General features: G+C 72.2%; 39 protein-coding genes and 1 pseudogene (2 of these 40 only partly in view). 14 read left to right on the forward strand and 26 right to left on the reverse strand.

What is annotated here, in order from left to right; all coding sequences use genetic code 11:
- Nucleotides 1–258, forward strand: partial view of a DddA-like double-stranded DNA deaminase toxin gene (locus tag ACLJQE_RS24650; protein WP_410641699.1) — the end only. 336 nt of this gene lie to the left of the window's left edge; the window shows 258 of its 594 coding nt (coding positions 337–594); the start codon falls outside the window, past its left edge; it ends in the stop codon at nucleotides 256–258.
- A complete protein-coding gene (locus ACLJQE_RS24655; RefSeq protein ID WP_410641700.1) occupies nucleotides 252–677 on the forward strand; it encodes an Imm1 family immunity protein in 426 nt (141 codons plus the stop codon). Before ACLJQE_RS24650 ends, ACLJQE_RS24655 begins: the two co-directional genes overlap by 7 nt.
- Nucleotides 678–1,074: 397 nt before the next feature.
- On the opposite strand, the pseudogene ACLJQE_RS24660 reads toward ACLJQE_RS24655, so the two are convergent.
- Together ACLJQE_RS24660 and ACLJQE_RS24665 are read right to left on the reverse strand one after the other, a co-directional pair.
- Nucleotides 1,075–1,233 (reverse strand): annotated as a pseudogene (locus ACLJQE_RS24660) (ABC transporter ATP-binding protein); the annotation flags it as partial.
- A 101-nt stretch (nucleotides 1,234–1,334) separates the two neighbouring features.
- The gene (locus ACLJQE_RS24665) at nucleotides 1,335–3,146 is read right to left on the reverse strand and encodes a right-handed parallel beta-helix repeat-containing protein (protein WP_410641702.1); all 1,812 of its coding nucleotides are present in this window, start codon (nucleotides 3,144–3,146) and stop codon (nucleotides 1,335–1,337) included.
- A gap of 88 nt (nucleotides 3,147–3,234) precedes the next feature.
- On the opposite strand from ACLJQE_RS24665, the gene ACLJQE_RS24670 reads away from it, so the two are divergent.
- A complete protein-coding gene (locus ACLJQE_RS24670) occupies nucleotides 3,235–4,104 on the forward strand; it encodes a TetR/AcrR family transcriptional regulator (protein WP_410641704.1) in 870 nt (289 codons plus the stop codon).
- Between the two features lie 129 nt (nucleotides 4,105–4,233).
- Here the strand turns inward: ACLJQE_RS24670 and aztA are convergent, their stop codons facing one another.
- Nucleotides 4,234–4,944 (reverse strand): zinc ABC transporter ATP-binding protein AztA, encoded by a 711-nt coding sequence (gene aztA, locus ACLJQE_RS24675; protein ID WP_410641705.1) that lies wholly within the window; start codon nucleotides 4,942–4,944, stop codon nucleotides 4,234–4,236.
- Nucleotides 4,945–4,990: 46 nt separating this feature from the next.
- Between aztA and aztB the strand changes: the two genes are divergently transcribed.
- From aztB to ACLJQE_RS24710, 7 genes are all read left to right on the forward strand, one after another.
- Entirely contained in the window at nucleotides 4,991–5,854 is an 864-nt protein-coding gene (gene aztB / locus ACLJQE_RS24680; protein WP_410641706.1) for a zinc ABC transporter permease AztB, read from the forward strand.
- Nucleotides 5,851–7,071, forward strand: coding sequence for a hypothetical protein (locus ACLJQE_RS24685; RefSeq protein WP_410641707.1), 1,221 nt, complete (start codon nucleotides 5,851–5,853; stop codon nucleotides 7,069–7,071). The genes aztB and ACLJQE_RS24685 overlap by 4 nt, the downstream gene beginning before the upstream one ends.
- Nucleotides 7,068–8,006: a zinc ABC transporter substrate-binding protein AztC gene (gene aztC / locus ACLJQE_RS24690; protein WP_410641708.1), complete on the forward strand. Its 939-nt coding sequence runs from the start codon at nucleotides 7,068–7,070 to the stop codon at nucleotides 8,004–8,006. The genes ACLJQE_RS24685 and aztC overlap by 4 nt, the downstream gene beginning before the upstream one ends.
- Nucleotides 8,007–8,052: 46 nt before the next feature.
- A complete protein-coding gene (gene aztD, locus ACLJQE_RS24695; protein ID WP_410641709.1) occupies nucleotides 8,053–9,237 on the forward strand; it encodes a zinc metallochaperone AztD in 1,185 nt (394 codons plus the stop codon).
- A gap of 251 nt (nucleotides 9,238–9,488) precedes the next feature.
- Nucleotides 9,489–9,767 (forward strand): DUF1490 family protein, encoded by a 279-nt coding sequence (locus ACLJQE_RS24700; protein WP_410641710.1) that lies wholly within the window; start codon nucleotides 9,489–9,491, stop codon nucleotides 9,765–9,767.
- Nucleotides 9,768–9,772: 5 nt separating this feature from the next.
- Nucleotides 9,773–11,920 (forward strand): heavy metal translocating P-type ATPase, encoded by a 2,148-nt coding sequence (locus ACLJQE_RS24705; RefSeq protein WP_410641711.1) that lies wholly within the window; start codon nucleotides 9,773–9,775, stop codon nucleotides 11,918–11,920.
- A 210-nt stretch (nucleotides 11,921–12,130) separates the two neighbouring features.
- Nucleotides 12,131–12,439: a hypothetical protein gene (locus ACLJQE_RS24710; protein ID WP_410641712.1), complete on the forward strand. Its 309-nt coding sequence runs from the start codon at nucleotides 12,131–12,133 to the stop codon at nucleotides 12,437–12,439.
- 26 nt (nucleotides 12,440–12,465) lie between these two features.
- Here the strand turns inward: ACLJQE_RS24710 and ACLJQE_RS24715 are convergent, their stop codons facing one another.
- The 5 genes from ACLJQE_RS24715 to ACLJQE_RS24735 form a co-directional block, all read right to left on the reverse strand.
- Nucleotides 12,466–13,227: an SDR family NAD(P)-dependent oxidoreductase gene (locus tag ACLJQE_RS24715; protein ID WP_410641713.1), complete on the reverse strand. Its 762-nt coding sequence runs from the start codon at nucleotides 13,225–13,227 to the stop codon at nucleotides 12,466–12,468.
- The gene (locus tag ACLJQE_RS24720; RefSeq protein WP_410641714.1) at nucleotides 13,208–14,698 is read right to left on the reverse strand and encodes an MDR family MFS transporter; all 1,491 of its coding nucleotides are present in this window, start codon (nucleotides 14,696–14,698) and stop codon (nucleotides 13,208–13,210) included. Before ACLJQE_RS24720 ends, ACLJQE_RS24715 begins: the two co-directional genes overlap by 20 nt.
- Nucleotides 14,695–16,251 (reverse strand): hypothetical protein, encoded by a 1,557-nt coding sequence (locus ACLJQE_RS24725; protein WP_410641715.1) that lies wholly within the window; start codon nucleotides 16,249–16,251, stop codon nucleotides 14,695–14,697. Before ACLJQE_RS24725 ends, ACLJQE_RS24720 begins: the two co-directional genes overlap by 4 nt.
- Entirely contained in the window at nucleotides 16,248–18,071 is a 1,824-nt protein-coding gene (locus ACLJQE_RS24730) for a flavin-containing monooxygenase (protein ID WP_410641716.1), read from the reverse strand. The genes ACLJQE_RS24725 and ACLJQE_RS24730 overlap by 4 nt, the downstream gene beginning before the upstream one ends.
- 173 nt (nucleotides 18,072–18,244) lie before the next feature.
- Nucleotides 18,245–20,773 (reverse strand): double zinc ribbon domain-containing protein, encoded by a 2,529-nt coding sequence (locus ACLJQE_RS24735; RefSeq protein WP_410641718.1) that lies wholly within the window; start codon nucleotides 20,771–20,773, stop codon nucleotides 18,245–18,247.
- Nucleotides 20,774–20,795: 22 nt separating this feature from the next.
- On the opposite strand from ACLJQE_RS24735, the gene ACLJQE_RS24740 reads away from it, so the two are divergent.
- The gene (locus tag ACLJQE_RS24740; protein WP_410641719.1) at nucleotides 20,796–21,704 is read left to right on the forward strand and encodes a hypothetical protein; all 909 of its coding nucleotides are present in this window, start codon (nucleotides 20,796–20,798) and stop codon (nucleotides 21,702–21,704) included.
- 53 nt (nucleotides 21,705–21,757) lie between these two features.
- Here ACLJQE_RS24740 and ACLJQE_RS24745 read toward each other — a convergent pair whose 3' ends face one another.
- From ACLJQE_RS24745 to ACLJQE_RS24780, 8 genes are all read right to left on the reverse strand, one after another.
- Nucleotides 21,758–22,522: a PIG-L deacetylase family protein gene (locus ACLJQE_RS24745; RefSeq protein ID WP_410641773.1), complete on the reverse strand. Its 765-nt coding sequence runs from the start codon at nucleotides 22,520–22,522 to the stop codon at nucleotides 21,758–21,760.
- Nucleotides 22,523–22,652: 130 nt separating this feature from the next.
- Nucleotides 22,653–22,907 carry a hypothetical protein gene (locus tag ACLJQE_RS24750; RefSeq protein ID WP_410641720.1) on the reverse strand — a complete coding sequence of 85 codons (255 nt, stop codon included), beginning with the start codon at nucleotides 22,905–22,907 and terminating at the stop codon, nucleotides 22,653–22,655.
- A 322-nt stretch (nucleotides 22,908–23,229) separates the two neighbouring features.
- Nucleotides 23,230–23,955 (reverse strand): hypothetical protein, encoded by a 726-nt coding sequence (locus tag ACLJQE_RS24755; RefSeq protein ID WP_410641721.1) that lies wholly within the window; start codon nucleotides 23,953–23,955, stop codon nucleotides 23,230–23,232.
- Between the two features lie 32 nt (nucleotides 23,956–23,987).
- Complete coding sequence (locus ACLJQE_RS24760; protein WP_410641722.1) at nucleotides 23,988–25,823, reverse strand: class I adenylate-forming enzyme family protein; 1,836 nt, start codon at nucleotides 25,821–25,823, stop codon at nucleotides 23,988–23,990.
- Nucleotides 25,824–25,839: 16 nt separating this feature from the next.
- On the reverse strand, nucleotides 25,840–26,208 hold the full coding sequence (locus ACLJQE_RS24765; RefSeq protein WP_410641723.1) for a nuclear transport factor 2 family protein: 369 nt from the start codon (nucleotides 26,206–26,208) through the stop codon (nucleotides 25,840–25,842).
- Nucleotides 26,205–37,532 (reverse strand): amino acid adenylation domain-containing protein, encoded by an 11,328-nt coding sequence (locus ACLJQE_RS24770; RefSeq protein WP_410641724.1) that lies wholly within the window; start codon nucleotides 37,530–37,532, stop codon nucleotides 26,205–26,207. Before ACLJQE_RS24770 ends, ACLJQE_RS24765 begins: the two co-directional genes overlap by 4 nt.
- Nucleotides 37,533–37,691: 159 nt before the next feature.
- Nucleotides 37,692–38,717 (reverse strand): MerR family transcriptional regulator, encoded by a 1,026-nt coding sequence (locus ACLJQE_RS24775; RefSeq protein ID WP_410641725.1) that lies wholly within the window; start codon nucleotides 38,715–38,717, stop codon nucleotides 37,692–37,694.
- Entirely contained in the window at nucleotides 38,704–39,396 is a 693-nt protein-coding gene (locus tag ACLJQE_RS24780) for a HEAT repeat domain-containing protein (protein ID WP_410641726.1), read from the reverse strand. The genes ACLJQE_RS24775 and ACLJQE_RS24780 overlap by 14 nt, the downstream gene beginning before the upstream one ends.
- A 288-nt stretch (nucleotides 39,397–39,684) precedes the next feature.
- Here ACLJQE_RS24780 and ACLJQE_RS24785 point away from each other — a divergent pair, with 288 nt between their 5' ends.
- Nucleotides 39,685–41,988: a hypothetical protein gene (locus ACLJQE_RS24785; RefSeq protein ID WP_410641727.1), complete on the forward strand. Its 2,304-nt coding sequence runs from the start codon at nucleotides 39,685–39,687 to the stop codon at nucleotides 41,986–41,988.
- A 64-nt stretch (nucleotides 41,989–42,052) separates the two neighbouring features.
- Here the strand turns inward: ACLJQE_RS24785 and ACLJQE_RS24790 are convergent, their stop codons facing one another.
- Both ACLJQE_RS24790 and ACLJQE_RS24795 read right to left on the reverse strand, forming a co-directional pair.
- Nucleotides 42,053–44,656: an alpha/beta hydrolase domain-containing protein gene (locus ACLJQE_RS24790; RefSeq protein ID WP_410641728.1), complete on the reverse strand. Its 2,604-nt coding sequence runs from the start codon at nucleotides 44,654–44,656 to the stop codon at nucleotides 42,053–42,055.
- Between the two features lie 84 nt (nucleotides 44,657–44,740).
- On the reverse strand, nucleotides 44,741–45,316 hold the full coding sequence (locus ACLJQE_RS24795) for a QsdR family transcriptional regulator (RefSeq protein ID WP_410641729.1): 576 nt from the start codon (nucleotides 45,314–45,316) through the stop codon (nucleotides 44,741–44,743).
- A 184-nt stretch (nucleotides 45,317–45,500) separates the two neighbouring features.
- On the opposite strand from ACLJQE_RS24795, the gene ACLJQE_RS24800 reads away from it, so the two are divergent.
- On the forward strand, nucleotides 45,501–46,541 hold the full coding sequence (locus ACLJQE_RS24800; protein WP_410641730.1) for a hypothetical protein: 1,041 nt from the start codon (nucleotides 45,501–45,503) through the stop codon (nucleotides 46,539–46,541).
- Nucleotides 46,542–46,730: 189 nt separating this feature from the next.
- On the opposite strand, the gene ACLJQE_RS24805 is transcribed toward ACLJQE_RS24800, so the two are convergent.
- Nucleotides 46,731–47,699, reverse strand: coding sequence for an alpha/beta fold hydrolase (locus ACLJQE_RS24805; RefSeq protein ID WP_410641731.1), 969 nt, complete (start codon nucleotides 47,697–47,699; stop codon nucleotides 46,731–46,733).
- Nucleotides 47,700–47,789: 90 nt separating this feature from the next.
- Nucleotides 47,790–48,005, reverse strand: coding sequence for a hypothetical protein (locus ACLJQE_RS24810; protein WP_410641732.1), 216 nt, complete (start codon nucleotides 48,003–48,005; stop codon nucleotides 47,790–47,792).
- Between the two features lie 164 nt (nucleotides 48,006–48,169).
- On the opposite strand from ACLJQE_RS24810, the gene ACLJQE_RS24815 reads away from it, so the two are divergent.
- Nucleotides 48,170–52,066 (forward strand): NB-ARC domain-containing protein, encoded by a 3,897-nt coding sequence (locus tag ACLJQE_RS24815; protein ID WP_410641733.1) that lies wholly within the window; start codon nucleotides 48,170–48,172, stop codon nucleotides 52,064–52,066.
- Nucleotides 52,067–52,158: 92 nt separating this feature from the next.
- Here the strand turns inward: ACLJQE_RS24815 and ACLJQE_RS24820 are convergent, their stop codons facing one another.
- The 6 genes in view from ACLJQE_RS24820 to asnB are tightly spaced (at most 19 nt apart) and all read right to left on the reverse strand, a layout consistent with a single transcriptional unit that may run on beyond the window.
- The gene (locus ACLJQE_RS24820; RefSeq protein WP_410641734.1) at nucleotides 52,159–52,611 is read right to left on the reverse strand and encodes a luciferase family protein; all 453 of its coding nucleotides are present in this window, start codon (nucleotides 52,609–52,611) and stop codon (nucleotides 52,159–52,161) included.
- A 19-nt stretch (nucleotides 52,612–52,630) separates the two neighbouring features.
- Nucleotides 52,631–53,113, reverse strand: a complete 483-nt coding sequence (locus ACLJQE_RS24825; protein WP_410641735.1) for a flavin reductase family protein — start codon at nucleotides 53,111–53,113, stop codon at nucleotides 52,631–52,633.
- The gene (locus ACLJQE_RS24830; protein WP_410641736.1) at nucleotides 53,110–54,486 is read right to left on the reverse strand and encodes a dihydroorotase; all 1,377 of its coding nucleotides are present in this window, start codon (nucleotides 54,484–54,486) and stop codon (nucleotides 53,110–53,112) included. Before ACLJQE_RS24830 ends, ACLJQE_RS24825 begins: the two co-directional genes overlap by 4 nt.
- Complete coding sequence (locus tag ACLJQE_RS24835) at nucleotides 54,483–55,610, reverse strand: acyl-CoA dehydrogenase family protein (RefSeq protein ID WP_410641737.1); 1,128 nt, start codon at nucleotides 55,608–55,610, stop codon at nucleotides 54,483–54,485. Before ACLJQE_RS24835 ends, ACLJQE_RS24830 begins: the two co-directional genes overlap by 4 nt.
- Nucleotides 55,592–56,632: a PrpF domain-containing protein gene (locus tag ACLJQE_RS24840; protein WP_410641738.1), complete on the reverse strand. Its 1,041-nt coding sequence runs from the start codon at nucleotides 56,630–56,632 to the stop codon at nucleotides 55,592–55,594. Before ACLJQE_RS24840 ends, ACLJQE_RS24835 begins: the two co-directional genes overlap by 19 nt.
- A protein-coding gene (gene asnB / locus ACLJQE_RS24845) for an asparagine synthase (glutamine-hydrolyzing) (protein WP_410641739.1) crosses the window boundary here: on the reverse strand, nucleotides 56,632–57,671 show its 3' portion. The gene runs 757 nt beyond the window's last position; only the last 1,040 of its 1,797 coding nucleotides appear in the window; its start codon lies beyond the right edge, outside the window; it ends in the stop codon at nucleotides 56,632–56,634. The genes ACLJQE_RS24840 and asnB overlap by 1 nt, the downstream gene beginning before the upstream one ends.

Here is a 57,671-nt window from a genome sequence, read left to right on the forward strand (position 1 = left end):
GCTTGGGCCATCCTGCAAGAGCGCGGTATCCCTGTGCCGGCAGAAACGACGCGGGTATCGGATGTGGAGCAGAAGCTCGCCGCCCGCATGGTGGACGAGGGGCGCAAGCACTTGGACGTCGTGCTCAATAACCGGCCCTGTAAGGGTCCGTACGGGTGCGACACCTTGGTGCCGGTTATCCTGCCGGAGGGCTATTCCATGACGGTACACGCGCCGCGGTACCGCAAGACGTTCTCCGGAGGAGCGAAGCCGTGGTGACGCTGGAGGTCTGGTACAACCAGGAACCGGACAACGACTACGCCGAAGGCGACCCGCCCATTCTGGTAAGCACGACCGCCGAACTGGACGCCCTGATTGCCCAGGTCCAGGCTGACACCAAAGGCCTGCCGGTTCCGTCCATGATTGAGTGCTCCGTCCAGGGCGAACCACGACGCGGCGTGTTTGATATGGGCATTGGCCAGGAAACCGGCTTCGTCATGTTCATGACGCCCCGGGCAGTGCATACCGTAGGTGACGCAAGCCGGACCGGTAATGTGATTTATGACTACATGGGCAATGCGAGCGAGATACCGGCAAGCTGTGAGGTGTCGATGACTGAGGCGCGACGGGTGGCGGCGGCGTTTTTGGAGCGGGAGGAGTTGCCGTCCATGATGGAGGAGGCGCCTGATCGTCAGTAACAACACTCGACTGCGATTGCGCACTATCCAGTCGAACTACGGCTAATTCGGCTCATATTTGACTAAGCATGTACGCCGCATACCCGCGTGATTTCTGGATGGCAAATTCCCACTGTGCCTACCGGAAAACGGGCGGTACGGGGAGCGTGAGCGGCCGCGCGATCAGGCGCCGTGAAGGGCTGCGCAACCTGACACTTTGCATGCTCGGGTTGGTCTGGCCCAGCGCGGATATGACATCGGGCGAACTCGGATCGCCGGAATATGAAGCCTGGGGCCTTTGACATGCTGACGACGATGTTTCCTCCCAGTGGATGGACTCGATGGCCGACCGCGCGAAATGCTGCCCGTCGCGGGTCCAGGGCACTTCGCCATCGGCCGCTATCTGCTGAGACAGCCGGCCGACCGCCGCGGCGAGGTCGTCGACGTCCCATGGCCGGTTGATCTGTTCAGTGGAGTAACAGGCATAACAGAAACCCAGATGTGCGAGCAGTTCCCGCACCCGCCATTTGCCGTGATCGCGCCAGGACTGCAGCACCACGCCCACCCGCGCCCGCCACGTGGAGAACGCGGTGAACACCTACTTCCGCCACGGCACCTTGCCCGCCGCCGATATCACCTGTCACGCCGGCTGACGGCAGGAACGACCGGGTGCGGAGATCATGTCGACGTTTCCCCGCGGCAGCCGCGCCGTCCCGCCCGCTCGAGGATGTCGGCCGCCGCGGGGTCCGCCTTGAGCGCTTCGTCGAAGGTTTCCCTGGGCAGCACGGTGTTCGCCGCCACGGTCACGGTCTTGGGCGGGGCGTCGTAGCCGTCGGGCTGGACGTCCCAGAAGTTGCCGAGGAACGCGACGTTCTCCAGTGGCGGGCCCACCTGCAGCACGATCGGCGTGTCGGCCCGGCACACGATGTTCCCGACGACGGTGATCCACGCGGCGCCGTAGTCGGCGTAGAGCCCGAAGTTGTACGACGTCAGGACGTCGCGGATCACGTTGCCCCGGACCACCGCCCCGCCGGCGAACGACGAGCCCTGCGGTGCGGACAGGTAGATCCCGCCGCCGTCCATCAGTGCGCCCATGCTGCGTTCGACGAGGTTCCCGACCACCTGGGTGCCCTTGGCCCGCCCGCCACCGGTGATCACGATGCCGTTGTGCGGGACGTCGTGGATCTCGTTGTGCGCCACGGTGGTCTCTTCGGAGTCGAAGACCAGGACGGCGGGTGAGCCGCGGTACTCGGTGCCGATGTGGTGGACGAGGTTGTCCTCGACGGTGACGCGAGCCGAGTCCTGGACGGCGATCCCGCTGCCCGAGATCTCGTCGAAAACGTTTCCCCGGACCTCGACGGCGGTACTGCCCTCGATCGCCAGTCCGCCGGCGCCGAGGCGGGTGAAGTGGTTGCCCTCCAGCACGATCCGGCTTACCGAGTCGAAGGTGACGTTGGCCGGCAACTGGCTCGGTGTCGCCGGAACGTGGACGTAGCCCACGTCGGCACCCAGGTCGATCTTCTGGAATTCGCCGCGCTCGTGGTAGCCGTTGCCGTGGTAGTGCAGGTAGCCGCCGGAGCGGGCGGGACCCGGCCAGTTCGCGTCGGCGAAGGTGAGACCGCGCAGCACGATGTCGTGCACGTCGGTCCCGCTGACGAGCGTCTCGAGAACGGGCACGAGCACGGTGGTCTTGCCGATCTCCTCGCCGGGGCGCGGGCGGTAGTGCAGGACGTGTCCGCCCGGTTCGGAGCGGTCGACGGCGAAGGTGCCCGGCTCGCCGAGGAAGGCCACGTTGTTCTCGAGCACCGAGGGCGCGGCGAGACCATCCCAGGTCCCGTCCCCGCCGGCGCCGTACCACTTCGAGTCGTAGAGGGACTTGGCGTTGTCGAACGCGGGCTGGGCCATGGTGATGGTGGTCGAGGAGCCGTCTCCGGAGATCGCGGCGACGGCCAGGCGGGCTTCAGACCACGGATAGACGCCCGGGTAGACGAACTCCAGTCCCGAGGGATCCGGCCACGACTGAGGCTCAACGCTGTCCGTGACGTAACCCGTAGCTGTTTTCGTCACGTTTCCCGGAAGCCCGGTGGTGCGAGCCGCCCGGGCGGCGGGGCGGCCGTCGACGGAGAGCCGTCGTGGTACCAGCTCGCCGATCGGGGCGGTCCACCCGCCGTCGGCGTCCGCGGACCAGCCCGTGATCGTGCGGCCACCGCTGAACGCGACCTGCTCCTGTCCGGCCGTTCCGTAGCCGTGCGCCTGGTAGATCACCCGGAAGCCGTGGGTTCCGGAGTCGGCCTGCGGATCGTCGAAAGCGAGCGGTTCTTCGAGGTGGTAGGCACCGGCTCGGAAGGCGACGACGATGTCGCCGGTCATCTCGGCGGTGCGCGCGCGGACGGCTCTCTGGGCCGCGTGCGGGCCGGCGAACGGCCGGTCGAGGGTGCCTGGCCAGTCGTCCTGGCCGTCGGGGGACACGTACAACCTGTTTTCGGGCATGGCGAAGCGCTCCTGGAGGTTGTCTATCGGATATATTGAGGTTTATAAGATAAACACGATTGAGTGACCAGCGTCAAGGGAGCGGCGGATGGCTGAAGACGACGCGCAGCCGGATCCGGAACGGGCGATCGAGCTGCTGTGGGGGGCGCGCGAACCGGACCGGCCGGGGTTGAGCCTCGGGCGGATCGTCGCGGCGGCGATCGAGGTCGCGGACGCCGAGGGCCTCGGCGCGTTGTCCATGCGCAAGGTCGCGGAACGGTTCGGCACCACGACGATGTCGCTCTACCGCTACGTCCCCGGCAAGGCGGAACTGGTGGAACTCATGCGGGACGCCGTCTACGGGGAGGCGCCTCCGGAGCCCGCGGACGGGCTGGACTGGCGGGCCGGCCTCGAACGCTGGGCGCGGCGGACGTGGGAGGTGTACCGACGGCATCCTTGGCTGGTCTACAGCGCGGGAAGCCGCCGTCTGCCCGGGCCGAACATCATGGCCGGGTACGACCACGCGCTCGACGTCGCTGCACGCGGCGGTCTGGCGCCGGCTCAGGTGATCGCGGTCGTGAACCTCGTGGGCGGCTTCGTCGAGTCGGTCGCGCGTCAGGCGGGGGAGACCGCGGAACTCCAGCGGCGCACCGGGATCTCCCACGAGCGCTGGTGGAGCGAACGCGAGTCCCTGTTCGAGAGGCTGGACGCCTATCCGGCCTTGGCGGGGCTGTGGGAGAGCGGCGGGATGGACGAGCCGCTCGACCCGTTCGAGTTCGGGCTGCAGCGCACGCTCGATGGTGTCCAGGTGCTCGTCGAAAGCCGGCGACGTGAGGTAATGCGTGACGAAAATGGGGGAGCGGAGTGCTCGATGTGCGGGAAGCCGCTGGGCGGGGCAGGGCGGGGACGGCCCCGGGACTACTGCTCGAGAGCCTGTCAGCAACGTGCCTACCGCCGGCGCCAGTCGGCTCGGCCGTGACGCCTCTTTCCTGGGGAAAGTGACGTTTTTTGGGGCTTGGGAGGCTGGTGGGGCGGAGGTGATCCTTCGAGCGTATAACGGCCTATGCGGCGGGGCGATCCAGGGCCGGCTGTCGCCGATCGGCGCGGTTCACCGCAACGACGGGACGCCCCAGGCCTCGGCCACCCGGTCCGGCGTCAGCACCGCGCTCGGCAGGCCTTCGCCGACGAGGTGACCGTCCCGCAGCAACAGGCAGTGGTCCGCCTGATCGGCGACGGCGAGGTCGTGGGTGACGCGCAGGATGGTCACGCCTTCGTCGCGGGCGGCGGTGAGTGCCTCGTCGATCAGGGTCCGGGCGTGCGGGTCGAGTCCGGCCGTCGGTTCGTCGAGCAGCAGCAGCCCGGACTGCTGAGCGAGTCCCTGTGCCACGAGTGCCCGCTGCCGCTGCCCGCCGGACAGGGTGCCCAGCGTGCGGGTGGCGATCGAGGTGATGGCCAGCCGTGCCAGGCAGTCTTCGACCACCGCACGGTCCTTTGTGGTCAGCCGGCGCCACGGACCCCGATGCGCCCACCGCCCCATCGCGACCGTGGCGCGCACGGTGATCGGCAGCGCGTCGGGAACATCGCTGTGCTGGGTCACGTAAGCCGGGCGCTCCGGTCCCGTGGTCGTGACCGATCCGCTGGTCGCCGGCAGCACGCCGGCGATCACGTTGAGCAGGGAGGACTTCCCGGCCCCGTTGGCTCCGACGATCGCGGTGATCCGCGCGTGCGGTACCGCCGCGGTGATCCCGCGCAGCACCTCTTGGGGTCCGTAACTCGCGCGGACCGCGCTCAGCGTGATCGCTGCCGTGTCGTGACTCAACTCGCACTCCTACGATAATGATAGTCATTGTCAGTATAGTGGCGGCGTGGACTGGTTGCTCATCCCCTTCGAAGTGTCGTTCGTGCAGCGTGCGCTGGTGGCCGGGATTCTCGTCTCGGTGGTGTGCGCGCTCGTGGGGACGTGGGTCGTGGTTCGGGGCATGGCTTTCATCGGTGACGCGATGTCGCACGGCATGCTGCCCGGGGTGGCGATCGCTTCGCTCGCCGGCGTGAACCTGGTGATCGGGGCCGCGGTCAGCGCCGGGGTGATGGCGCTGGGCGTCACGGCGCTGGGCCGCTCTCGGCGGCTGTCCCAGGACACGACCATCGGGCTGCTCTTCGTGGGCATGCTCGCGACGGGCGTCATCATCGTTTCCCATTCGCGGTCGTTCGCGGTCGACCTCACCGGGTTCCTCTTCGGCGATGTGCTCGCCGTCGGCCGAGGCGACTTGACCGTCCTCGCCGTCACGCTGGTGATCGTGGCGGTGGTGTCGCTGCTGGGGTATCGCTCGTTCGTCGCGCTCACCTTCGACGCCCGGAAGGCGCACACGCTGGGCCTGCGTCCGGGCCTGGCCAACGCCCTGCTGCTCATGCTGGTGACGCTGACCATCGTGGCGTCCTTCCGCGTGGTCGGCACGCTGCTGGTGTTCGGGCTGCTCATCGCCCCCGCGGCGGCCGCGTTGTTCTGGGCGCGGCGCATCACGACGATCATGCTGTTCGCCTCGCTCCTGGGCATCCTGGCGACGGTCGCCGGGCTGCTCGTTTCCTGGCACTGGGGCACCGCCGCCGGCGCGAGCATCGCGGCCGGCTCGGTCCTGCTGTTCTTCGTTTCCGCGCTGCTGTCCTTCACCTGGCGCCGGCTGAGCGGGCGAATCCCTGACCCGACAACCGAGATCGAGCGTTCACGATGAAATTCCGGACACGCTGGGGTGCCGCTCTGTTCGCGGCGGCGGCACTGACGTCGGCGGCCTGCGGCGGTGAACGACGGAACGAGGTTCCCCCTGCCGAAGCGCCGCCGCACGGGTACGTCGAAGGAGCCGAGGAGGCCGCCGAGGCGCAGTCGCGCCTGGTCGTGGCCGATGCCGGAACGGGTGCCGTGCACGTGGTGGACCTGATCACCGAACAGGTCCGTCCGGCAGGGCGCGTCAACGGCGTGCGGAGCGTCATCGGCGATGGGCGGTTCGGCTACCTGACCGGTCAGGACGAGTCGGTGCACGTGGTCGACAGCGGATCCTGGACGGTCGATCACGGTGACCACGTGCACTACTACCGCGCTGCGGTCCGCGAGGTCGGTGTCGCGCCGGGCCGGAAGCCGCTGAGCGTCCACAGCGACCCCGTGGTGTCGGCCGTGTCCTTTCCGGACGGCACGACGAGCTTGCTCGACCGGGCACAGCTCGACCGGGGTTCCGTCGTCGAGAAGGCGAAGATCGTCCGTGCCGCCCACCTGAGCACGGCGGTGCCCTACCGCGAGCGCATCCTCGCGTCGGTGGCCGACCCGGGCCGGCGCTACGCGCGTGGTGTGCGGGTCTACGACCGGGAAGGAAAGCCGGCCGCGGAGATCGGGCCACCGTGCCCGGAGCTCCAGGGACAGGCGCTCACCCGGCGCGGTGTCGTTTTCGGTTGCGCGGACGGGGCGTTGCTGGTGACGGAGAAGGACGGCGTGTTCGCCGGGGAGAAGATCCCGTATCCGCGTGAGGTCGGCGAGCAGGAACGTGCGGTCCGGTTCGAGCACCGCCCGGGCAGCTCCACCCTCGCGGCCCGGGCGGGAGACGACGCCGTGTGGTCCCTGGATGTCGGCCGGCGGACGTGGAGCCGCATCGAGACCGGTCCGGTCGCCGCCGTGAACGCCGTGGGGGAGGGCGCGCCGTTGCTGGCGCTGACGCGCGACGGTGTGTTGCGGGCCTTCGACACCGCCACGGGACGGGAACAGGCGCAGACCCGGCTGGTGCCGCCGGAAGCGGCCGGTGGTGCCGTCCCGCCCGCGATCCAGGTCGACACCACGCGTGCCTACGTCAACAATCCGGCCTCGGGAGAGGTGTACGAGATCGACTACAACGACAACCTCCGCCGCGCCAGGACGTTCACCGTCGAAGGCAAGGCCAGCTATGTCGTGGAGACCGGCCGATGAGCCCCTCCGGCAGGCGGCGGCGCGCCGTTCTCCCCGTGATTGCGTTGATCACCACGGCACTCCTGGTCGCCACGGGGTGTTCCGCCGCCGGCGACGCCCGGTCCTCGGTGGTGGTCACCACGAACATCCTCGGTGATGTCACCCGCGCCATCGTGGGTGACCAGGCCGAGGTGACGGTGCTCATGAAACCGAACGCCGACCCGCACTCCTTCGGCATTTCCGCCCAGCAGGCGGCCGAAGCGGAGCGTGCCGGGCTGATCGTCTACAACGGACTCGGCCTGGAAGAAGGAATGCTGCGCACCGTGCGGGCAGCCGAGGACAGCGGGGTGCCCGCGTTGCCCGTCGGCGAGCGCGTGAACCCGATCAGCTACACCAGCGACGAAGCCGCCGGGCGTCCCGACCCGCATTTCTGGACCGATCCCGGCCGGGTGCGCGACGCGGTGAACACGATCGCCGAGCAGATCATCGCCCACGTGGCCGGCGTCGACGCGGCGGTGGTGCGAGCCAATGCCGACCGGTACCGCGGCGAAGTCGGCGCCCTCGACGCCACGATGAGCCGCCGCTTCGCGGAGATCCCGCCGCACCGGCGGAAACTCGTCACCAACCACCACGTGTTCGGGTACCTGGCCCGACGATTCGGGTTCGAGGTCGTCGGCGCGGTGATCCCCGGCGGCACCACCCTCGCCTCACCCAGCAGTTCGGACCTGAAGTCCTTGGCCGACACCGTCCGGGCCGCCGGCGTCCCGGTGATCTTCGCCGATTCCTCGCAACCGGACCGGCTCGCGCGCGTGCTGGCGGAACAAGCCGGCCTGCGGGTGGCGGTGACCCCGTTGTTCTCCGAGTCGCTGAGCGAGCCCGGCCAGGGTGCGGCCACCTACCTGGAAATGATGCACGCCAACACCGAGGCGATCGCCACCGGCCTGACCCGGCCTTGAACACGGACCCCACGCACAGCCGATGGAAAGACGAAAGGCAGCAGAAATGGTAGAAGCGCGGTTCACACGGCGGCGAACCATCAGGTACGCCGCGCTCACGGCGACGGCCGCGAGCACCCTCGCACTGTCGGCCTGCGGGTCCGAACCGGCTCAGGGCGGCGCTCCGGCGCCGGCCGCGGCCGTGGTCACCGAGCCCGTCGCCGTCACCTACGACGGCGGGATCTCCGTGCTCGACGGAAAAACGCTGAAGGTGGTCAAGGACATCCCCTTGGACGGCTTCAACCGCCTCAACTCCGCCGGGGACGGCAAGCACCTGCTGGTCTCGACCGCCACCGGGTTCCGCGTGCTCGACGCCGCCGGTGCGGTGCTGACCGACGCCGAGTTCAAGGCACCCAAGCCGGGGCACGTCGTCCGGCACGCGGGCAAGACGGTGCTCTTCGCGGACGGCACCGGCGAAGTGACCGTGTTCGACCCCAAGACGCTCGGCACCGGCCCCCTCCCGGCTCCGCAGCACAAGACGCCGGAACCGCACCACGGTGTCGCGGTCGAACTGGCCGGCGGTGAACTCGTCACCACCATCGGGAACGCGGACTCCCGGCCGGGGATCGTGGTGCTGGACAAGGACCGCAAGGAGATCGCCCGCAACGACCAGTGCCCCGGCGTGCACGGGGAAGCGGCCGCGCGGGGCGAGGCCGTGGTGATCGGCTGCGAGACCGGTGTGCTGGTCTACCGGGACGGCAAGATCACCAAGGTCACCAGTCCCGACCCCTACGGGCGCATCGGCAACCAGGCGGGTTCCGACGTCTCGCCGATCACCCTCGGCGACTACAAAGTGGACAAAGAGGCCGAACTCGAGCGCCCGACCAGGATTTCCCTGATCGACACCGAGAAAGCCACGCTCCGGCACGTCGATCTCGGGGTCAGCTACAGCTTCCGGTCACTGGCCCGCGGCCCGCGGGGTGAGGCGCTGGTACTGGGCACCGACGGCCGGATCCACGTGATCGACCCGGTGACCGGTTCGGTGGTGCGGAAGATCGAGGTGACCGGTACCTGGCAGGAGCCGTTGGATTGGCAGCAGCCGCGTCCGGCGATCTTCGTCCGGGGCGGGACGGCCTACGTCACCGACCCGAACAAGAAGGAGATCCACTCGGTTGACATCGAGTCGGGGACGAAGACCGCGACCGGCGCGCTCCCCGGCGTGCCGAACGAGATCAGCGGAGTGACCGCATAGGACGAACCGCGGGGGTGCCGGGGGCCGGTCCCGGTGGTGGGTGGACGGCCGGAAACGGGCATTCATCCTGTTCGTCTGTCCTGAGGGGACACCGGTGCGGCCGGGATCACGGTCCGGCAGGCGGTATCGACAACCGTTGCCAGGTAGTCTCATCAGGACACGGGCCGCTTGCGGGCTTAGGCTCGCTCATTCCGCGACCGCCGCAACGAGGTGGCGCGGTGCTGGTGCCGGATGACCAAGGAGGCCTCGTGATGCTGGGTGGGATCGCCGTCAAGGCGGCGGGTGTGGTGGTGACCGGCGTCGCCGGCGCCGCGGTGTACGACGGAGTGAAGCGGATGGCCCGGTCGGGTGCTTTCCGGTCGGCGACGGTCGCGGTGACGGCGTGGGGCCTCAAGGGCGCTCGAGCCGCCGAGACCGGCGCGGAGAGGGTGCGGCTGGCGACCGCGGACGTGCTGAGCGAGGCGCGGGAGCGGATCGGGGAGCAGGCGCCCGTTCCCGGTGCGCCGGCCGGTCACGGGCACGAGCACTGACCACCGTGCCGGAAACGCCGCTGACCTTGGTGTCGGACGCCGGCGGGCGGGCCCGGTTCCTCGGTGCCGCCCTGCGTGGCAGCCGGGCGCGCGCGGTCGCCGTCGAAGACGCTGCCGACCGGGTGACCGGGGTTCGTCAGGTGCACGCTTATCCGCGTACCGGCAGCGTCGTGGTGTGGTACGACCGGCGCCGCTGTGACCGGGCCGAGCTGGTGGCCGCGATCGAAGACGCCCTGCGCACGGATCCCGCGGCCGCCGTCGCCCGGGTGCCGCGCTCGGCGGAGGTCGGCTCCGGGGATCTCCTCCGGCTGGCGGCCGGGGGCCTGGCGCTGGTCTTGCTGGGGGTGCGGCGCTACGGGCTGCGCCGTCCGCCGGTGCTCGGCCCGGCCGGCCGCACCGCGGCCACCGCGGTGACGATCTTCACCGGCTACCCCTTCCTGCGCGGGGCGCTGCGGTCGCTGGCCGGCGGGCGCGGCGCGGGGACCGACGCGCTGGTGTCGGCGGCGACGGTGGCGAGCCTGGTGCTGCGGGAGAACGTCGTCGCGCTCACCGTGCTGTGGCTGCTCAACATCGGCGAGTACCTGCAGGACCTCACGCTCCGGCGGAGCCGGCGGGCGATCTCGGAGCTGCTCACCGGCGCGCAGACCCGTACCTGGGTGCGCACCCCGGCCGGCGTCGAGGTCGAAGCCGATATCGCGGACCTGGAGCTCGGCGACGAGGTCGTGGTGCACGAGCACGTCGTCCTGCCGGTCGACGGCGTGGTCGTCGAGGGTGACGGCGTGCTCGACCAGGCCGCGGTCACCGGTGAGCAGCTGCCGGTCACGGTCGCGCCCGGCGCGGTGCTGCACGCGGGTTCGGTGCTGCTGCGCGGCCGGCTCGTCGTCCGGGCGACGGCGGTGGGGGCCGACACCGCGATCGGGCGGATCATCGCGCGGGTCGAGCAGGCGCAGGAGGACCGCGCGCCGATCCAGACGGTCGGGGACACCTTCTCGCGGCGGTTCGTGCCCGCCTCGTTCGCGTTGTCGGCGCTGACCCTGCTGGTGACCCGGGATGTGCGGCGGGCGATGACGATGCTGCTGGTCGCGTGCCCGTGCGCGGTGGGGCTGGCGACGCCGACGGCGATCAGCGCGGCGATCGGCAACGGTGCGCGCCGCGGCATCCTCATCAAGGGCGGCGCGCACCTGGAAGCCGCGGGCCGGGTGGATGCGGTGGTGTTCGACAAAACCGGGACGCTCACGCTGGGCCGGCCGGTGGTGACGAACGTGATCTCATTCGACGACAGCTGGTCGCCGGAGCAGGTGCTCGCCTACGCCGCCAGTTCCGAAATCCACTCCCGGCACCCGCTGGCCCAGGCCGTCATCCGGTCCACGGAGGAGAGGCGGATCGAGATCCCGCCGCACGAAGAGTGCGCGGTGCTGCTCGGCCAGGGGATGCGGGTCCAGAGCGACGGCCGCACCATGCTGATCGGCCATGCCGAACTCCTGCGCGAAGAGGGCGTCCGGATCTCCGCCGAGGCCGAGGAATGGGTCGGCAAACTGCGGCGCGCCGCCGAAACGCCGCTGCTGCTGGCGGTCGAGGGCAGGCTGACCGGGCTGGTGTCGTTGCGCGACACGGTGCGGCCGGAGGCACGGGAGGTGCTGGCCGGGTTGCGTGCCGACGGGGTCCGGCGGATCGTGCTGCTCACCGGCGACAACCCGGAGACCGCGAAGGCGGTCGCGGCCGAGCTGGGGGTCGACGAGTACCGGGCCCAGGTGCTGCCGGAGGACAAGCAGGACGTCGTGCGGCAGCTCCAGGCCGAGGGGTACACGGTCGCGGTGGTCGGGGACGGTACCAACGACGCGCCCGCGCTCGCCTTGGCCGACATCGGGATCGCGATGGGCGTCGCGGGTACGGACGTCGCCGTCGAGACCGCCGACGTCGCGCTCGCCACCGACGACTTGCGAGCCCTGCTGGACCTGCGCGACCTCGGCCGGCGCGCGATCACCCTGATCCGGCAGAACTACGGGATGTCGATCGCGGTCAACGCGGTCGGGCTCACGGTGTCCGCCGCGGGCGCCTTGTCACCGGTGGCGGCGGCGATCCTGCACAACGCGTCCTCGGTCGCGGTGGTCGGCAACAGTTCACGCTTGATCCGCTACCGGCTGCGGCCGTGACCACGCCCCCAAGGGCTTCGGTAGCACACAAACGTACACTGTGAATGGACAGCTCCGAAGTTTTCCGACGCTGTTTCCCGGATTGGCGCAGGCGAGAATCCTTATATCGGAGGATGTGTGTGCGGTCGGTGCCAGCTAGTCTCGCTTCGCCGAAGACATTCTCGGCTTGCTGCGCGTAGCGGCTCCTTCCGGAGAAACAAGGTGAGAGACATGATGGTGAACCCTATTGAGGTTGCCGCGGAAAAGTACGCCCCGGCCGGCGGGGAAATGCTTTCTCCGTTGGAGGTGACCACCGCGCAGACTCCGACGTCCTGTGAGGAGGCGGCGGCGTTGGCCTTGCTCACCGCCGCCCAGAGGGCTACCGACGCCAAGACGGCTTGGCACTGGTTCCACGTGTACGGAGCGCTGGTCAAGAGCGCTGCCATGGGCGGCTTCGTCGACGACGATGGCGTCTCCCTGCTTGAAGCGGGCAGCGAGCTGTCGATCACCGATCTGGCGAGGATCAGGTCCCGTTTCTGATGTCCGGCGGGCTCGCGGAGTGACGCTCAGGCGACCGACCAGCCGCCGTCGCTGGGCAGGACGGCTCCGTTGATGTTGGTGGCGTCGTCGCTGAGCAGCCACACGATCGAGGCCGCCACCTGCTCGGGTGCCACCGGCGCCGTCATGGTCGCCTGCATGACCGGGCCACCGCGGCCGGCCGCGTACGGGGAACGCATCCCGCCGTCGATGCCGGTGATCGTCGGTCCCGGCGCGACCGCGTTGGCCCGCACTCCCTGCGGGCCGTGGAAGAACGCGACACTGGCGGTGTAGCCGACCACGGCGTGTTTCGATGCGGTGTACGCGGCGCCCGCCGCCGACCCGCGCAACGCCGCTTCCGAAGCGACGTTCACGATCGACCCGTGCCCCGCCTCGATCATCGCCGGGAGCACCGCCCGGGTCAGCCGCATCGTCGCGGTCAGGTTGATGCCCAGGACGCGGTCCCACACCGCGTCGTCCACTTCGGACGGTGGGAGGAACCCGTCCATGATCCCGGCGACGTTGGCCAGGCCGTCGATCCGGCTCCCGGCGGCCGCGACGATCTGCGCCACGGTTTCCGGCTCGGTGATGTCCCCGGCGGCCGCGGTGACGGATTCCTCGCCGCACTGTTCGACGAGGCCGTCCAGCCGGGCCGGGTCGAGGTCGGCGGCCACGACGTGGCCGCCTTCCGCGGCGATGCGGACCGCGGCGGCGCGGCCGATGCCGGATCCGGCGCCGGTCACGATGACGGTGCGGCCGGTGAAGCGGCGGTCAGTGCCGTTCTGCGACATGGGTTTCCTTCCTGGAACTTCCTGGCGTTGTCGTCCCGGTGGCGTCGGGCAGATCGAGGCTTTCGCGCAGTGACACGGGTTTGAGCAGGACCGCGGCGAGCACGCCGAGCAGCGCCACACCGGCCGAGATGGCGAAGATGTGCCCGGTGGCGGCTCCGTAGGCGACCGGTGGCGGGTCGCCGGCCGCGGCTCGATCGGCGACCTGGCGGGCCAGGACCGCGCCGAGGACGGCGACGCCGATGGTGCCACCGAGGGACCGGGAGAAGGAGACGGTGGCGCTGGCCGCGCCGATGTCCCGCAGGGGGACGGCGTTCTGCACCACGAGCACGAAGTTCTGCAGGGTCATGCCGACTCCGGTGCCGATCAGCAGCATCGCGGTGCCGATGAAGACCAGGGGAGTGCGCTCGTCGATGAGGCCCAGGCCGGCGAACCCGGCGGTGAGGCTGATCGCGCCGGTGACGAGGAACGGCTTGACGCGGCCGGTCCGGCTGATCCGGCGGCCGGCGACGATCGAGGCGACGAGGATGCCGGCCATCATCGGGATGGTCAGCAGTCCGGCTTCGGTGGCGGTGTGGGCGCGGCTGACCTGGAAGTACTGGCTGAGGAAGACCGCGGCGCCGTACATGGCGGTGCCGGCGGCGAGGCTGCCGAGGATGGCCAGCGCGGTGGTGCGCTGCCGGAGGATGCGGGGCGGGACGACGGGTTCGGCGGCCCGCGTCTCGACCCAGGCGGCCAGCCCGAGCAGCACGAGCGTGCCGCCGACCATCCCGCCGGTCTGCCACGACACCCAGGCGAATGCATCGCCGGCGAAGGACACCCAGATCAGCAGCAGGCTGACCCCGCCGGTGATCAGGGTGGCGCCCCAGTAGTCGATCCGCACGTTTTCCCGCCGCACCACCGGAAGCCGCAGCGTGAGCTGGAGCAGGACCAGCGCGGCCAGCGCCACGGGCACGCCGATGAAGAAGCACCACCGCCAGCCCAGCCAGGGGGTGTCGACGAGGAAACCGCCCAGCAACGGCCCGCCGATGGTCGACAACGCCGTGACGCTGCTCTGGTAACCGGCGTAGCGGCCGCGTTCGCGGGGCGGGATCATCGCGGCGATGGCGATCTGGACCAGGGACTGCAGGCCACCGACGCCGATGCCCTGCACCGCACGCGCCCCGATGAGCTGGCCGGTGCTCTGGGCCAGGCCCGCGGCGACCGACCCGGCGATGAAGACGACGGCGGTGAGCTGGATGAGCGTCTTCTTGCGGTAGAGGTCGGCCAGCTTGCCCCAGATCGGGGTGGTGGCGGTGGCCGCGAGCAGCGTGGCGGTCACGACCCAGGCGTACTGGACGGGCGAGCCGTGCAGGTCGTGCAGCATGCGCGGCAGCGCCGTCGAGACCACGGTGCTGCTCAGCGTGGAGACGAACAAGGCGAGGAGCAGACCGCTGAGTGCCCGGAGGACCTGCCTTCGCTCGGGTGCGGTCACGGCTCTTCCGCGGGCGTCAGGTGCAGGACGGTGCCGCCGGCGGCGGCGTAGAGGGCGTTGCCGGCCGCGGCCAGTCCGGCGAAGGGCCGGGCAGCACCGGGCAGGCCGTGGGCGTGCAACGCGGGCAGCTCGCCGGGCCGCCCGGGGCCGGCCGGCAGGTCGGCCACCGTCCGGACGGCACCGGAAACCAGGTCCACCGCGACGAGCCTGCCCGCCGCGGTTTCGGCGACGTACAGGCAACCGTCGCCGGCCGTGATGCCCTGGGGCGCGCCGAGGCCGTCCGCCAGGACGACAGTGCCTTCCCCAGTGCCTTCCCCAGTGCCTTCCCCGTCGAGGCGGTACACCGCACCGCGCTCCTCGTCGCTCACGCACCAGCGTCCGTCTCCGTCCACCGCCACGTCGACCGGGCGGCCGAAGCCGTCGGCGAGCACGCCGAGGGTGTCCTCGGCGTCGATCGTGACGATGCGGCCCGCACCCGCCTCGGCGACCACGAGCACGCCGTCCGCGCGGACGGCGATGCCGAGGGGCTGGTCGAGGCGGTCGGCTCGGGTGCGGATCGACCTCGTGGCCCGGTCATACGTCCGGACCTGGCCGAACTGCGAGGTCAGGTGGAGCAGCTCGCCGTCGGCCGCGATGCCGTGGACGAAGGGGAGCAGCTCGGTCGTGGTGACGTCGCCCTCGGGGTGCCGCGGCTCGGCGATGCGGTAGTGGTCGGCGGCGTGGACGGTTCCGCCGAGGTCGACCGTCACCCCGTAGGGGCCGGCGAAGCCCCGCGGGGCGATCTCGCGGGTCCGGCCGTCCGGGTGCAGCTCCGTGATGCCGCCGCCGGCGAAGCTGGAGACGAACATGCGGTTCTCGGGGTCGAAGGCGGCGTTGTCCAGCCCGGCCAGCCCGCTGGTGAGCAGCGTCCGGTCGCCGGTGCCGAACAGGTCGATGCGGGTGACGATGCCGGCCGCGCCGCGGGAGAGCACCTGCAGCACACCGCCGAGGTCGAACCGGACGGCGACCGGCTCGTGGACCTCGGCGGCGACGAGCTCGGGAGTGCCGCCGTCGGGCGGGATCCGGAAGACCTCGCCGGTGAGCATGTGCGGGTAGTAGAGGGCACCGTCGGGGCCGAGCTGCATGGCGTTGCCCATGGCCAGCCCGCCGGTCAGCACCTTGACCCCGTCCTCGGCCAGTTCCAGCAACCGGCCGTCCGGGATCATCTCGTTGACGAACAGGCGGTCGCCGACGCAGGCGATCCCGTTCGGCAGCCGGACCTGGTCGGTGACCAGGGTGAACGTGCCGTCGGGGTGGCGTCGCCACACGCGGCCGGGGACCAGGTCGGTGAGGTACATCGAGCCGTCCGGGCCGAAGGCGAGGTCGTCCGGCGTCTGCACCGGCCCGCCGGCCGGAACGACCACCTCGGCATCGCCGGTGGCCAGGTCGACGGCGCTGATCTCGCCGGCGAGGAACTGCGCGACGTACAGCCGGCCGTCCGGGCCGAAGGCGACCCCGTTGGATCCCCGCAACGAGGTGGGCCGGGTCAGCCGGCGGGTTCGGAAGCCGCTCATGCGCCGACCAGGACGTCGGCCAGCCCGCCTTCTTCGCGCCAGCGGCGCAGCAGGTCGTGAAAGACGATCGGCCCCGGGGCGAAGGAGTTGACCAACGGACGCGGTTTGCCCTCGTTGTTGTAGTAGCCGGGGGTGCATTCGGTCAGGAACGCGGAGTTGTCGCGGGCGGTCGCGCGAAGCGTGCCGACCCACGCCTCCTGGGCTTCGGCCGTGGGTTCGATGTACCGGGCGTCGCGGTCGCGGGCCGCGGCGACGACGGCGCCGATGTGCGTGGCCTGCTCCTGGAGGATGTGCACGAAGTTGACGGCGGAGGCGTTCTGCAGCGGCCCGAGGTGGAACAGGTTGGGGAAGCCGTGGCTGTAGAAGCCGTGCAGCGTCTTCGGACCCTGGTGCCACGAGTGCAGCAGGGGGACGCCGTCGCGGCCGTACACCGGCAGCGTTCCGGAGAGGACACCGGAGACGCCGACCTCGAAGCCGGTGGCGAAGACGACGCAGTCCACCTCGAACTCGCGGTCGCCGACGACGACCGCGTTCTCCGTCATCCGGGTGATCCCGCCGTGGTCGGCCGTGTCGACCAGGGTGACGTTCGGCCGGTTGAAGGTCTGCAGGTAGAAGTCGCTGAACGTCGGCCGCTTGCACATGTACCGGTACCAGGGCTTGAGCAGTTCCGCGGTGGCCGGGTCGGTCACGACCTCGTCGACCCGGGCGCGGATTTCGTTCATCTTCACGAAGTCCGCGATCTCGTCGAGGTACTCGCGGTCCTCGGGCGCGAGGCCGGTGTCGACGGCGCCGCCGAGCATCTGCCGCTGCAGCCGGCCGGTGCTGGTCCAGCCGTCGCCGACCAGGTCGTGCTCGGCGTGCCCGCCGGCGACGATGGTGAGGAAGTTGTCCATCCGTTCCCGCTGCCAGCCCGGCCGCAGGGACGCCGCCCACGCCGGGTCGGTGGGACGGTTGCCGCGGACGTCGACCGACGAGGGCGTGCGCTGGAAGACGTAGAGCTGCTCGGCGTCGCGACCGAGGTGGGGGATGACCTGGATCCCGGTGGCGCCGGTGCCGACGATGCCGACCTTCTTGTCCGCCAGCCGGTCCAGGCCGCCGTCGGGGCTGCCGCCGGTGTAGCCGTAGTCCCAGCGGCTGGTGTGGAAGGTGTGCCCGCGGAAGGTCTCGATGCCCGGGATGCCGGGTAGCTTCGGCTGGGTGAGCGTGCCGGACGACACCACGACGTAGCGGGCGCGGAAGGCGTCACCGCGGTCGGTGCGCACCTGCCACTCGGCGGCGTCCTCGTCCCAGCGCAGCTCGGTCACGCGGGTGTGGAACAGCGTGTCGCGGTAGAGGTCGAAGTGCTTCGCGACGGCGATCGCGTGCTGCCGGATCTCCTCGCCGGGGGCGTAGCGCCAGTTCGGCACGTAGCCGACTTCTTCCAGCAGGGGCAGGTATTCGTAGGACTCGATGTCGCAGTGGATGCCCGGGTAGCGGTTCCAGTACCAGGTGCCGCCGAAGTCGCCGGCCTCGTCGAGCACCCGGATCTCCGGCACGCCGGCCTGGCGCAACCGGGCCCCGGTGAGGAGCCCGCCGAAGCCACCGCCGACCACGAGGGCTTCGACGCGGTCGTGCACGGACTCCCGCTCGCCGCGGGGCGTGTAGGGATCGGCCGCGTAGTAGCCGAATTCCCCGGCCGCCCGGCGGTACTGGGCGTTCCCTTCCGGACGGAGGCGGCGATCCCGCTCCGCCCGGTACTTCGCGCGCAGGGCCTCGGGATCGAAGCCGAGCTCCTCGGCGGTGAAGCGCGGGCGGTCCGGAGCTGCCGGTCGGGAGGACATGTGTTCCCTTCCGCCTGCCGGGGCAGGACGTGAGTTCGGGGGCGAGCGGGCGAACGGACACACAACCTAAGTCAACTGCTTGACTTAGGCTACCGTGCAGATCGCCTTCGGGGCCACCTCGGGGCAACGGGTGAAGAGCAGGTTCACGGCCGAGGATTCAGGGGAAGGTGCGCTCACCTGTCGTCGCGCAGGGCAGCTGCGCCGTGCCGGATGCCGAGCGTCGTCAGGCTGTCCGCGCCCAGCACGCGTTCGGCAACGGGCAACAGCTCCTCGAACGCCGCGGCCGCGGCGGCGGGATCGCCTGACTTGCCGGTCCAGGCGGCGACCCGGGCCCGGCAGCGCAGCGTCAACGGATGCTCGTCGCCGAGTTCGACGGCGGCTTTGCCCGCCCAGGCGGTCCACCGTTCGAGGTTCTCGAACGGCACGGTGAGCGGACGTTCGTCGAGGCTGTGCACGGCTTCCTCGCGCTGGCCCAGCTGCCACAGGTAAGCGGCTTCGGCGGCTCGGGCATAGCGCTGCTCGGGCGTGTCGCGGGACTGCTCACTCGCCGGTGCCAGCTCGCCGATCGCGTAGAGGAGTGCGCGATGGGCCGTGACGCGGCCCTGCCGAGGCGCGGGAACGGACAGGCTGACGGTCTCGTCGGGGCTGCCTGCCCGGCTTCGGAGTACGTCGTCGCCGAGGCGGACGAGCGCGTCCCGAAGTTCGGATATGCGTCCGGGGCCGCCCAGCCTTGCGGACGCTCGGGCCAGGATCGTGAGCGGAAGCGGACCGTGCGACGCGGACGCACGAAGGACAGCGCGGACCACGTCGGCCGAGTGGCCCTGCCGAAAGCCGTGCTCGAGGATGGCGGTGCCGTCATCTCCGGCAGCGCTTGGTCTACCCGGTCTCCACTGCCAGTCCGGTTCAGCCGCAAGCCGTCGACGTCGCCGGCGGTACAAGGAGTAGCCGGCCAGGCAGAGCAGCGTCATGATCCCGACGCCGGCCGGATACCACCGGGCCGGTTCAGGGAGCGCCAAAGTCAGCGCAGCGGTCGTGATCAGGAGCGGCGCGACAAGCCGGACCGCACGCACCGTGTCGGCAATTCGCCTCGCCGGGAGGCTGCCTGTTGGGGGAGGGGGACCTCCGCCGGGCGATGCTGCGAGAGTGCTGCCGCATCGGCTGCAGAACCTTCGGGTGCGCGCGTTGCCACTCCCGCAGAGCGGGCACAGCGCCTCGCCGGAGGCCGGCGGTTGCACACCCGCCGGCCGGGAGTGTTGCGCCGGAGGGGCAGGTTCGCTCGCGCCCGTGCGGATACTGTCGGCCCGCCACGACAGGAAACTCCCGCAGACCTCGCAGAACGCCTCTTCGGCAGGGTTGCGGGTTCCGCAGGCGGCGCAGACCAACCCCGCCTCTTCGCGGGTCAGGTGGAGGACCCTCGTGTCCGCTTCGATCGGGGACCGCCGGGCGGCGACGACGAGTTGCACCCGGGCCAGCGCCGGATCGGCGATCACCGCACCCAGGGCCCGGGTCAGCCGCGGCGACTCCGCTGCGTCCAGCCGGTCGAGTCCGTCCAGGGCGATCCGGATCGAGCCGCCTCGCCACTCCTGGGTGAGCACGCGCAGCGGCCCGGCCACATCGAGGTCGAAGGCGCTCGCGTCGAGGCGAGGCTGCTCCCGATAGCGGGCGTGGGCCGCGTCGAACCCGGGGACGCTGCGCCGCAGCTGGCGGGCGAGCTCGGCGGCGATCTGCTCGCCGGTCTGCCCCGGGGTGAGGAGCAGCACCGCGTGCAGCAGTTTCGACGGCACGACGTCGGCCGCGATCGCCGGCCGGGCGAGCGCGGCCACCAGCGTCGACTTGCCCGATCCGGCATCCCCGGTGACGGCGACGCACCGCACGCCCATCAGCAGGTGACCGACGAGCATGCTCAGCGCCGGTGCCGGGCGGTACCGGTCGGTGAGGCGCTCGATCTCCGCGGCCGAGGGGTTGCCGAGCAAGGGGCGCCACGCTTCGGATGCGTTGACCGCCAGCCACAGTCCCTGGTCGCCCTTCGTCGTCGTGCGGACCCCGTCGAAGGCCAGGTGCACGGCGGTCTGCCGGGGGCAGAACGCGGAGATCACCCGTTTCAGGTCCGGGCACCGCAGCCGTTCTCCGAGTTCGGGACGGCCCGAGCGCAGCACGCCGGCCAGGGAGCGGCTGAAGCAGCCGTCGGCGGCGGTGCGGTCGTCCGACGCCGTCAGGACCTCGAAGCGCTTGCCGGCCTGGCCGACGATGTGCACCCAGCGGGCCGCCGCCTGGGTCGCCGCGACTCCGGCGTGGCAGGTGTCGAGCAGGATGACCAGGCCGTCGAGCAGGGAATGGCGGCCGAGCAGTTCTTTGATCCGCTGCGCGAGGTGGAACGCCGTCCGGCTGTCCGGCGGCGAGGTGGCGTCGTGGGTCAGGAAGTAGAAATCGTCGTCGGCGTAGTCGCCGTGCCCGACCAGCGCAAGGAACAACGTCGCTTCGTCCTCGGAGGCGCGTTCGAACGCCGCGGCCACCGCGGTGTCGAGCTCCGCCGCCGTCGGGTTGACCAGCATCGGACGCCCGTCCGCGAGAGCGGGCACGCAGCCACCGAGGTCGGGGTCCAGCAGCGCGTCGGCGACCTCGCGCGCCGCGTCGGGCAGGAATGACAGCAGGTTCAACGACGCGCACTGGGAGGCGATCACCAAAGCTCGTCGTTCACCCACGGTGCTCACGATACGGTGCGTTATGGCTCGAATCGTGCTGGTCCACGGAATCGCGCAGGAACAGAAATCAGCCGACAGCCTGGAAGCGGAATGGCTCCCGGCGCTGGCCGGCGGAGTCCGGACCGCGGGCCACCCCGGCCTCGCCGACCGCCTGTGGCGTGCCGCCCGCCCGGGCGAGGCCCGGATGGCCTTCTACGGTGACGTCTTCGCCGCACGTGGGCAGCAGGGCGCCGACGACGTGCTGGGTGAGACCGAGTGGCCGTTCGCCGCGGTGCTCGCCGAGGAGTGGCTGGCCCGCGCCGCCGTTTCCGCGAGCCGGGAGTCCGATCAGGAGACCGCGCGCCACGAGCTGCAGCTCCTGCACGAAAAGGCGGGGGAGGAACAGGGCGTCCGCGCGGCGGCCCGGCCGGTTCTCAACGCGCTGGTGCGGCTGCGGCCGTTCGCCCGGCTGGGGGTCGCGTTCGCCGAGCGGGTGCTGGTGCGAGCGTTGCGGCAGGTGACCCTCTACTTGACGGATGACGAGGTGCGGGAGCGGGTGCAGGCCAGGGTCGCCGACCTGGTCGGGCCGGAGACCGAGATCGTCGTCGCGCATTCGCTGGGTTCGGTGGTCGCCTACGAGGCCGTCCACCGGCTCGGCCGTCCGTTGCCGCTGCTGGTCACTCTCGGATCACCGCTGGGCACGCGCACGATCGTCTATGAACGCACCCGCCCGCAGCCGCCGTCGGTGCCCGGCTGCCTCGCCCGCTGGGTCAACCTCGCGGACCGCGACGACCTGGTCGCGGCCCGCCCTGACCTGACGGCCCTCTTCCCCGGGGCGGACGGCGTGCTGGAGAGCGGCTACACGGTGGACAACGGCGCGAAACCGCACGAGGCCACCTTCTACTTGACCAAGCGAGAGGTCGGCGCGGCGGTCGCGGCCGTCTTCGCCTAGGACAGCGGCACGCAGAGCGGTGCCTCGTCATTCGGTCGCGCTGGGCAACCGGGTCAGTCCTGGGCGGTTTCGGTGGGGAGCTCCGGTGGCGCCTGCAGATCGTGGGCGCGGAACAGGACGGCGTGCTCGACGCCCATGGCTTTGCCGCTCATCGCGGCGAACTGCGGGATGAAGCCGGCGGGCGCCGGGTGGTCCGGGAGTGCGGCCAGGTACGCGGCGTGCGCCTCCAGCGAAGCGACGCCGAGGCGCAGTGGTTCGCCGGTGACGTCGACGCCGTGGGTCGCGTCCGTCATGCCCGGGGTGAGGTACCAGCGGGCGGAGTGCGGTTCGAGGCCTTCGTCGTCGATCTGCTCGGGGAAGACCCACCGGTTGCCGGCGTCGCGGATCGCGTCGAGCGTCGCCAGCCCGGCCGCGCGGTGGTCGGCCTGGTCGAAGCCGTACGGCGTCTCGACCTCGAAGCCGGTGCCGAAGACGACGTCGGGCTTGAACCGGCGGATCTCCCGGCAGATGTCCCGGCGCAGGTCGAGGCCGTAAACGAGCACGCCGTCGGGGTGTTCGAGAACCGTGAGGTGCTCGACGCCGACGACGGCGCAGGCGGCCCGCTGCTCGGCGACGCGCAGGCGGGCCGTCTCCTCGGGCGGGTTCGGCATGCCGGCTTCGCCGCGGGTGAGCAGGAGATAACCGACGTCGATGCCGCGCGCGGTCCAGCGAGCGACGGCGGCGGACGTGCCGTATTCCATGTCGTCGGGGTGCGCGACGACGCAGAGCACGCGCCGGAACGACTCCTCGGGCAGAGCGGGCAACGTCATGCCGGACATCCTGCCGCATTCCGGGCCTTCGGCAAGCCTCTCGCGCACTTCGGCGAAGAACGCGTTCAACGCCTCCCCGGTCAGAGCGGTTGCGACCCGGTTCTGCCGGTGGGGCACCTGTCCGCCACGCTGGTCCGGGTCAGTGGTGCGACGCCGGCCCCGAGGGTGTTCCACCCGCCTTGCTCCGGCGGGCGCGGTGCCAGGTGATCAGCTGGTTCAGCGTGAGTGCGGCGGCCAGCAGCAGCATCCCGATCCGCAAGCCGTACTTCTGGGGCGTGAGGAACCAGCTGGCCGCGGCCGCGGCCACCAGGAGCGCCACGACCAGCCACGGCCACCACGGCCGGCCGGAAGCCTGTTCTTCCGGCCCGGCATCACCACGATCATGAGCAGACATCTTCACCCCTCCGGAACCTGGTTGAGCACGAAGACACACGGCGGCGCACCGCCAGTGGTTCCGATGCAGGTCTCGGCAGCGATGTCAGGCTTGGCCGATGAAGCCGGCCGCGGCCATGCACGTGCAGGCCACACCCGGTTGAGCCCCCAGCACCCTCTCCGCCACCCCCCGGCGCGCACGTTGCTGCACCGTCCCCGTGACCGACGTTACGGCCGAACGCGCGTGCAAGCTGCGTCCGTTCGGGTATGTATGGAGGCTCGTGACTGCCGCGGGGATTACGCAGCGCAGTGGGGGCGAAAACCGGTCGGCCGACCGGCGGAAGCTATTCGTTGGTCGTGGTGGCGAGACAGGAGTCCGCTTGGCTCTTGGCCTCGGCCAGGAAGATCGTCTGGGCCATCATCTTGTAGCCGGACATGCCTTCCCTGAGCGTCTCGATGGATTCCTCCGGGTGCACCGAGTCGATCACCGCGTTCGGTCCCACGGCGTTGAACTGGTGTGAGACGCCGCGGGGGATCTGCATGTCGACCCAGGAATTGGGCGGAACGATCACGTTGTGGCGATCGCGGACGGCCGGCAGCGGTACGTCCGGCAGGGCGTCGACGAACTCCGTGAGGGGCGCGGCGGTCCACCCGGGGCTGGGCCGGACGATGATCGGCGACAGGCTGGACACGCGGATCGTGGTCGCGGGGCCGGTCATCATCCGCACGAACCGGAGCCCGGTGTGCAGGTGCATCCGGGAGCAGATGTCGCGGGCCCGCACGTCGTAGAAGTCCATCAGGTACCGATCGGCGAAGAAGCCCTCGAAGGGCGGCTCGACCATGTAGACGTCACCCTCCTCGAACTCCTGCGCTCGTTTGAGCCGGCCGGGCGGGGTGGGGTGGTCCGCTTCGTGCTCGTGGGCCCCGCGGACCAGCCCGGCCAGCGCTTCGACGATCCCCAGCGCCGCCGCGGGCGGGAGCTGCAGCAGCGGGGTGACGCGGTTCTGCCCGGTGTCCTGGTGCTCACGGACGTCGAACCACTCGTCCTCGTGGTCGGGGGTCTTCTTCATCCTGTCCGGCATAACGGGAACTCCTGTGGTCGTCATTGTTCGTCTTCGGTGCGGGCCCAGAGGACGCCGCCGAGGTCGTGCCGGCCCGCTCGGAGCACCGAGAAGCCCGCCACCGCGGCACCGTTGCCGCGCCACCGCCGGACCTGCGCCCACCGGTCCGGGTGCGGGGCCGGTTCGCCGCCGTCCAGGAAGGTCCACAGCAGGTCGAGCGCCCAGGGGGTGCCGTCGGCGGCCGTCACGGGGACGGCGTGGGGGAACACCGACAGGCGGCCGTCGCCGAGGGTCGACTCGTGCCCGAACGGGACGTCCGGCGTTCCCGTGATCTCGGCCGCCAGCTCGGTGTATTCCGCGAGGGGCCAGCACGTGCGGAGCTGGGCCTTCCACTGGGCTTTCAGGGCGGCGACGGCGTCGCCGTCTTCTGTCCACTGTGTCCTGAGGAAATCGAAGGCCTCGAAGATCTTTTCGTCGCCGAGGTGCCCCCTCTCGTCGGCTTGTCCGGCGAGGGCGTGTGCCATCGCGGCCAAGGGACCGGCCGGCTGGTGCTTTCCCCGGACCAGGGCGCGGGCGGTTTCGGCGGCGTAGCGCAAGAGGGCTTCGTAGCGGGCGGCCGGTTGCCGCCGGGCGGCGAGCGGGCGCCCCATCGCCTTGCGTTGCGGTTTGCCCGTGGCGGTGGCGAGGAAACCGCCGAACTGCACCACGGCGGGCCGCGTGCCGCTCCGCTCGTAGACCGCACGGACCTCGGCCACGGACTGGTCCGTGGTGACGAGCCCGATCTCGTCGCCGAGGGTCGGCTCCGCGACGCCGACCGCCGCGAACCGGCCCGGCAGCCCGGCCGCCCGCCAGCGCTGTTCGAGGTCGAGCGGGTAGTACTTCTCGCCCCCGCGGTTGATCCGTTCCTTCGTCCGGCCCTTGAGCACCAGCAGGCCGTCGCGGAGTTCCCCGAGGTCGCCGGTGCGCAGCCAGCCGTCCGGGGTCAGGGCTTCGGCGGTGGCCGCGGGATCCTCCCAGTACCCGGTCATCACCTCCGCGGTCCGCACCTGCACTTCGCCCGCGGCCAGGCGGAACTCCGTGCCGGGCAGCGGCAGCCCCACCGGCGGGAACCGGTCGACGTACTGCTCGGTGTAGGCCGTTCCGGTCAGCTCCGGCATGGTGAAACTGAAGTTGACGGCTTCGGTGAGCCCGTAACCCTGCCGCAGCCGGGGGCCGTATCGGCGGTGGAACCGCCGGGCGAGGTCGCTGGTGAGCGGGGCCGCCGCGGTGATCAGGTAGTCCAGGCTGTCCGGCCACGCCGGCGCCGCCTCGACCAGGTCGGCCAGCAGGGCGGGCACGATCGACGCCGTGCGGGCCCCCGCCGCCCGCAACGCGGTGAAGTAGCCGTCCGGGTCGAACTTCGCCTGCACCACGAGCGGGGCGCCGGTCCGGTGGGTGCCCAGCAGGGACATGACCAGTGCGTTGCAGTGGTAGAGCGGCAGGCAGGTGCCGTGGGGACGGTCCGGGGTGAGCCCGTGCAGCGCCGCGGTCTTGGCGGCGTTGCCGAGCACCGCGTCCCGGCTGAGCACCACGCCCTTCGGCGGGCCGGTCGACCCCGAGGTGAACATGATGAACGCGAGTCCCTCGGTGCCGTCCGCCGCGGCCGGGTGGCGGGTGCCGCGCACCTCGCCGGCGGATCCGTCCACAATGGATGCGGCGCGCACCCGGTCGACGATGTCCGCCAGCTGGGCGCCGGTGGTGCGGGGGCCGAGGGGGACGGCGACCAGTTCGAGGTCGAAACAGGTGCGCAGCACCTCCGCGAGCTCGGCCCCGTTCGGCATCCTGACCACCACCCGGGTGCCTGCCGGCAACGTGGCCAGCCCGGTTCGTCCGTGCATCGGCGAAAGCTTCCTTTCAGACGCTCGGCGCGAAGAAGAACGTCTCGCGCTCGAGGAACCGGGCTTCGTCGGACAGCTCGAAGAAGTCGGCGAAGCGCACGGAGACCTCGCGGCCGTCCTTGAGCACTCCGGCGAAGCTCGCGCGGACCACCACGGTGTGCCCGGCGACGACGAGCCGCCCGATGTCGTGCCTGCCGTGGGCGATGATGCGTTGCGAGCGGTAGAAGTCCCGCAGCTCGGCGTGCCCGGTCAGCGCCGCGTAGCCGGGGCGCTGGTACGAGGCGTTTTCGTGGAACAGCGCGAGCAGCCCGTCGATGTCCCCGGAGTCGACGAGCGCGTAGTAGCGGCGGACGGCGCGGCAGGCCTCTTCGGGGCTGATCGTCATGGTTGGTCCCCGTTCAGGTGGCGACGCAGGATTTCTCCCACGAATCCGGCGTTCTGGGGTTGCAGGAGGCGGTGGTGCACGAGGTCGAGCTCGTAGGTGACCAGTTCGCCGCCGATGTGCCGCCGCCAGGGCAGCCAGGCCGGGGTCGCTCCGGTGGTCCCGACGAACACGACGTCACCGGGATAGGTGCCGGGGCGGTGCTCCCGGACGAGCCGGGCGTTGTTGCGGGACACCTCGACGACCCGGCGGACGTCTTCCTCGGTGAAGCGCGCGAAGATGCTGCCCTCTTGACGCAGCGTCGCCGACACCGCGGGGAAGGTGAGCTCGCCGGGGGAGAACTCGCCGTCGTCGCGGCCCACGGCGGTCAGCAGGACCCGCAGGACCCGTTCGTCGTCGATGGACTCGCCGAGGTCCTCGTCCGGACGGGCCTGGGGGTCGAGCAGGAACAGCCGCCCGGTTTCCTCGCCGAGCTCGACGGCCATGGCGTGGGCCACGACCCCGCCGAACGACCACCCGAGCAGGTGGTACGGCCCCGTCGGGTGCACCGAACGGATCTCCGCGAGGTAGCGCTCGACCATCTCGGGGACGCTGCCGGGCAGGTCGCGCACCCCGTCGGGCCCCTCGCCCTGCAGGCCGTACACCGGGTGTGCGCGGTCGATGTGGCCGAGCAGCCCCGCGTAGAGCCAGCTGATGCCGCTGAGCGGGTGAACGCAGAACACCGGCGCCGCGTCGCCGTCGGCGCGGAACGGGACGAGGTGCCCGGCCGAGGGGGCGTCCTCGCCGCCGAGCAGCCGGCTCAGCGCGGCCGGCGTGCCCGCCCGGAACACGTCGCGGATCTTCGGCTCCAGCCCGAGCACCGAGCGGACGCGGTCGACGAGCCGCGCGGCCAGCAGGGAGTGGCCGCCGAGTTCGAAGAAGTTGTCCGTCGCGCCGACCTTCGGGATGCCCAGCACCTCGGCGAACGTCGTGCACAGCAGCTGTTCCCGCAGGTTCTCCGGGACCGTGACGCCGGTCGTCGCCTCCCACGCCGGTTCGGGGAGCCGGTCCCGGAGCAGCTTTCCGTTGGCGTTCAGCGGAAGGTGGTCCACCGTGAGCAGCTTGGCCGGGACCATGTAGGCGGGCAGCGACCCGGCGACGTGCTCGGCGACCGCGTCGAGGTCGGTCGTACCGACGACGTAGCCGACCATCCGGTGGTCGTCGGCGCTGTGCTCGCGCACGGCGACCGCGGCCGCCGTCACCTGCGGGTGGGCGGCCAGGGTCGCTTCGACCTCCCCGAGTTCGATGCGGTGCCCGCGGAGCTTGACCTGTTCGTCCGCGCGGCCGTGGAACCGCAGGACGCCCTGCGGTGTCCAGGAGGCCAGGTCGCCGGTGTGGTACATCCGCGTCCCCGGCTCGCCGAAGGGGTCCGCCACGAAGCGCTCGGCGGTGAGCGGGAGCTGGTGCAGGTACCCCGTCGCCACCCCGGCGCCGGCGATGTACAGCTGCCCGGTCACCCCGGGGGGTACCGGACGCAGCCTGCCGTCCAGCACGTAGCAGCGGGTGTTCCCCAGCGGACGGCCCAGCGGGACGGCGGCGTCCTGCGGCCCGCCGACCCGGTGGGTGGCGGACCACACGGTGGTTTCGGTCGGTCCGTAGCAGGCCAGCAGCGAGCAACCCAGCTCGACCAGTGTGGTGGCCAGCGGGCCGGGGACGAGCTCTCCGCCGATCACCGCGCGCATGCCGCGCAGCACGCCGGGACGACGGGCGGCCAGTGCGTGCCACAGGGACGGCGTCGCCTGCATCACCGTGACCCGGTGGCGTTCGACGCGGTCGAGCAGGACCGCGGGATCGCGCTGGGCCTCCGGGTCGAGCAGGACCATCGCGGCGCCGGTGATCAGCGGCAGGTAGAGCTCGGGGACCGACATGTCGAACCCGGCGGGCGCGGACGCCAGCACCCGGTCCCGCTCGTCGACCCGCAGCTGTTCGCGCAGGGCGAGCAGCAGGTTGACGACCGCGCCTTCCGGGACCACGACGCCCTTCGGCCGTCCCGTCGAGCCGGAGGTGTAGATCGTGTAGGCGCTCCCGGGGGGCAGGACGGCCGGTGGCCCGGCCGGACGGGTCATCGCCAGCCCGCCGGACTCGTGGTGCCGCACCAGCAGGATCGGCCGCGCGTCGGCGAGGATCGTGCGGATCCGGCCGTCGGGCAGATCCGGTTCGCAGGGCAGGTAGGCCGCTCCGAGCGAGAGGACCGCCAGCATCGCCGCGGGCAGGTCCGGCTCGCGGCGCAGCTGCAGCGCGACCAGGCCACCGGGTCCGACGCCGTGGGAGCGCAGTTCGACGGCGAGCTGCTCCGCACGGCCGGCGAGCTGCCGGTAGGTCAGCTCGCGGTCGCCGTCGATGATCGCGGTGGCGTCCGGGGTCCGGGCGACCTGCTCGGCGAACAACGCGGTCACGGTGGTGGCGGGAACGTCGCGGGCGGTGTCGTTCCACGCGGTGAGCAGGCGCGAACGTTCCCCGGGGAGGAGGATCTCGAGGTCGCCGAGCGCCGTTTCCGGCGCCGCTGTCACCGCCCGCAGCAACCGGTCGAACCTGCTGATCAGCAGGCGTGCCGACGCCGGGGTGAACAGATCGCTGTCGTACTCCAGGACCCCGGTCAGCCCGGGGAGACCGCCCAGTGGATCCGCCCGCTGCTGCAGGCTCCACAGCAGGTCCAGCCGGGACGACCGGCCGTGCACCGGAAGGTGCTCGGCGGTGATCTCCGGCAGGTCGAACCGGGCGGGCGGGGTGTCCTGGAAGGCCAGCATCACCTGGAACAGGGGGTGGTGGCCCAGCGATCGGGCCGGGTTGAGCAGTTCCACCAGCCGGTCGAACGGCAGGTCCTGGTGGGCGAACGCGGTGAGGTCCACCGTGCGGACCGTGCGCAGGAGTTCGCTGAACGGAGTGTCGCCGGACAGCTCGGTCCGCAGCACGACGGTGTTGACGAAACAGCCGATCGCGTCGTGCAGCGCGTCGTCGTGGCGTCCGGCCACCGGGGTGCCGATCGGGATGTCGCTGCCCGCGCCGAGGCGGAACAGCAGGGTGGCCAGCGCGGCGTGGAGCACCATGAACACGCTGACGTCGTGGGCTTTGGCCAGCGCGGACAAGCCGGCGTGCAGCTCGGCGCCGAAGTCGAGTTCGATGGTTTCGCCGCGGTGGCCGGTCACGGGTGGGCGCGGGCGGTCGGCCGGCAGCGGCAAGGTCTCGGGAAGGCCGTGGAGGACCTGCTCCCAGTGCGCGGCCTGGGCGGTCAGATCGAGTTCTTCCTGCCAGAGGGTGAAGTCGGCGTACTGCACGGGTTCGCCGTCCCAGTGCGGCGCGTGCCCGGCCACCCGCGCCCGGTAGGCGACGGACAGATCCCGGGTCAGCGGCGCGAACGACCAGCCGTCGGCCGCGATGTGGTGCACCAGCAGCAACAGCACGTGCTGCTCCGGGCCGACCGGGTAGAGCCGCACCCGGACCGGCAGTTCCCCGCCGAGGTCGAAGTGGTGTCCACCGTCGACGGCGAGCAGGTCCGGCACCGCGGTTTCGGTCGCGGGGCGGACTGCGAAGTCGACCTCGTCCGCGGGGGCGACGTGCTGGAACGGTTCCCCGTCGACGTCGAGCACGCGGGTGCGGAGGCTTTCGTGCCGGGTCAGCACGTCGTGCACGGCCTCGCGCAGGGCTTCCACCGACAGCGGACCGGTCAGCCGGACGGCGAAGGGCATGTTGTAGATCGAGTTCGGTTCGGTGAACCGGGTGAAGAACCACAGCCGTCGTTGCGCCGCGGACAGCGGCACCCGGTCCGGCCGCTTCCCCACCGGCAGCGGCGGGCGGGCCGGCGCCTCCCGCCGGGTGAGCCGGAGCGCGAGGGCCGCGGGGGTCGGGGCGTCGAACAGGGTGCGGATGCCGAGTTCGATCCCGGCGCGGGCGCGGATCCGGTTGATCAGCTGGGTGGCCAGGAGCGAATGGCCGCCGAGGTCGAAGAAACCGTCGTCGGCCCCGACTCCGGCCACGCCCAGCGTCTCGGCGAACACCTCGCACAGGAAACGTTCGTCGTCGGTGGCCGGCGGCCGGGAGGCCGGGCCGGCGGGACCGGGTGCGGGGAGCGCCCGGCGGTCGAGCTTCCCGTTCGGGGTCAGCGGGATCGCCGCCACCGGCACCACGAACGCGGGGACCAGATGCCCGGGCAGGACGGCCGCGGCGTGCTGCCGGATCTCGGCGGGGTCGACCGGCCCGGTCGTGACCACGTAGGCGAGCAGGCGGTCGGCGCCGGCCTCGGGGAGCACCACCGCGCGGGTGACCGCGGGGTGGCGCTCGAGGACGTGTTCGACCTCGCCGGGCTCGATCCGGAACCCCCGGACCTTGACCTGCTGGTCGGTGCGCCCCAGGTACTCCAGCGTGCCGTCGGGCAGCCGGCGGGCCAGGTCGCCCGACCGGTAGAGGCGGTCCCCGGGGGCCCCGAACGGGTCGGCGACGAACCGCGACGCGGTCAGCCCCGGGCGGCCGAGGTAGCCGCGGGTGACTCCGGCCCCGGCGACGTACACCTCGCCGGGGCAGCTGGGCGGCACCGGGCGGAGCGCGTGGTCGAGCAGGTGGAGGCGCAGGTCGGGCAGCGCGTGGCCGATGACGCTGCGGGTCTCTGCCGGATCGGTCAGCGCGTGGAAGGTCGAGTGGACGGTGGTCTCGGTGATGCCGTACATGTTCACCAGCAGCGGGCGGCCTTCGCCGTGCCAGGACCGGAGCCGCGCGGGATCGAGCGACTCGCCCGCGAGCACGACGGCCCGCAGCGCCAGCGGCACGGGGCGCCCGGCCTCGGCCGCGATGAGCTGGTAGAAGGCGGACGGCGTCTGGCTGAGCACGGTGACGCGCTCGCGGGAGAGCAGGTCGAGGAACTCCCGGGGCGAGCGGGTGACGGCGTGGGGCACCACGACGATCCGGCCGCCCCGGCCCAGCGCGGCCCACAGCTCCCAGACCGAGACGTCGAACGCGAGGGAGTGGAACAACGTGTGCACGTCGTCCGGTCCGGTCCCGAGCAGGTCGTCGGTCGCGGCCAGCAGCCGGACGACGTTGCGGTGGGACACGACCACGCCCTTGGGGGTCCCGGTCGAGCCCGAGGTGTGGATCACGTACGCGGTGTGGTCCGGGTCCGCCGCGGGCCCGGGATCGGTGACCGGCCGAGCGCCCAGGTCCGTGGCATCGAGGAGCAGGCGTTCGTACTCGGTGGGCAGCGCGGCCCCGGCGGCACCGGTGGTCACGACGAGCACCGGCCGCACGTCGTCGAGCACCTGCCGCAGGCGTCCGGCCGGGTAGCCGGGGTCGAGCGGCACGTACCCCGCACCGGCCTTCAGCACCGCCAGCACGGCGACCACCTGGTCCGCGGAACGGGGCAGCACCAGCGCGACCAGCCGCTCCGGTCCGGCGCCCCGGTCCTTGAGCAGCCAGGCCAGGCGGTTGGCGCGCTCGTCGAGCTCGCGGTAGGTGAGCCGCAGGTCGCCGTCGGACAACGCCGGCGCGTCGGGACGGCTCGCGACGTGGCCGCGGAACAACGCGGGCAGCGTCGTGGTGGGCAGGACGGGAAGGGGCCCGCCGGGGAGCTTTTCGTCCGGGAGCAGCAGCTCGAGTTCGCTCAGGCGCGCACCGGGTGCCGCGCCGAGGCGTTCGAGCACCGCCGCGAACCGGGCGAGCAGGCGGTCCGCCGCGGCGGCGTCGAAGAGGTCCTCGTTGTGGTCCAGCCGCAACCGCAGCCGGTCGCCGGGCATGACCACCAACGCCAGCGGGTAGTGACTGCCGTCGAGCCCCTGGACGTCGGTGATCTCCAGGCCGGGCACCCGGAGGGCCGCCGGGTCCGGCGGGTAGTTCTCGAACACGACGACGGTGTCGAACAGTTCGCCGTGCCCGGCGAGGGCCTGGAGCCGGGTGAGGTCGGCGTGCTGGTGGCCGAGCATCGCCACCTGCTGCTCCCGCAGCGTCGCGAGGACTTCGGTGACCGTCCGGCGGGGGTCGAGCCGGACGCGGACGGGCAAGGTGTTGATCAGCAGGCCGACGATGGCCTCCGCGCCGGGCAGCTCGGCCGGCCTGCCGGACACCGTGGCGCCGAAGACGACGTCGTCGCGGCCGGTGAGCGCGCCGAGCACCGTCGCCCAGGCCAGCTGGACCAGAACGCTGACCGTCACCCCGGTTTCCCCGGCGGCGCGCCGGATCCCGGCCGTCACTTCCGGATCGACGTCGGCGAAGGCCCGGCCCTTGGCGGCGCCGGACCCGGGGCGGCCCCGGCCCGCCACCAGCGTTGGTTCGTCCACATCGGACAACAGGGACCGCCAGGCCGCCACGTCGGCCTCGGTGTCCCGGGCGGACAGCCAGGTCAGGAAGTCGCGGTACGGCGTCGGGGCCGGGAGTGGTTCTCCCGCGTAGAGGGTGAACAGGTCCCTGATCAGGATGGGCATGGACCAGCCGTCGAGCAGGAGGTGGTGCGTGGTGACGACGAGCACGTGCCGCCGCTCGTCCTGCCTCAGCAACGCGGCCCGCAGCAGGGGCGGCGCGGTGAGGTCGAACCGGGTCCGCCGATCGGCGTCGAGGAAGTGCCGGACCTCCTGGGGGGAGGGGACTTCGTGGACGGCCCACGGGACGGTGAACTCCGCCGGGACGACCTGGACCGGCCGGCCCGACGAGCTGTGCTCGATCCCGGCCGAGAGCTGCGGATGCCGCCGCAGCAACGCGTGCAGCGCCCGGTGCAGGCCGCCGGGGTCGACGCTGCCCTCGAGGGTGAACACGAACTGCACGAGGTACGGGTCCGCGCCGTCGTGGTCGTAGAGCGAATGGAACAGCAAGCCCTGCGCCAGCGGGGGCAGGGGAAGCGCTTCCCCGCCGCGGTGCCGGGCGCGCGCCACGAGCGCGCGGAGCACGTCGAACCACCGTTGCGCGAGCTGCGTGACGCGATCCTCGGCCAGCAGCCCGCCCGCCCACGACCAGGCGGCGACGAGCCGGGCGCCCCCGGGCTGGTCGGCGATGACGGTGTTGAGTTCGAGGACGTGGGCCAGGTCCAGCTCCGGCGGCATCGACGAGCCCAGGACCGAGGTACCGGGCAGGGGAGCCCAGTCCTCGTCCCCGCCGACGTCGAAGCGGCCGAGGTAGTTGAACGCCAGCTGCGGCTGGGCGCCGCGCGCGAGGGGCACGGCCGTCTGCGGGTTCAGGTACCGCAGCAGGCCGTGGCCGAGTCCGTGGCCGGGCAGGGCCTCCAGGGCGGCGCGGACCCGCTGGACCGCCTCGTCGAGCAGGCCGTGGTCGGCCTGGGCCGCCTCCCAGGAGCAGCCGGGGTCGAGCACCGCGGGGAACAGCGTGGTGAACCAGCCGACGGTCCGGGTCAGGTCGAGCCCGCCGGCGAATTCCTCCCGGCCGTGCCCTTCCAGATCCAGCAGCACCGCCGGGCCGGTGCCGGGCCGCCAGTCGGCGACGGCCAGCGCGAACGCGGTCAGCAGCAGGTCGTTGACCGAACACCCGAAGGCGGTGGGGGCCTGGTCGACGAGCGGTCCGGTGAGGTCCTCGGGCAGGGACAGCACCTGCGTCCGGCGGGTGTGCTCGGTGTCGGTGCCCGCCGACAGCGGCCGGTCCGTCAGCGGGACGTCCCCGGCCGCCACGACGTCGGCCCAGTGCCGGTACTGGGCCGTGACCGAGGGGTGGTGCGCGTGGGCGTTGAGCCGGCGGGACCAGCGGGCGAACGACGTCCCCACCGGCTGCAGCGCGGGTGGCCCGCCCGCGAGGACCGCTCGTCCGGCGTCCCGCAGGTCGTCGAGCAGGATCCGCCACGAGACCCCGTCGACGACCAGGTGGTGCACGGCGAGGACGAGCGTGCCGGGACGGCCGGCGCCCGCGTCGAACCACACGGCGTGCACCAGCCGCCCGGCGGACGGGTCCAGGGTGGCCTGGACCCGTGCGGTGTGCTCGTCGAGCTCGCGGTCGCTGCCGACCTTCGTGAGAACGGCTTCCGCGCGCGGCAGCACTTCCGCCGTCCACAGGCCATCGGTGGTGGACAGGGAGAGCCGGAGTGCGTCGTGGTGGTCCAGCAGCGCTTGCAGGACCTCGCGCAGCCGGGACTCGGTCAGCCCGGCGGGGACGCGCACCCGCACCGACTGGGCGAACCCGGCCACCGCGCCGCCCTGCCCGCGCAGCCAGTGCATGATCGGGGTGAGCTGCACCGTGGGATCGGTGTCGTTGTCATCGTTGTCGGCCGGCACCGGGAGCCGCGGGGCGGGCCGGACCTCGAGGGTGCGGGCGAGCGCGGTGACGGTGGGGTGGCGGAAGATGTCGGGGGTGCCGAGTTCGAGTCCCGCGCGGCGGGCCCGGCTCGCCAGCTGGATGGCCTTGATGCTGTCGCCGCCCAGCTGGAAGAAGTCCCGGTCGACCGGGACGTGGGCCAGGCCGAGTACCTCGCCGTACAACGCCGTGAGCGTCTTTTCGGCCTGGGTCAGGGATTTCGCCGGGGCTTCGGTGCGCTCGGCCCGGGGTGCGGGCAGCGCGGCGCGGTCGAGCTTGCCGTTGCGGGTGAGCGGCAGCGCGTCCAGCGTGACGATCGCGGCGGGCACCATGAACGGCGGGAGGCGTTCGGCGAGCCGCTGTCGCAGTGCTTCCGGGTCCCGGTCGGTGACCGCGTACGACACGATCCGCCGGGCGCCCGGCCGGTCCTCCCGCAGGACGGTGGCGACCTGGCGGACCCCCGGTTCGCCGCTCAGGACCGCGTCGATCTCCCCGAGCTCGATCCGGAAGCCGCGCAGCTTGACCTGGGAGTCCGCGCGGCCGGCGAAGTCCAGCGTGCCGTCCGCCCGCCAGCGGGCCAGATCCCCGGTGCGGTACATCCGCGAGCCGGGCGGACCCGACGGATCGGCGAGGAACCGCGACGCGGTCAGCCCGGGGCGGCCGTGGTAGCCGCGGGCGACCCCGGCACCCGCCACGTAGAGCTCGCCCACCACCCCCGGCGGCACCGGCCGCAGCAGGTCGTCGAGCAGCAGGATCCGCTTGCCGTCGAGCGGCCCGCCGATCGGGACGGTCGTGGCGGCCGGCTCCAGGGCGGTCATCGCGTGGCGGGTGGCGAACACCGTCGTCTCCGTCGGCCCGTAGCCGTTGACGACCGTGGGCCCGCCCGGCACGGCCAGCAGCCGCCGGACGGCTTCGGGTGGGACGACGTCGCCACCGGTCCACACTTCGCGGACGCCGGTGAAGCAGGCGGGGTTCTCCTCGACGAGCGCGGTGAACAGGCCCGCGGTCAGCCACAACCCGGTGATCCCCGCGTCCGCGACGATCCGTTCGAGCACGTCCGGGTCCAGCCGGCCGGGGGGCGCGACCACGACCTCGCCGCCGGTGAGCAGCGGAACCCACAGTTCGAGCGTGAGCGCGTCGAAGGCGTGGGGCGAGTGCAGCAGGACGCGGGCGGCGGACCCGCCGGTCCACCAGCGGTCGGCGGCCAGTGCGGCCACGTCGGCGTGGGTGACCGCGGTGCCCTTGGGGGTGCCGGTCGAGCCGGAGGTGAACATGACGCAGGCGAGCTGACCGGGGAACACGGTGGCCCGCGGCGGGGTCGCCTGGCCGAGTTCGCCGAGTTCGAGGACCGTCCCGCCGTGGTCGCGGAACCGGGAGACGAGCTCGTCTCCGGCGGTCTCGGCGTCGGTGACGAGCACGCCGATGCCCGCGTCGGCGACGACCCCGGCGAGGCGTTCCGTGCTGTCGCCGCGGTGGAGGGGCACGTAGGCGGCCCCGGCCTTGACCGTGCCCACCACGGCGGCCACCAGGTTCACGGAGCGTTCGAGGAGCAGCCCGACCGTGGCCGGGCTGCCCGCCGAGGCGAGCAGCGCGGCGACGGCGTCGGCGCGGGCGTCCAGCTGCCGGTAGGTGAGCCGTTCGCCGGTCGCGGCCGAGCGCACGGCGAAGGCGCCGGGAGCGGACCGGACCCGATCGGCGAACACGGCGACGGCGGTGGCGCCGGAGGCCGCGGCCGGCGCGCCGGTGCCCGCGGCGAGGACGTGTGCGCGTTCGGCGGGCGTGCACGGCTCGATCCGGGCGAGCGCGGTGTCCGGCGGGTTGTCGACGAGCTGGTGGAGGACGTGGAGGAACCGGTCGCGGGCGTTCGCCAGCAGTGCGCGGTCGTGGTTGGCGGGGTTGGCGTCGAAGTCGAAGCGCAGGCCGCCGTCACCGCGGTCGTAGGCGACGAGGGACAGGTCCTCCGACGGCGGGGCCTGGACGTTGTGGACCGTCGCGGTGCAGTTGCCGAAGCGCAGGCCGTAGGCGAACCGCTGGATGTTGAGGACCGGGCCGAAGAACTTCCGGCCGTCGTCGGGATAACCCAGGTCCCGGCGAAGCTGCTCCCCGCGGTAGCGCTGGCGTTGCTGCACCTGCTTGATCCGCGCGGTCACCTGCGCGGCCAGGCCGGCGATCGTGGCCGACGGGGGCACGGAGATCCGCAGGGGCAGGACGTTCGCCGACATCGAGGGGACCGTCTTGCTCAGGTCGCTCAGCCGGCCGGTGACGGGCAGGCTCAGCACGACGTCCCGGCTTCCGGTCATGGTGTGCAGGAACACCGCCGTGGCCGCCACGATCAGGCGCGACCAGCGCTGGCCCGCCTGGTCCGCGGCGGCCCGGAGCCGGGTGAACTCCGGCTCGGTCAGGGTGGTGGTCAGCCGCAGCGACGAGGTGGTGGCGGGAGCCGGGTGCGGAGCGAGGCTCAGGAAGTCGGGCCGTCCGGCCAGGTCCGCCTGCCAGGCCTGGGCATCGGCGGCGAAGTCGGGTGAGTTCCGGTAGGCGGCCTCTTCGGCCGAGAGCGCGCGCAGGCTGCCCCAGCCGCTGCCGGGCACGGGTTTGCCTTCGGACAACCGCTCGTAGACCTCGGCGATCCGCTGGGACACCAGCGTCATCCCGGCGCCGTCGAGCATGATGTGGTGCGTCCAGAGGAAAAGCAGGTGCCGAGCCGGTGCCAGACGGAGGATTTCGCCGCCGAACAACGGATCCGCGCCCAGATCCAGCGACCGGTCGAGAGCGGCCCGCATCCGGCTGAGCGCGGCGTGTTCGGGATCGGTTGCGCCGCCGAGGTCGACCACCGGAAAATCCCAGTCCGAACGGGGTGACGCGCGTTGCCGGGGCCGTCCGTCGGCATCCGGGATAAAACTGACATTAATTGCTTCGCACTCGTGGCACACGTGCCGGAGGGCCGCTGACAAGGAGCCGACGTCGAGGTCCCCGGCGAGGTCGGTGTACTCCCCCCAGAGGTAGGTGGACGTGGTGGCCGCGTTCGCGTGTTCGGCCAGCCAGATGCCGCGCTGGGCTTCGGTGATCGGCAGTTCCACCTTTCCAGGTTTGCCACAGCGGCAAAGTAAAGTGTCGGTAAAATGAAGTACGTCACATTGACTTGATGTGCAGCGTCTTTTTCGGGCGGTAATCAGGCTTCCGATGCAGCGGCCAGCAGGGTTGTTTCGCATCGTCGGCTGGAACCCACGGTAACCAATTCACCGGGGCGTTATCGCAGTTCCCGTACTCCGATCGGGTACCGCGAGAGCCGAGGCGAGGAGGGCGACGGCGCGATCGTCGTCTTCGGCCAGTTTTTGCAGCACGCCCTGTGCGAGCGCGGGCGGCATCTCGGCGAGGGCCTGGGTGAGGCGTATCCGCGTGGCGGGGTCCGCGGTCGGTTCGGCGAGTTCGTCGATCAGTTCGCTCATGATCCGGTCGGCGCACCCGGCGTCACGGGCCAGGGTGCCGAGGACCTCGGCCGCCTCGACGTCGGTGGTGCCCTCGGCCACCATGCGGACGAGCGTCGGCGCGGCCGCGATCCGGCCCCGCGAACCCAAGGCCAGCGCGGCACGGCCCCGAACGGCCGGGTCCGGGTCGCCGAGTGCCTCGGCCAGTGCCGCGGTCGCCTCGTCACCGGGCAGCTCGGCGATCGCGAGGACCGCGCGCCGCCGGACGTCGACGTCCTCCGAACGCACGCCGGACGCCAGGATCGCCAGCCCGTCACCGCCCGCCCTCGCGAGGGCCCACCGCAGGGCCCCGGCGACGTTCGGATCGGCTTCGGCGAGAACCGCCCCGGCCAGGAGCTCGGCGGGCACCGGCACGTCCTCGGCCGGGGCCAGGACGGCCTGCTGCCGCCGCGCGGCGTGGGGCGAGTTGAGCCCGTGCAGGAGCTCGACGATGCGCAGGACCCCCTCCCAGCCGGAGGGCGCCGAGGCATCGACGGCACGGAGCCGGTCGAGCAGCTCCTGTTCCCGGTCCAGGCGCTCTTGGGTCCGCTGGATGAGGTCGCCGACCAGCTCGGACGGCGTGAAGGCGGGATCCGCCAGCGCGCGTCCGATCTGGCGCAGCGACAAGCCGAGGGACCGCAGGCTCTCCACGTGAAAGATCCGGCGGATGTCCTCGTCGGAGTATTCGCGGTAACCGCCGACGGTGCGGCCCGTCGGCCGCACCAGCCCGAGGGAGTCGTAGTGCCGGAGCATCCGGCTGCTCACCCCCGAGCGGCGCGCGACCTCACCGATCAGCATCGAGTTCCCCCGCGCGGTCCGGGCCGAGCGCGACGATCCGTTTCGCCTCGTCGACGGCCGGGTCGAACTCGGCGTCCGGGTCCAGCAGGAGCCGCTCCGTGGCGCGGGCGTGCTCGCGCACCTCCGGGTCGGCACTCGCCAGGCCGGTCCGCAGCGCGGGCCCGGCCTCGTCTCCGAGCGCGACGAGCGCCCTGCTGAGACTCAGCCGCACCGTCCGGTCGCCGCGGCCGAGTTGTGCGGCCAGGTCGACGGCCAGCCGTTGCCGCTCGCCGTCGGGAACGAGGACGACGGCGGCACGCCACGCACTCCGCGCGACTTCGTCGTCGGCGTCGTGCAGCAGCGACCGGGTGATCGCGGGCCACGCGGCGCCGTCCCCGATCTTGGACAGCGTGTGCAAGGCCTGGCTCCGGGCTTGGGCGACCTCGGAGCCGAGCTCCACCAGCAGGGCCGGCACCGTGCTCTCCGGCGGTAAGCGGGTCAACGCCCAGGTCAGCATGTCCCGCACGAAGAAGTCCGGCTCGATCGCGCACCGCGCCACGAGAACGCCGACGAGCCGGGCGTCCGGGTACGTCCCGGCCGCCAGGGCCGCCTGGAGCCGCGTCGACGGGTTCTCGGAGCTCAACGCGCCGGGCAGGCGCGCGTCCGGTGCGGTCCTCTGTGTCGTGTCGATGGGAATCACCTCCTGCCCACCAGTGAAGACCTTGTCACGCTGTCAAGGTCAACTGTGCCTTTCCGGTAGCGGCCGGGTGGTGTCCCGTATTCCCGGGTGAAGGTCAGGTACGTCAAGGGCGGTTGGCCCACGGTCACGCCGAACCGGCGGGCCCGGCCGGTGGCGCCGCACCGGGTGGTTCGGCTGTGCGGGTGGATCGTGGCGGCCTCTGGTGCGGGTGGGGCGGTCGGCTGGTTAGCGTCGGGTTCCCGGGCAGCACCGTGCGGCCGGGGACGGCGGCGGACGAGCGGGTGGGGAATGGCGAAAGATGCGGGCACACGCCGCCTCGGCCTGACCGATACGGCGCAGGGTGTCGTCGGCGACGCGCACCCGGGTGACCCGGCCGGGAACGATCGCGACGTCCTGCGGGCCTCGTTGATCGAAAGCCATCTGGAGCGCGTGATCGACCGCGGGCTGGACAGCCGGGAGATCAGCGCGTCGCTCCGCCGTGGCGGGATCTCCCGCGATGCGGTCCGGGAGATGGCGTTGACGTCGCAGGAGGACATCCTCGGGCCCGCCGAGCCCGTGCTGGCGCGGCTGGTGGAGGCGCATGCGGCCGGAGCCGACGAGGTGAAGGCAGCCCTGCCGGTCGAATCAGCCGGTGACTTCGCCGTAGCGGCGCTTCGCGAGGCGGCCCGATACCCGGTCGCCTGTGCCTTCGCGGTTTTCGTGTTGCTTTCCGTGATCGTGAGTCAGGTGGCGCAGACCTGGTCAGAGGACGCCAAAGGTCTGATCGCGATGATCAGCATCGCGCTCTCGGTGGGCTCGTATTTCGGGGCGAAAGCCCTGGATCGAGGGATCGGATCCGCGACTCGCCGCAGGCACGAAGCCGACACGGCGCGGTTGTTGGGCGTCTGGGAGCAGGTATTGCTCGACGACGGCGTCTTGCCGGTGCTTCGCGGCGTGGTCAACGGCTTGCTGCCTCCGCCGTTGCGGGTCGTTCTCGACGTCGCACACGCGCCGGATCTGGCCCGGCCCGCCGACGCGACGAAAACCGTGTCGACCAGTTCGATCCGCCGGTTCCAGGCGGTGGCCCGGCGGATGAGCGGCGGCGCCATCGGGATCGCGGGGCCGCGGGGTGTCGGCAAGAGCACCTTGATCACGCACGAGGTCGCCAACGACCCCGCGCCGGTCAAGCTCGTGGTCAGCGCCCCGGTGCAATACCAGGCGCGAGACTTCGTCCTGCACCTCTACGCCGGCCTCTGCGGCGCGGTCATCGATCTCGTCCGCCCGGCGGCGACGATGGCGGCCCTGCGAGCTTCGAGGCGGCGAGTCGCCGCCTCGGCCGCCGTGCTCGCCCTGGTCGCGGCGATGGGAGCAGCACTCGCCTCGTGGGCACGGCCGGGCGCCATCACGTCGCCGGACACACTCACCGATGCCTTCCGCACCGATCAGGTCGCGACGATCACCACCGTGTCCGCCGCGTTCGTCACGGCAGCCGCGTTGGTCACGATCGCCGTGCGGGTTGCCAGGCTGCGGTGGACGAGGAGGCGGCTGCTGAGCAGCGTCGGCCACGCGCAACTGCTGACTGCGGTCGGGCTGCCCGCCCGCGAGCGCCTGGCTCGGATCCGGCTCTTGCAGACCACGACCACAGGGTGGTCCGGCAAGCTCTCGCTGCCGGCGAGCACCGAGGCAGGATGGACCCGGACGGTCCAGTCGTCCGAGCGCGCCCTGACCTATCCGGAGATCGTCGCCGAGCTGCGGGAGTTCCTCGCGTCCGTGGTATCGGCCTTTCGCCAGGGCGGCGGGCCCGACGGTGTCGTCCTCATCGCGGTCGACGAACTGGACAAGATCGAGTCCGCGGAGCTGGCGCAGCAGTTCCTCAACGAGATCAAAGGCGTATTCGGCGTCGACGGGACCCGGTTCCTGGTGTCGGTGTCCGACGACGCGCTCGCCGCGCACGAACGCCGGGGCACCGCCGTCCGCGACGCGTTCGACAGCGCCTTCGACGAGATCGTCCGGGTGGAGCACCTTGAGCTCGCCGACACCAGGGCGTTGCTACGCAGCCGGGTGATCGGCGTGTCGGAACCGTTCCTCGGTCTGGTCCACTGCCTGTCGGGTGGTCTGGCCCGTGACGTCATCCGCGTCGCCCGCTCGATGATCGCCCTCGGCGACGAGACCGACCCACCCGGACTCGAGGCCGTGTGCGCGGCGCTGGTCACCGAGGACCTCCGGCGCGTGACCCACGGGTTCCAGATCGCTGCCGGCTGGATCCCCGACACTGCGGACACGACCCGCTACCTCCGGGTCGTTCGCTCACTTCGGGTGGACCCGCGGGAACTGCTGCTGGCCGCCCGAGATCTCGAAGCCATCGCCACCGGCACCTCGAGTGCCGAATTGTCGGCTCTCGCCCGGCAGAGTGCGGCGTTTGCCTACCACGAAGCCACTCTGCTCGAACTGTCGGTCGTCGATCCGGAAATCTCCGGCGGAACGGCACCTCTGGAGCCGCTTGCCGATGCTCGCCAGGCGCTGAGAGCGCATCCGCGGCTCGCTATCATCATGATCGACGACTTCCGCTCCGCGCGCGGATTTCCGTTGTTGGTTGCGAGGCCCGCAGAGTAACGCGCGACGACTTCGCGGGCCAGGGATTCTCGCAGTGGGTCGTCCGGTCTCCGGCACCGAAGGATCATCGGAGCCCGCCGGGGAAGGCCCGATCCAGGTAGTCCTTGAACTGCACGGTGACCGAGTGCCGGTCCGACGGCCAGCTGGGCACGGCGATCGTGCGGGACCCGCCTCCGGTGCCCCGGGCCACTTCGGTCACGCGGATCGACGGCGCCGCGTCCGGCCGGGCGGGCAGGTAGGCGTCCACGCCGGTCAGGAACGGCAGCGTGCCGAACGGCGGCAGCGCGGTTTCGAGCGCGGAAACGCGGTCGCAGCCGTCGTCGAAGGCGAAGGCGGCGAGGACCTGGCGGACCCGGGGCGCGATCGCCGGGCCGAGGACGTTGACCCCGTTGAACTCCAGGCGGTCGTTGCCGGTCTGGTCGCTCCACCACTCGCGGCCGCGCAGGACCGTGACGGCGGTGTGGGTGGGACACCGGTCGACGTGGTCGCCGATGCCGCCCGGCGGGGAAACCTGCAGCCGCAGGAACCGGTCGCTGCGCTCGAACGGCTCGAAGTAGAAGTGGAGGGCCGGCTGGCCGTCCCGCAGCAGCACCAGTTCGTAGCGGGCGCGGCCGTCGACCCGCAGCGGGCCGAACGAGCCGTCCGGCCCGGTCCGGACGTCGTGGGCGGGGACGGCGCGCCGCGCACCGGTGCGGTCGTCGAGCGGCCAGACCTGCAGCCGGCCCGCCACCCCGGTGTTCTGCGGGAAGAACGTCGCGCGGCCCGCGATCTCGACGCGGCCGGGCGGTTCGGGGGTCACGGCGGTGGTGAGCGGGGGAGTGCCGCGGAGGAACCGGTGGATGTACGGGAAGCTCTCGGCCGACGTGGCGGTCTCGGTGTGGCCCAGGTGGGGCAGGCGGACGTTGGCCGCGCCACCGATGCTGCCCTGGGGCTGCAGGCTGCCCCACAGCGCGAGGGCCGGGACGCCACCGGGCAGGGCGGCGCTGGAGCGGCCGTCGACGTTGACGTACCGGCGCACCAGCGCCGCCCGCGCCGGGGTGGCCAGGAAGGCGTGCATGACCGTCGTGCCGCGGGAATGCGCGATCACGTCCACAGTGGACGCGCCGGTGCGGGCCCGGACGCCGGCGATGAACGCGTCCAGGCCGGTGAGGGCCTGGTCGTTGGTGGCGACACTGGTGTCGTACTCGAAGGAGTGGAGCAAGCGGGCGGGATAACCGTTGGCGGAGAAGCGTTTCGCGGTGGACTGCCACTGGTGCGCGGAACCCTGCTGGCCGTGCACGAAGATGACCGGCGTGCCGCCGCTCACGGCGTCTTCCAGGTTCCGCTTCGCGTCGGCGGGCAGCAGGTATCCGGCGCGGACGTTGGCCACGTCGGCGGCGGTCACCCGGGCGAGGTGGGCGGCCCGGTTCGGGTAGAGCCGCGCGAGGGTCGGCTCGTCGAACGGCTCGTGGGTGCCGAACAGCCGGCAGAACGTCTCGCCGCTGTTGTCGCCGGTGTTCAGCGCGGTCGGCGCCGCGACCTGCGACAGCCGGATACCGCCGGTGGCCAGGCCCAGTTCGTCGCGCTTCTTGGTGACGCCGTCCGCCTCGAAGTCCAGCGGCGGGGCGGTCGGCGGCGGCGCCCCGGTTTCGGTCCACCGCCGCAGGTGCTCGTACGCCGCGGCGGTGACGTGGTGCATCGGGATCCGGCTGAACGGCGGCCGGTCGCAGGCGTACAAGGGCGCTCCGCCGAGATCGCGCTCGGAGATCGGCGCGCGGTAGACCTGCCCCTCGTGGCCCGAGTGCGCCGCGCCCGCGACCTCCCACCGGCGGAACCGGCCGGTGTCCGGCGGCCGTACCGCGCTGCGGACGTCGGTCTCGGACAGGACCTGGAAGACGGGTTCGGCGCCGACGCGGGTGGGCGCGTTGCCGACGATGAACGCGTAGCCGTCGAAGACCGGCCGCAGCTGCGGCAGGACCTTGTCGTAGAGCACGGTCATCCGGGCGGCGGACTGGGAAGCGCCGATGGCCAGCACCGTCCGGGGGCGCAGTCCGCCCAGGACCGTGCCGCCTTCGACCGCGCGGCCCGCCTGGGTGAAGACGTCGTAGGACAGCTCGTCGGCGGGGTGCCGGCCGCCGCCGGTCACGTCGAGGCCGCCGTAGCGGGCCGGGCTCCACGCGCGGAGCTGGTCGACGCCGACCCGCTGGGTCGACACGCCGACCCACGCGTGCCCGGCGCGGATGACCGATTCGGCGTTCCACAGCGCGTCCAGGTCGTACCCGGCCGTGACGTTCTGCCATTCGACCAGCGCGGTGCCGCTGAAGTCGCGGGCGCGGGCCGGCCGCCGCACCACGACACGCGTGGCGTACGGGACGCCGGCGGCGATCTGCGTCCCGTCGGCCGACCAGGCGCCGGCCAGCCCGGAGACGTGGAATTCCTCCTCCACGTAGCCGCGGGCGGCCAGGTCGACCGGGGTGGCGAAGAACGGGTAGGTGTCTTCGATCCGCTCGGCCAGCCGGTCTCCGGGCACGGTACCGGGCAGCGGTCCGGCGACGTGGGGCACGGAACCGGCGGTGGAGCGCGGAACGGGCTGGGCGGACGCGGGCGGAGCGGCGGGAAGGAGCAGGCCGAGGACGGCGGCGAGCAACCCGGCACGACTCCACATCGAGATCGACACGGTGGCTCCCATACCAGCGATGGGGCAGGACTTCGCGAATGTAACGGGCTCGGCACGGTGCGGGCCAGTGCGTGCGGAACGCGTGAGACCGCTGTCTCAGCCGTGCTGCGGCAGCACCGCCCGCGCGGCTCGTTCCACCACTTCGGGATCCGGCGGTGCGGCGCCGAAGAGCTCCGCGTACAGCGCGGACTCGATGATCCGCACGTAGAGGTAGGCCGTCTGGTCGAGCAGGCTGGGCGGCCACGGCAGGCCACGGTGGGTCTCGCGCAGGATTTCCCGTTGCACCGACACGACCCGCCGGTGCACGAGGCCCGAGGTGGTGAACAGCACCCGGGCGGCGGTGTCCGGCTCGCCGCGCAGGAACGCGCGGAACGGCACGGCGGCGTGCAGCCGGTCCACGAACGACCAGGTGACCTCGAGGACACCGTCGGCGCCGCCCTGTTCCCGCCGCTGCCGGGCCCGGGCCAGCTGCCGCTGGGCGAGCCGCCACAGCACCTCGCCCAGCAGGCCGTCCCGGCTGTGCGCCACCCGGTAGAGGGTGGCCCGGCTGATGGCCAGGTGCACCGCCAGCCGGTCCATGTCGATCATGCCGTGCGTCAGGAAGAACCGGCAGGCACCGCGGACGACCTGGTCCCGGCTGACCACCCGCCGGCTGTGCTTCGGGCTCGCCATCGCCACCCCCCACCTCCGCCGGGCACCCGCCCGGCTCGCCCCGGCATCATCGCGCGGCGGCCGCGAAACCCCAACCGGCAAGAGGCCGACGGCCTGCGCCGAGCCGCGCACTCCCTCTGGAGGGGGAGGAAACCCGTTCCGGCGGGGGAAGTACCGCAGGGCCCGGGACGTCAGGGTTGCCGGTATGGATACCACTGATCTCGGCCCGTCCACGAGGATGCGGCTTCCGGTGACGGCGGCTGCCGGGGCGAGCTTCGCGTTGAGCGTGCTGGGTGTGTACTGGCTGGTGTGGGGCGTACCCAATCCGCTGGACCGGCCCGACCGGAAGTTCAGCTCGGCCCTGTCGGCCTACCCGGACGGCTTGGCCAACGGCATCTTCGCCGGCTGCGCCGTCATCGCACTGGCCGGAGCGCTGTGGCTGCTGGCAAGCCGCCGGGCGACGGCCGCGGTGGCCGGTGCGTCCATCGTCGCGTTGCTGGTGCTGATGGACGGCTCCGGCCTGGTCCTCGCCGGCTACCTCCCGGCCATCGTGATCGGTTCGGTCCTGGGTTCCGGCGAGGTGAGCCTGCCGGTCCTGCTGTCCCCGGGCCTGGCGCTGCAGGTGACCCTCCTGCTCACCGTGGCCGCGTTCGGAACGGTCGTCGCCAGGCGGCTGCGCCCCGGGTTCGGCGACACGGGACCGGCGCCGGCCGATCGGGCGCAGCGGCTCGCCCGGGCCGAGGCGCGCACCCGGTTCTGGACGAAGATCGCGATCGAGGCACCGGCGCTCTACGCGCTCACCCGCGTGCTGATGTTCTTCTGCGTGCCGGGGTTCGACATGTTCGGCTTCGGCGAACCGATCCTGTGGGCGGGTCTCGGGCTGGCCGTGTCGGCCGCCGCGGGTGCCTGGCTCACCAGCGGGCTGATCCGGCCCTGGGGCGAGGTGTTCCCCCGCTGGATCCCCGTCTTGCGCGGCAGGCGCGTTCCCATCCGGCTGGCGGTGGTGCCCGGCCTGGTGGTCGCGGTCATGGTGGCGACCACGGCCAAGGACCTCCTGCTGACCTTCGCCACGAGCGACTCGGGCCTCGCCGCGGTGACCGATTGGCCGCTGGTCACCCTGCCGATGCTGCTGTGGCCCTTGTGGGCCTTCGCCTTGGCGATGGCCGCGGCCGGCTACGGCATCCGCCGGCGGCTGACCGAAGCGGAACCGGCAACGGCCGGCCACGGCATCGATCCGGAACGCTGACCTGACGCCGGCCGCGGCGCCTCCCACGCCGCGGCCGCGTCCCCGCAGTTTGGTGGCGTGGACGGCGTCGAGTTCGCCGGCGTAGGAGTCGCGGTAGCGGGCGTGCGTCACCGGGACGGTGAAGTCCTTGTCGCGTGGACGAAGACACTGCCCTTCGAACTACCGGCACGCGATTGTCAGGGAAGGTTTTCACCGGTGGCATTCCGGCAGTCGGTCCAGGATTGCGACGATCCGGCCGAACTGGCCGGCGGTCGCGGCGTGTCCGGCGTGCACGGTGTGGACGTCGAAGCGGTTGCCGGGGGTCAGCCGGTCGGCTTCGGCGATCATGCGGTCCTGCAGGGCGAGGGGGATCATGCGGTCGGCGGTGTGCCGGATGTAGGTCCGCGGGATGCGGCCCCAGGTGTCCGCCCGGACCTGGGAGTTCTCCCGGCCCACGGTCAGCGATTCGTCCGGTTGCAGGGTGGCGAGCACGGCGTGGAACTCGGCGTCGCCGGCGTCGGCCATCAGCGCCTCTTTCAGGTTGGCGAGGATCTCGGTGTCGGCGGTGCGGTAGTTGGCCCGCACCGCGCCGATGACCGCGGGGTCGGCGACCACCAGGGCGGCGACGTTGCCGGCCAGGGTCGTCGAACCCTCCGGGGTGGTCAGGTAGTCCTCCGGGCAGGCCAGGTCCACGCAGCAGAACGCGCTGTCGTAGACGATCCGGTCGATCAGGTGGGGCACCGCGTTGCCGACCCGGTTCAGCGTGGCCCCGCCCATGCTGCCGCCGTAGAGGACGACGGGGCCGAACCCGGCGACGGTGCGGACGGTTTCGATCGCGGCCGCGGTGTAGGCGTCCAGGCCGACACCGGCCATCGGGGACGGCCGGGTCGCCAGGGACGCCGGGTCCTGGGGGCACTGGTAGTCGAGGGCGAACTGGGCGTCGGTGGCGCGGTGTCCCGGCAGGTCCACCCCGACGGTGCGGTGCCCACGCAGCGACAGCGCGTCGATCCCGCCCGGGCTCCCGCTCGCCCCGGTGACGACCACGAACGTCGTCGTGCCGCCCCGGCCGGTTCGGGCCTGCGCGGTGGTGCCGCTTCCGGCGAGTGTGAGCCCGCCGGCTGTCACGCCCAGCGTCGCCGCGCGCAACGCCGTGCGCCTGGAATGCCGTGTGTCCGTCATGACTCCCAGTGCACCGCGCCCGGCCGTCCCGGTGAAAGCGGTGAAGGTGGGTATCCCGGTGCAACGAAAGTTGCCCGCCGGCCCCGGAGCCTACGGGCGGACGTACCGCAGTACCGTCAGGATGAAGATCGTGGTGCCGCCGAACGCGGCGAAGGCGGTGAGGATCGCGAGGGCGACCGGGGTGCCGCCGAGCCAGGACAGCAGCCCGGCGCCGGATCCGGTGATGACGGCCGTGAGCAGGACCATCGCGAGAACGACGCCCCGGTCCTCGCGGTTTCCGCCGCCGGCCGGGTTGGTTTTTGCCATGGTTTCCTCCTGGATCGGTGCGGACCTGACCTGCCGCGTGTCCCGCTCACCACACCGCGTTCGCCGGGTTTTCGTCGATACAGTGGACTGCCTCCCGGCGAACGTCCGAGGTCAGGCGAAGATCTTGCTGTTCGACGACCGCTGGAACGACGGACGGAGACCAGGTGGCCGACGATGCCCCGGCAACGCTGGCCAAGAGCCTGCGGCAGTTGATGCAGGACTCCGGTTGCACGTTCACGCAGATAGAAAAATTTGCCGCAAAGCCGAACCCGGACGTGAAGTTTTCCCGTGGCACGATTTCCGGCTGGCTGGATCCCGGCGATCCGAAGGTCCCCGAGAAGTGGGACACCCTCGAGCTGCTCGTGAAGTACCTCTTGGCGCACGTTCCGGCCGACAGGCGCAGGGGAGAGATCTACGACTCCGGATGGCTGCGGTCGCGCTACGAAGCCGCGAAAAAGGAGCGCGCGCGGGAAGGCCGTGGTGGCCGTCCGCGCAGCCGGAAACCGCGGCCGGCACGACCGAAGCCCAAGGCCTCCACCGCCGGTGCTGCTCAGGACGACGTGCCGCCCCAGCCACCGGGGTACGTGTCACGCGGCGAGCTCCGGCGAATCGTGGCCTCGATCGTCTCCGACGACCCCGAAACGCCGGATCCCGATGGTCACGCCAGGCCGGTCGGCCTGCACGGACCGGGCGGCACCGGCAAGTCCGTGCTCGCCGCGGCCGCCACCCGCGACGAGGAGGTGCGCTGCCGGTTTCCCGGCGGCGTCAGCTGGATTCCGCTGGGGGAGGGCGCCGACCTGCTGGCCGCCCAGCTGCGCCTGCTGCGGCGGCTCGGTTCCTCCGGTGCGGCCCCGCGCACGACGAAGGAGGCCACCGCCCGGCTGCGCCGGATGCTGGCCCGCCGGCAGGTCCTGCTCGTCGTGGACGACGTGTGGTCGGCCGCCGACGCCGAGGCGCTGGGGGTGACCGGAGCCGGCAGCCGCGTGCTCTACACCTGCCGCGATCCGGCGGTGCTGACGACGGTCGGCCCCCTGCTGCACCGGGTCGGCGACCTGTCGCTGCCCACCGCGAAGCAGCTGGTGGCCGCGGTTGCCGGGGTGGACGTGCGCGAACTTCCCGGGATCGTCGACCGGGTCTGCGTGCAGCTCGGTGGTGTCGCGCTGGCGATCGCACTGGTCGCCGCCGCGGCCCGGGACGGCATGCCGTGGGAGCGGATCGCCGACGACCTCGAGAACGGCTCCCGCGAGTACGACGAGCACCCCGCCGCGAACGCCTTCAAGGCCATGCAGGTCGCCACCGGCCGGCTCCCGGCACCGGCGAGGCACACGCTGCTCAGCTTGGCCGTGTTCCCCGCGGACACGCGAGTGCCGATCGAGGTCGTCTGCCGGTTCTGGGCCCACCTGTTCGGCAAGGACGACGCCGGGTGCCGGCGCGAGCTGGCTCGGCTGGCCGGCGCGAACCTGCTGCAGCTGGACGGCGGCGCCGACGTCATCGCCTTCCACGACCTGCAGCACGACTACCTGGCGCTGCACGTCGCGCCGCCGATCGCCGACCTGCACGTCCACCTCCTCGACGCCTACGAGCCGTCGCCGCCGCCGACCGGCTCGCCGCGGTGGTGGCGCTTGCCCGCCGACGAGCCCTACCTCGGCGACCACCTCGTCCACCACCTGCGCGGCGCCGGAGACGGCATCACGCTGGCGGCCACGGTCACCGATCCGGCGTACCTCGTCAGCCGGATCGCGGCGGCCGGACCGCACCGCGCCGAAGCGGATCTCGCCACCGCGGCGGACGTCCTCGGGACCGATCCGGCCGTCGCCTGGTGGCAGGGGTGGATCCGGCGGCACGCGCACTGGCTCGACCCGCAGGGCCCCGAAGACGGTCACGGCGTCGTCGCGACGGCCTGCGCCTGGCTGGCCGCGGATCCCGGGCGGCTCGGCCACGGGATCGACGCCGAGCGGCTCGCGCCCCTGCTGCCCGGGCGGTACCTGCGGGTCCGGTGGGGGCTGAACAGCCCGGGAACCGCGCTCACCCGGGTTCTGCGCGGGCCCGCGGGGCCGGTGCGGGACGTGGCGTGGTCGCCGGACGGCGCCTTGATCGCCGCCGCCGGTGACGACGGCGCGGTGCGGGTGTGGGAGCCGTTGTCCGGACGGTTGCTGCTGACTCTCCACGGCGGCACGGAGGGGGTGGAGAAACTGGGGTGGTCACCCGGCGGCACGTTCCTCGCCGCCGGAAGCCGTGACGGTGTTCTGCGGGTCTGGGACACGACCGAGCGCCAGGAGGTCGCCGTGCTCACCGGCCACACCGGTCCCGTGGGTGCGCTCGCGTGGTCGCCGGACGGCCGCCGGCTGGCCAGTGCCGGCGAAGACGGCACGGCCCGGATCTGGGAGCCGGGGACCGGCCGGTCGTCCGCGGTGCTTCCGCTGTTCAACCGGCGGCTCCGAGCGGATTCGTGGAACTGGCGCCGTCAGGTGGCCTGGTCGCCGGACGGTCGCCGGCTGGCCGTCACCACCTCCGGTCGTACCGCGGTGATCTGGGATCCGGCGACCGGCGGCACCCGGCCCCTGACCGCCACGTTCGGCATGCAGACGATCGCCTGGTCACCCGATGGCCGCCGGGTTGCCGCCAGCAACGACGCGAAGTCGAGGGTGTTCGACGCCGCCGACGGAAAGCTGCTCATGACCCTCGCCGCGGCCGGAAAACCGGGCGTGGTGAACTCGACGGTCTGGTCGCCCGACGGGACCCGGCTGGCGACGGGGGGAGACGACGGGAGCGTCCGGCTGTGGGACGCCACCACCGGGAAGATGATCGCGTCACAGGCCCATCGAGCATGGTGCCACGACCTTGCCTGGTCGCCGGACGGTCGTTGGCTCGCCTACGTGTATTCGGACGAGGCAGGAGTGTGGGAGGTGGCGGGAACCACCACCGCCCCGCTCGGCGGCCACACCGGGTCGATCAACGCCGTGGCCTGGTCCCCGGACGGCTCCCTCCTGGCCACCGCCGGCCGGGACGGCACGGCCCGCGTGTGGGATCCGGGGGCCGGTCGCGACGGCGTCCCGCCCACCGGCGAAACCGGCGTTGGATATCGCACGGTGGCGTGGTCAGCCGACCACAGCCGCCTGGCGACGACCGGCTATGACGGTCAGGTCCGGATCTGGCACGCCGACGGGCGGCACGAGGCCACGGTGAAACCTCCCCGCGGCCGCCCTGTTTACGCCATCGCGTGGCACCCGGCCCTGAACCTGCTGGCCACCGTCGGCGTTGACGGCGCCGTCCGGATCTCGGATGCGGACACCGGTTCGACGGTGCGCACTCTGCGCCGCGGTTTCACCAACGCGATGAAGTACGGTGCGGCCATCGCGTGGTCTCCCGATGGGCGATCCGTCGCCGCGGCCTGCGGCGAAAAGGCTTTCTTGCTGAGCGCGGTGGGCCAGTCCCGGCTTGGCCGCCGCGGTCGTTCCCTCACCCGGCGCCCGCACGAGCAGGACTGGGTCACCGCCCTCGCGTGGTCGCCCGACGGCACGCTGGTCGCGGTCAACCGCCGCAGCGCCGTGACGATCTGGGACGGCACCACGAACCAGGTCGCCGTCACGCTCACCGAAGACCGCTTCTACGACAGTCCGATGGCCTGGTCTCCGGACGGGAAATCGCTGGCCGTGGCGACCGAGGAAGGGACGGTCCGGTTCTGGACCGCGGGTGCCCGGCAGGCCGGGCGCGGGCCCGGCCACGCCGGCCGCATCAACAAGATCGCCTGGTCCCCGGACAGCCGGTCGCTGGCCAGCGCGGGTGCCGACGGCACCGCCCGGACCTGGGACGGCCCGGCCGGCGTGTCCTCCGTGCGGTACGAAACGGACGGTACGGCGGCCGTCACCGTGTCGTGGTCGCCCGACGGCACCCTGCTCGCCATCGGGGAGGACGACGGGCGGATCACGGTCTGCGACCCCGCCCGCGGCACGCCTGCGACACGCATCGCGCTCGAACCCCACACGGACCTGTCCTGGACCTCCGGCGGGCTCGCCATCGTGACCGCGTTCGGTCCGGCCGTCCTGGAAGTGGTGAACTGACCGGGCCGCCTGGGGTCGCCGCCGAGCGTATGTCCACTCAGGACAGCGGAGGGGCCGGGGATTCCCGGCCCCTCCGGCGATCGGAGCGAGTTCTACTCCGGTAGCCGTCCGCGGGCGTAGTCGTAGGACTGCAGCAGCACCCGCCACACCACCTCGATCTCGTCGCGGTCGCGCGGGCCGTACACGAGCTGGGTGTTCTGGATCGGGTGCGGCACGCCCCAGCCCGCCTCCGTGACGATCTTCTTCAGCGTCGACGGCAGGGTCATGTGCAGGCTGCCGTCCTGCTGGGGGTGCAGGTGGGCGAACTCGCGGCTGTTCTTGATGAACGCGTCGGCGGGGCCGGTGCCGAACTCCGGGGCCAGGTGGATCGCCCTGGCCTCCGGGTACGGCACGTGCGTCGGCGCGACGTACACCCCCGCCAGCGAGCGCATCCGCTGCCACAGCTCCTCCTGCAGCGTCGTCGGCGCGATCTGGTTGAGCTGGCCGTGCGGGACCGGGCCGCGGGTGCGCGGGGCCGGGCCCGGGCGGTCGGGAATCTCGAACATCGGTTACCTCCGGAAGTACTCAGACCGGCTGGACCCGCTGGTAGCGCCGGCCGTGGTAGACGAGGGGGTCGCCGGACCGGGTGCGCACCGCGCACACCTCGCCCAGCAGCAGGCCGTGGTCGCCCGCGTCGACGGTGTCGCGGCGGCGGCATTCGACGGTCGCCAGCGCCTCCGGGTGCAGCAGCGTGCCGTGCTCGCCCGGTTCGAAGCCGGTGCCGCCGAACCGGTCGGCGCCCGGCGTCGCGAACAACGCCGCCAGCTCGGCCTGCTCCGCCGTCAGCACGTTGACGCCGAAGTGCGTGCAGCGCGAGAACACGCCGTACGAACCCGACGTCTTCGCCTGGCAGACCAGCAACAGAGGCGGGTGCATCGACACCGACGTCACCGACGTCGCGGCGTACCCGCGTGGCGTGCCGTCGTCGGCGAACGTGGTCACCACGCACACGCCGCCGGCCAGCGCGGCCATCGCGTCCTTGAACTCGTCGAGCAGCGCCGCGGTCATCGGACGGCCCCCACGGCAGCCGGCGTCAGCCACTCGCCGTCGGCGGCACCGAAGCCGCCGGTGCGGGAGAACACCGTGCGCCCACACCGGATCGTGCGCTCGACGCGGCCGGTGAACAGCCAGCCCGCGTACGCCGTCCAGCCGCACTTCGACTGGACGTCGCCGGGGCCGAACGACCAATTCCGCGCCGCGTCGAACAGCACCAGGTCGGCGTCCAGGCCGGGAGCGATCGCCCCCTTGCGGCCGGCGATCCCGAACAGACGGGCGGGCTCGGCGGCCATGAGCCGGGTGACGATCGGCAGCAGCTCGTCCGGGGTCGCGTCCGGCACCCGGCGGCGCAGCCCCGTGTAGAGCGCCGGGAACAGTTCCTGCACCCCCGGCAGCCCGGGCGGGGCGTCCGGCGCGTCCAGGGTCTTGTCCTCGAACGCGTGCGGGGCGTGGTCACTGCCCACAGTGGACACTTCGCCGCGCAGCACCGCGTCCCAGAGCCGGTCCTGGTCGGCCTGCTCGCGGATGGCCGGGCTGAGCCGGATCCGGGCGCCGTAGCGGGCGGTGTCGGCCGCGGTGAACGACAGGTGGTGCGCGGTGACCTCCCAGGTCACCGGCAGCCCGGTCGCGCCGGCCGCGGTGAGCAGGTCCGCCTCCTCGCGGCTGGACACGTGCAGCACGTGGGCCGCGGTGCCGTGCCGCCGGGCCAGCTCGATCAGCTTGGCCACCGCGACGATCCCGCCCGAGCGCGGCCGGAACCGCTCGTAGTCTTGGTACCTCGCGGGCTCGCCCTGCCACTGGTCCAGCAGCCGGAAGACGGCGTCGTCCTCGGCGTGGAACAGCAGCCGCAGCCCCTTGCGCTTCGCGACGGCGAACAGCTCGTCGAGCCGTGCCGGGTCGCGCAGCACGTGCGGCGCCGTGTGGTGCCCGGTCAGGAACGCCTTCGCGGTCATCGCCTCGGCCGGCTCGAACGCCGCCAGCGCCGGCACGTCCTCCGGGTCGACCCCGGCGTGGAAGCGGTAGTCGACCAGGCTGGTCCCGCGGATCTCGGCGTCCTTGGCGCGGGCGTCGTCCGGGGTGAACGTCGCCGGGCGCGTGTTCGGCATGTCGAACACCGTGGTGACGCCGCCGGCCACCGCGGCGCGCGAGGCGTGCGCCCAGTCCTCCTTGTGCGTCAGGCCCGGTGTGCGGAAGTGCACGTGGGAGTCGATCAGGCCGGGCAGCACGTGCCGCCCGGTCGCGTCGATCTCCTCGGTCCCGGACACGCCGCTCCCGGCGGGGAGCACGTCGGCGATCTTCCCGCCGGTGACGGCGACGTCGGCGACGCGGACGCCGTCGGGTCCGGTCACCCGGCCGCCCCGCACGACGAGGTCGTAGTCCTTCACGCGGCCCATGGCATGCTCACCAGCTCTCGGCTCAGATCGTTGGTCGGGCCCATCAGCGCGACGGCGCGGGCATCGCGGGCCATCCGGTTGATCGGGTGCGTCACCACGTACCCGGTGCTGCCGAGCAGCCGGGCGACCGCCGCGACGACGTCCTCGGCCACCTGGGAGGCGTGGATCTTGCTGTGCAGCGTCACCTCGCCGGGGTCATCGCCGTCGCGGCGGCCGGCCCGTTCGACGAGCGCGCGGGCGGACTCCACCTGCCCGCGCAGGTCCACCAGCCGGTGCCGGACGGCCTGCAGGCCCAGCAGGGACTTCCGCTGCGCCGCCTGGAAACCGACGTCCCAGGCGGCTTCGGCGATGCCGACGGACACCGCGCCGAGCGTCGCGCCGGACTGCCGGACGCCGGCGATGATCGTGCTCGCGGCGTCGCGGGGCCCGAGCAGCGCCTCCGGCCCGAGCCGGCAGTCCTTCAGCTCGACGAACCCGGTCGCCGAGGCCCGCATGCCGACCAGGTCCAGGCTGAGGTCCGGCTCGATGCCCGGATTGGCCGCGGGGATCAGGAAGAAGCTCTGCCCGGCGGAGCCGTACGCCGAGTCGTCGTCCTCGGCCACCGGGGTGGTCTGCGCGAGCACCAGGTAGACGTCGGTGACGCCGGCGCCGGTGGTGAACGCCTTGCCGCCGCTGACCGTCCAGCCGCCGCCGGGCAGCTCGTCGGCCACGGTGGCCAGGTTCTTCTTCGCCGCGCCCGCCCCGGACTCGCTCCACGCCGAGGCGGCCAGCCACGCACCGGAGGCCAGCTTCGGCAGCAGTTCGGCGCGCTGCGCGTCGCTGCCCCATTCGGCGATCCGGCTGCACACGGCCAGGTGCTGGAACGCGATGATCGCGGTCGACGGGTCGTGCCGGGCGATCCGCGCGATCATCCGGTTGGCTTCCAGGGAGCCGGCCCCGGCGCCGCCGTAGCGGCGGGGGACGACCAGGCCGGGCAGCGGCGAGTTCCGCAGCGCGGCCAGCACCTCGGGCGCCGGACGGCCGGCCTCGTCGGCCGCGGCGGCGTGCTGGTCGAGCACGTCGATCAGCTCGTCGACGCCGAGTCGCGCGGGCGCGGTCAGATCGACAGCAGGCACGGGTCCTCCTTCAGGACGTGGGGCTCGATCGAGTCGATGGACACGGTGCCGGTGAACGACACCGCCTTCTCCGGGACGCTGACCCAGGCCAGCTCGCTGTCGCGGTCGTGGCCGGTCACCGCCGCGGCGGCGGTGGTGCAGCCGCCCGCGGTGCGGATCCGCAGCGGCGCGGTGCGCCGGGTCTCGCCACCGGCGAGGTGGAACGGGATCGTGCCGCGGATCCGGCGGGCCGCGCCGAGGCAGACGGCGCCGGTCAGCGCGATCGTCGGGTGCCACGACGGCACGGACACCGCGCGCACCGCGAGGCCGTCCTCGCCGTCCGGCAGCACCGCGGCCACCTTCGGGAACGCGCCGCCGACGGGGTAGCCGTACTGCCGCGCGGCCGAGCGGCGGATCGCGCTCATCGTGCGGAACAGCGGCTCCCCGGCGGCGAAGAGCTGCTCCGGGGTGTCGACGCCGAGGTCGTGGCCGGACAGGAACAGGTACGGGTTCCCGACCGAGACCGCGCTGACCCGGATCAGGCCGTCCTCGTACGGCAGGTTCGTGGTCGGCTCGCCGAACGGCAGCAGCTCGCCCAGCGGCACCGCGGGGTGGTTGAGGAAGTGCGCGGTGAACGTCGTCCGGTCGCGGACGCACTCGTCGACCTCGCACACGACGTGGTCTTCGGTGTTCAGCACGCGCACGCGGGTGCGCAGCCCCGGGGCCGGCCGCGGCAGCCAGCCGAGCCTGCCGGCCACCACGACCGACGAGAGCACCGAGTGCCCGCAGCTGCCGCGGAAGTCGAACCGTACCGGGTCACCGGGGAGCACCTGCACGAACCGGTAGTCGAGGTCGAACAGCGGGTGTTCGGAGACCGACACCAGCGCGATCTTCGTGACCGCGGCCAGTCCGTGGGCGGCGAGCCAGGCGACGCCGTCGGCGAGGGCCTCGGAGAGCGCTTCCTCCGACGACGGCAGCTGTTCGGCCGGCAGCACCAGCGTGGAGCTCGGGCTGCCGTGTGCGTGAGCGATGTGGGCGATCATCAGGCCGCCCTCCTTTCCCCGGCGCTGCCGCGGCTGAGCTGCTCGCACCAGATCCGGTGGATGAGCAGGGCCCAGATGGCCAGCGCCGATTCGTCGTTGGGCCGGGCGGCCTGTGCGTCGAACAGGCCGGCGACCGCCTTCGGGTCCAGCTGCCCGCCGCGGGCGAGCGACGGGCCGGACAGCACGTCGCGGGCGTAGGCGTGCAGCGGCTGCCCGGCCGCGAGCATGGCGGTGATCGGCAGGGTGAACGGCTGCTTCGGCCGGTCCAGCACCGAATCCGGGACGAGGCCGCGGGCGGCCGCGTAGAGCGCGCGCTTGACCTCCCGGCCGCGCACCCGGTGCTCGGTGGGCAGCCGGCGCGCCAGCCGGGTCACCGACCGCTGGCAGAACGGCAGCCGCACCTCGACCGCGTGCGCCATGCTCAGGTGATCGACCCGGCGCAGGTGGTAGGCGGGCAGCCGTTCGTCCACTTCGAACTCGGTGATCGCGGCCAGCCGGTCACCGCCCGCACCCCGCAGCCGCCGCTGGATCCGCTCCGCCTCGGTTCCCTTCTGCCGCAGCAGCTCCCGGTAGTCGTCGGAGTAGAGCCGGTTCCGCAGCGCGGCGGGCACGGCCGCCAGTGCTTCGACGTACCCGTTCGGCCAGTCCTCGGTGCCGAGCAGCGCGTCGCGGATCCGGCCGTAGCCGCCGAAGATCTCGTCCGCCGCGTCGCCCGAGAGCGTCACCTTGAACCCGGCGTCGTGCACGCCCTGGAACAGCAGGTAGGTGCTGAGCGTGATCGGGTCGGCGTTCGGCTGGCCCAGGTGCCACACGACCTCGCCGAGCAGGTCCGGGAAGGTCGCCGGATCCGCCTCGATCTGGTGGTAGGTCGCGCCGCAGCGGGCGGCGACTTCGCGGGCGTACTTCTTTTCGTCGAACGGCCAGTCACCGGTGTAGGCGATGTTGAACGCGTGCACGTGCGGCACCTTCTCCGCCAGCAGCGCCGTCACCAGGCTCGAGTCCAGGCCGCCGCTGGTGATCGTGGAGATCGGCACGTCGG

Source organism: Amycolatopsis sp. lyj-346 (assembly GCF_046548975.1).
Taxonomy (GTDB): domain Bacteria; phylum Actinomycetota; class Actinomycetes; order Mycobacteriales; family Pseudonocardiaceae; genus Amycolatopsis.

Excerpts from the sequence above, each read along its gene's own strand:
- ACLJQE_RS24800 (WP_410641730.1), top strand. The coding sequence starts at position 45,501 with ATGGATACCACTGATCTCGGCCCGTCCACGAGGATGCGGCTTCCGGTG.
- ACLJQE_RS24670 (WP_410641704.1), top strand. The coding sequence starts at position 3,235 with ATGGCTGAAGACGACGCGCAGCCGGATCCGGAACGGGCGATCGAGCTG.
- ACLJQE_RS24765 (WP_410641723.1), bottom strand. The coding sequence starts at position 26,208 with ATGACGATCAGCCCCGAAGAGGCCTGCCGCGCCGTCCGCCGCTACTAC.
- ACLJQE_RS24805 (WP_410641731.1), bottom strand. The coding sequence starts at position 47,699 with ATGACGGACACACGGCATTCCAGGCGCACGGCGTTGCGCGCGGCGACG.
- ACLJQE_RS24810 (WP_410641732.1), bottom strand. The coding sequence starts at position 48,005 with ATGGCAAAAACCAACCCGGCCGGCGGCGGAAACCGCGAGGACCGGGGC.
- ACLJQE_RS24825 (WP_410641735.1), bottom strand. The coding sequence starts at position 53,113 with ATGACCGCGGCGCTGCTCGACGAGTTCAAGGACGCGATGGCCGCGCTG.
- ACLJQE_RS24730 (WP_410641716.1), bottom strand. The coding sequence starts at position 18,071 with ATGTCCTCCCGACCGGCAGCTCCGGACCGCCCGCGCTTCACCGCCGAG.
- ACLJQE_RS24820 (WP_410641734.1), bottom strand. The coding sequence starts at position 52,611 with ATGTTCGAGATTCCCGACCGCCCGGGCCCGGCCCCGCGCACCCGCGGC.
- ACLJQE_RS24785 (WP_410641727.1), top strand. The coding sequence starts at position 39,685 with ATGGCGAAAGATGCGGGCACACGCCGCCTCGGCCTGACCGATACGGCG.
- ACLJQE_RS24840 (WP_410641738.1), bottom strand. The coding sequence starts at position 56,632 with ATGATCGCCCACATCGCTCACGCACACGGCAGCCCGAGCTCCACGCTG.
- ACLJQE_RS24750 (WP_410641720.1), bottom strand. The coding sequence starts at position 22,907 with ATGTCTGCTCATGATCGTGGTGATGCCGGGCCGGAAGAACAGGCTTCC.
- ACLJQE_RS24790 (WP_410641728.1), bottom strand. The coding sequence starts at position 44,656 with ATGGGAGCCACCGTGTCGATCTCGATGTGGAGTCGTGCCGGGTTGCTC.
- ACLJQE_RS24685 (WP_410641707.1), top strand. The coding sequence starts at position 5,851 with ATGAAATTCCGGACACGCTGGGGTGCCGCTCTGTTCGCGGCGGCGGCA.
- ACLJQE_RS24795 (WP_410641729.1), bottom strand. The coding sequence starts at position 45,316 with ATGGCGAGCCCGAAGCACAGCCGGCGGGTGGTCAGCCGGGACCAGGTC.
- ACLJQE_RS24740 (WP_410641719.1), top strand. The coding sequence starts at position 20,796 with ATGGCTCGAATCGTGCTGGTCCACGGAATCGCGCAGGAACAGAAATCA.
- ACLJQE_RS24700 (WP_410641710.1), top strand. The coding sequence starts at position 9,489 with ATGCTGGGTGGGATCGCCGTCAAGGCGGCGGGTGTGGTGGTGACCGGC.
- ACLJQE_RS24725 (WP_410641715.1), bottom strand. The coding sequence starts at position 16,251 with ATGAGCGGCTTCCGAACCCGCCGGCTGACCCGGCCCACCTCGTTGCGG.
- ACLJQE_RS24755 (WP_410641721.1), bottom strand. The coding sequence starts at position 23,955 with ATGAAGAAGACCCCCGACCACGAGGACGAGTGGTTCGACGTCCGTGAG.
- ACLJQE_RS24775 (WP_410641725.1), bottom strand. The coding sequence starts at position 38,717 with ATGCTGATCGGTGAGGTCGCGCGCCGCTCGGGGGTGAGCAGCCGGATG.
- ACLJQE_RS24760 (WP_410641722.1), bottom strand. The coding sequence starts at position 25,823 with ATGCACGGACGAACCGGGCTGGCCACGTTGCCGGCAGGCACCCGGGTG.
- ACLJQE_RS24745 (WP_410641773.1), bottom strand. The coding sequence starts at position 22,522 with ATGTCCGGCATGACGTTGCCCGCTCTGCCCGAGGAGTCGTTCCGGCGC.
- aztC (WP_410641708.1), top strand. The coding sequence starts at position 7,068 with ATGAGCCCCTCCGGCAGGCGGCGGCGCGCCGTTCTCCCCGTGATTGCG.
- ACLJQE_RS24710 (WP_410641712.1), top strand. The coding sequence starts at position 12,131 with ATGATGGTGAACCCTATTGAGGTTGCCGCGGAAAAGTACGCCCCGGCC.
- aztD (WP_410641709.1), top strand. The coding sequence starts at position 8,053 with ATGGTAGAAGCGCGGTTCACACGGCGGCGAACCATCAGGTACGCCGCG.
- ACLJQE_RS24665 (WP_410641702.1), bottom strand. The coding sequence starts at position 3,146 with ATGCCCGAAAACAGGTTGTACGTGTCCCCCGACGGCCAGGACGACTGG.
- ACLJQE_RS24715 (WP_410641713.1), bottom strand. The coding sequence starts at position 13,227 with ATGTCGCAGAACGGCACTGACCGCCGCTTCACCGGCCGCACCGTCATC.